Raw genomic sequence first — 56,592 nt, 5'->3', positions numbered from 1 at the left:
ATTTCCTCGGCATCGTCCTTGACTTCCGCCATCGCGACAATTTTCTCCCGGTCGCCGCCGTTAGCGCCGTCGCCTCCATTATCGCCTATCATTATGTCGGCTCGCCTTGGCACGTCAGCCTAGGTGCCGCGGCAGGCATCATCCTTGCCGCCCTGTTCCCGCCGCCACCGCATGAGCAGGAACTCGAATCCGATTTGCACGAGGTATAACGATGGCCTTCGATCTTCACATGGCTCTCGTGATCGTCGCTGCCGCGGTTGCGACCTACGCAACCCGCATCGGCGGCTATATCCTCATCACCACGATGAAGCGCATTCCGCCGCGCATGGAGGCCGCGCTTGCCGCCGTCCCCGCCGCGGTCTTGACGACGCTTGTTGCGCCGGCCTTCTTCATCGGCGGTTGGGATTCGAAGCTCGCCCTGCTCGTCGCACTCCTCGTCGGTTTGCGGGTCTCACACACCTGGATGTTGATTGCCGCGTGGCTCGTCGTCATGGGCTGGCGTCACACGATCGGCATGTAACCCCACTGGCGGCCGAAAAGGCCGCCTCGCTTAATATTCCAGCGGCAAGGTCGCATTTTCCAGCCACGCCTTGACGTCGTGGTCGTGAATCAGCGGCATGAGCGCCTCTCGGGTGCGCTCGTGGTAGCCGTTGAACCAATGCAGCTCGTCATGCGTCAGAAGTTCCGGAATAACGAGGCTGCGGTCGATCGGGCAGAAGGTCAGCGTCTCGAAGCCGAGCATTGGTATGTCGCCACCGTCGATCGCCTCTGCCTCGCGGACATAGATCAGGTTCTCGATGCGGATGCCGAAAGCCCCGGGGCGGTAATAGCCGGGCTCGTTCGAGAGAATCATCCCCGGCAAAAGCTCCTGCGTCGAGAGCCTGGCGATGCGCTGCGGGCCTTCATGCACCGAAAGATAGGACCCGACGCCGTGACCGGTTCCATGGGCAAAATCAACCCCTGCCCGCCAGAGTGCAATTCGGGCAAGCGGATCGAGGTCGCATCCGCGCGTGCCCTTCGGAAACCGTGCGGTGCTGATCTGGATCATGCCCTTCAGCACCAGCGTGAAGAAGCGCTTGTGCTCCTCGGTGACGGAACCGATGCCGACGGTGCGGGTAATGTCAGTCGTGCCGTTGATGTACTGGGCGCCGGAATCGATTAGGAAGAGTTCCCCGGCTTCCAGCTTGCGGTTCGTTTCCGTCGTCACGCGATAGTGCATGATCGCCGCGTGCTCGCCGGCACCAGAGATCGTGTCGAAGGAGATATCCTTCAGCGGGTTCTGCATGCTCTGGCCGACGTGGGCGCGTGCCGCTTCCAGCTTCTCCGCCACCTCGATTTCGGTCACAGTCCCAGGCTTGATCTGCGACAGCCAGTAGAGAAATTCGACCATCGCCGCGCCGTCCTGCAGATGTGCAGCCGCAGAACCGTTGATCTCAACGTTGTTCTTGACAGCTCGCGGAAGCTTTGCAGGATCATTCCCTTCCACGACCTCGCCACCCCCCTTGCGAATGATCTCCGCCAAGGCATACGAGGTGAGGTCCGGATCCACGAGGACTCGACCGCCATCCCTTGCAACAGCTGACAGTTTCTTTTCGAGTTCCGACGGCGCAAGCTGCATGCACATTTGCGCCAGATAGGCTTCGGCCTCGATACCGGTCTTGCGCTTGTCGAGGAAGAGGTCCGCCTTGCCATCGGCATAGATGATCGCACGCGCCAGCGGGTGCGGCGTGTGCGGAACGTCGGCACCGCGAATATTGAAGATCCAGGCGACCGAAGACGGATCGGCGACCAGCGCCGCCTTGAGGTTCTTCTTTGCAAGGTCGGCCGCGATCGTTGCAATCTTGTCGGTCGCGAGCACGCCCGCCTGTACGACGTTCTGGATCATCACCTGTCCCAGCGGCTCCTGCGGCCGGTCGCTCCAGAGCTTGTCGAGAGGATTGTGAGGCAGGACAACGAGCGAAGCGCCAATTTCGGCCAGCGCCTTTTCAAGTCGCCGCACTTCCGCGCCGGAATGCAGCCAGGGATCGATGCCGAGACGCAGGCCCTTGGAGCCGTTCTTCGCGAGCCAGGCATGAGGCGGTTCGTTCACAAGGTCTCCGCCTGTGAAGACGGAACCATCCACTTGCTCGGCAAGTTGCGTCACGTAGCGCCCGTCCACGAAGACGATCGCCTCCGAACGCGTTACCAGCGCGACGCCCGCAGACCCGGTGAAGCCCGTCAACCACGACAAGCGCTCCGAACAAGCCGGCACGTATTCGCCGTTGAACTCGTCGGCACGAGGCACAAGAAAGGCGTCGATATCAAGCGCATCAAAACTTGCACGCAAAGCCGAGACGCGATCGCGGCCGAATTGTGGCGTCGAAGTGACTTCGAAAGACTGGAACATGTTCAAGAATCCGGTGTTTTGGGCGAATCTCCTAGGCGAGATTCGGCTATATTATAGGTATTTCAGACGAATACGAGGAATTCGCGAAGTGACGTGTGAGCGAAAGCCGCGCAATAATCCGGCGGAAATGAGGCACCGTCTCACCAAGTGGCACGCTTTATGCATTCCACGCATGGCTCCCATGAACGAAACCCTCTCCCTCACCTTTTCTAAATCGCTATATAGGCGCCATCAAACGGGTTCGAGACGAACCTGAAACGAAACAAAAGGAATTTAGATATGACTGCCCCTCTGTCGCGCTTCGCTTACAGCAGCCCGGTGCAGGCTGGCGAGCGCCAGACTGTGCGTCACATCATCGGCTCGCGCCGTCCGCTGCATGAGGACACCCTCAAGCTGCTGGGCGCTGGCCAAAAGGTTACGCGCCATCAGGTCGCAACCAACTACGCGTTCTGAGCAACTCGCCGCTCCCTTCTCCTCCTCCCTCACGGGACCGGCGATCAGAACCAGTAGAAGCCCGCTCGAGCGCTCCTCCTCCTTCGAGCTCGCGGGCATTGACCGGGAAACTGGTCCAAAGGCGGTGCCACTGGCACCGCCTTTTCTTTTGCCCTCGTCTCAAGGACGATCGAGATGGATCGTCACCCAGCCATTACGCCAGATCGTACGGACGTGCCGCAGATGCGCACCGTTATAGGCCGCCAGCACCTTCCAACGCTGCGCAGCCAGAATGCCGGAAAGAATGACCGAGCCCCCGGGCGCCAGGTGGGTCACGAGCTGCGGCGCCATCTTGATCAAGGGCCGCGCCAGGATGTTGGCGATAATCAGATCGAAGGGGCCATGCGCGGAAAGGGCGGTCGAGTGAAAACCTGGTGCCGTCTGTGTGGCGATACCCGACGCGATGCCGTTGCGCCGAACATTCTCGGCAGCGACCCGCGTCGCGATCGGGTCAATGTCCGTTGCGAGAACAGGAATGTTCCGCAGCTTCCTGACGGCAATCGCCAGAACGCCGCTGCCGGTTCCGAGATCAAGCGCATTCCGCACCCGGCGGGAACGCAAGACACGGTCGATCGTCTCCAGGCAGCCTGCCGTCGTGCCGTGATGACCGGTACCGAAAGCCTGGCCGGCATCGATCTCGATCGCGATATCGCCGGACCGCACCTTGTCGCGGTCGTGCGATCCGTGGACCAGAAAGCGCCCCGCCCGAACCGGCTTCAGCCCCTCAAGTGACTTCGCCACCCAATCGACCTCGGGAATTACTTCGCGCTCGACTTTGGCCTCGGGAAAGCTCATCTTCAGCGCTTCCTCGACGCGCGCGCGAACCTGTAGTTCGTCTTCGCGCATCATGTAGACCGAGGCTTCCCAAATATCCTTCTTCTCATCGATCTCAGTGGTCGCGATTGCGAAGTCTTCTTCGCCGAAGACATCGGACAGCAGATCCAGAATCTCTCCTGCCTGCACTTCGGTTGTCGTCACATAAAGGCGTATTTCACTCACAAGCGGTCTTTCTTCTATAGCGCCCCATCGATCCAGGGCGGCGCCTGCGTATCATATCCGCAAACGCCGTGAAGCAATTTTTGTCGGAAAGCAGGTATTCGCAAAAGTAAGGGGACGGCAACATTGCGGATCGCGATCGCCACCGGATGCTTCATGGTAATAAGCGATGTCAGTTGATGGGTCTGCTTCAGCACCGTCTTCACCGCCGGCATTCTGAGACCCGCATATTCGCGCTCCCGCCCTTCCGAGATGAGCCAGGCCAACCAGCACGCGTCCTCGATGCCAAGGTTCATCCCCCGCGCACCGGCCGGCGAATGAATATGCGCCGCGTCGCCTGCAAGAAACACGTTGCCTCGTGCCATCACGGCGACATGGCGGAAGTGAATGCGAAAATCGGAGGCCCAGACACGCTCGGCGATTGCGGCAGGATGTTGGATGCGGCTCTCGAAATCGGGAAGCGTCGAGATGTAGCGCAGCACATCGCGGGTGACCGGCAGACGCCCGATCATGCCGGGATCGAACAGCGTTATCTCGGCAAAACCGGGATCGATCGGCACAGCGTAACGAAAGTCTGCCAGATAGAAGCTGCTCTCCAGCGCCTGTCCGGGGAAACCGATACCGACAGCCTTGCGGACCGCCGAATGGGCACCGTCGGCAGCGATCACGATATCGAAATCCGCCGTTTCGACCGATCCATCTGCCTTCCGTAGCGTTACTCGCGGCTTCGAAAGATCCCCGGAGACTGTCTCCACCGCGGTTTGCCATTCCGCAGCAACCTCATAGTCGGAAAGCTTGCCCAGCAGCAGCCGCTCGGTATGCCCCTGTGCCAGCGCGTGGATTGCGCTGTAGGGGCCGGGAACCTTCGTCGTGTCGATGTCGGCAAGCAGTCTTCCCTTGGAGACGATGCGAAAGTGCGCAATCTGCTGCGCCTCTTGCAGTATCGTGTCCGTCACACGCGAGGGTGAAAGCAGCGCCAGGGTTCTGGCATTGATGCCCAACGCACGGCTTTCCGTTAGCGGCACGGGCCCGGCGTCGCTATCAACGATGCGCGGAAGGAACCCGCGTCGGGCAAGTTCGAGGGCAGCAGTCAGGCCAGTTGCGCCGGCCCCGGCGATCAAGATGCTGCGATGCCCTGACGCCATGCCGTCATCCCTTGCTGACGAGGTTCTCCAGTTTCTTTACAGCCGTATCGGGATTTTCGCCATAGGCGATGGTCCCGGAGAACCGCCCTGCCGAATCGAGCAGGAAGACCGAGGCCGTATGGTCCATCGTGTAGTCGCCGTTCGGATTGCTCTCGTCCACGGGAACCTTCTTGGCGTAGACGCGGTAACCCTTGATGACGTCGGCGACCTTGTCGGGAGCGCCCGATATACCGACAATGCGCTTGGAGACATTGGAGACATACTGGTTCATGACGTCAGGCGTATCGCGCTCCGGGTCGACGGTGACGAAGTAGGCCTGAAGCTTCTTGCCCTCCGGATCGACCTTCTCCAGCCAACCATTCATTTCGAACAGCGTTGTCGGACATACTTCCGGGCAATGGGTAAAGCCAAAGAAGAGCGCCGTCGGCTTGCCGCGGAAGGCCTGCTCCGTGATTGGCTGGCCGTTCTGGGCGACAAGCGTGAACGGCACGCCGAACGGTCCCTCGGACACAGCCTCTTTTGTCTTGGTGACATTGAGCGTCAGCCAGCCGAGAATCCCGGCCATCACCAGCACCGCAACCCAGACCGCAATGCGGACAGTCTTCATCGATCGAACCTCTGAGATCGGGATCATTCCCGTTTCCGGGTGATATCGCCTCGTTCTTCAGGGTGCAATTCAACAAGATGTTTTCCAGGCGGCGACCGATTGCCCCACCAGCACACGGAAAAGGCGCAATCAGAATCGAAAAATCCAGTACTTACAAACACATATTTGACGCAACAACGGCAACCTACAATCTTTGAGGGTTAGCAAATACTTAAAAATACATATCTATATTTAGCAATGGATAGAACGGTCGCCGTTCTCGTGACATGACGTCTGCCTGGTATTTCAACCCCGGCTATCCGCGTGAGCGCAAGATTATATGCCGCGTCTCATCGCGGAGGGGATAATCGTCACATGACTGATATGAAAGTGCGCAAGAGCCTCTCCGTTGGCCAGAGGCTTGGAACGCTGGCCGGTGCGGCATTCGTCGGCTTCGGCGCGATGCTTGCAGTCGGCTGGTACCAGAATTCGAGCGCCGACGCCGCCCTGAGGCACGCCAACGAGATTCAGGTTAGCGTCGATCACATCAACGAGCTGCGCACCGCAAATCTCACTCTAATTCTCGCCGCCATGGACACCATCGTCGATCGCGGTGATCGCGCCGTGATGCCCGAACGCCTGAAACTGATGAACGAAGCGATCGGCGAGCTACAGAGCAGTTCCAAGGACATGCACCGCCTCGGAGAAGAGCTGAACGCGGGAAGCCTGCTCTCCACGTATGATGCGGACGTGGCGACACTCGGACAGAATATCGTCGGAGACCTGAAAGCTGCCGTCGAATCTGGGGCGCCTGACAGTGAATTCGACAGGCTGGATGACGCCATCGACGGTGGCGGCGACAAGGTGGGCGCGACTTTGGATAAGTTCGCGCGCGAAGGCGGCGAATTCGCCAAGAGGAAAATCGACGAAGCCAATATGATCTCACAGCGAGCGATCCACATTCAGCTTGCACTTGGCATCCTCGCTATCCTGACGATGGCGATCCTGCAGTACATCCATGGCGGCTCCATTCGCCGCGGCATCGAGGGCGTACGCAAGAGCATGCAGGGGATCATGCGCGGCGATCTCGATAGCCACGTCCCCGCGACCGAGCGTGGCGACGAGATCGGCGACATGGCGCGTGCGGCGGAGAGCTTTCGCCTTGCCGCAATCGAGAAGCAGGAACTCCAGGCGCGCAGTGAAAGCGAACGTCGGCAGAGCGATACCGAGCGTCGCAGCCGCGAAGCGGCAAAGCTTGCAGATACCGAAGCACTCAACAAAGCAGTGAATGCCCTGGGCGACGGCCTCACACGGCTCGCTGGCGGTGACGTGACGGTCACCATCGACCAGCCGTTCAAGCCGGAGCTGGAGCGCCTACGCAGCGACTTCAATCAGACCACGGCAACGCTCCGCCAGACGATGGCCGGCATCTCCCAGAACGGAGCTTCCATCCAGGCAAACAGCCAGCAGATGCGCTCGGCCGCCGACGACCTCGCAAAACGCACGGAACAGCAAGCCGCCTCGCTCGAGGAAACCTCCGCGGCCCTCGATCAGATCACGGCAACGGTTCGCAACGCCACCAACCGCGCCGAGGAAGTCGGCCACATGGTGGCCCATACCCGGCAGAACACGGCGAAATCAGATGTGGTCGTCACCGACGCCATGGCGGCCATGGAGCGAATCGCGGCGGCCTCGCGCGAGATCGGAACAATCATCAACGTCATCGACGAGATCGCCTTCCAGACCAATCTTCTCGCCCTTAACGCAGGCGTCGAGGCGGCGCGCGCAGGCGAAGCCGGCAAGGGCTTTGCGGTCGTCGCACAGGAAGTGCGTGAACTCGCCGGTCGCGCAGCGGGTGCCGCCAAGGATATCAAGGCTTTGATCGGGAAATCCGGAGCCGAGGTGAAGGCCGGCGGTGAACTCGTGACGGCAGCCGGCGAAGCGCTGCGCCAGATCGGCGACGATGTTTTGCGCATCGACGAGCATGTTAAATCAATCGTAACCTCTGCACGCGAACAATCCACTGGACTGAACGAAATCAATACGGCCATCAGCCAGATGGACCAGGTCACGCAGAAAAACGCGGCCATGGTGGAAGAGACGAACGCAGCAAGCCACGCGCTCGCCACCGATGCCGACAGCCTGATCCACCTGATCCAGACGTTCAAGATCGGCGAGGGCATGAATGCCCGTTCCACGCCGCGGGAAGCCACCGCAGTCTCGCATCCAAAACCATCTCCCGCACGAAGCCTGATCGGCAAGGTGGCGGGCGCATTCAGCGGCGGCGCAACCGCCAGAGCCATGGCCGCACCGGCCGGAGACAACTGGGAAGAATTCTGATCATGAACAGTTCCATCATCAACCAGACCGGCTCGCATCTCGAGATCGTTTCCTTCCATCTCGGCGAGCAGGAATTCTGCATCGACATCATGGCGATCCGCGAAATTCGCGGTTGGGCGCCCGTGACGCCGATGCCGCACACGCCGCCTTACGTGCTTGGCCTCATCAACCTGCGCGGCGCGGTGATCCCGGTCATCGACATGGCCTGCCGCCTCGGCATGAAGATGACGGAGCCGTCCGAGCGTTCCGCCATCATCGTCACCGACATAGCCGGTAAGCTGGTCGGCCTGCTGGTCGAGCAGGTCTCTGATATGATGACCATCAAGAGCGAAGACCTGCAGCCGGCGCCTGAGATCATCCCGGAAGCACAGCGCGCCTTTTGCCGCGGCATCGTTGCGCTGGAAAAGACCATGGTCTGCTTCCTGAACCTCGACACTGTCATCGCTGACGAGCTGGCACAGGCTGCGTGATCGGCCAGCCGGGTTCCGCTGAGAGCCCTGCCCCCTGACAAGACTTGCGAACCGCTTGCGACAGAACGTTGCGAGCGGTTTTTTTGTGCGGCCATTCTTAGGGCCGTATTGCAGGCTATCTCGTTGGCGAGCGCCACCTCCGTCATGCGATCGTAGACATAACCCCGTAGACGAAGGGCGAAGGCAGGTGTTTGAATTGTCGCTGGAAAGGGAGTGGGATACCCAGGATGAGCAAAGCAAAGACCCGCCACACTGGAGGATGCGGCTGCGGCGCGATCCGCTATAGAATCGACGAGGCGCCCCTATCCAGCGGCATCTGCCATTGCCAGACATGCCGGAAGGTTGCTTCGGCTCCGACGCTGCCGTTCGTCACCTTTCCCGTGCGAACACTGGTGTACGAACAAGGAGCCCCGCGCGCTTTCGCCTCCTCGAAGGGCGTCGTGAGGACATTTTGCGGTTCATGTGGTTCCCCGCTCGGCTACCAGAACGATGCGGACCCGGGCTTGATCGACATCATGACCGTCAGCCTCGACGAGCCGGATGAGTATCACCCGACGTTTCACGTCTGGACATCCGAAAAGGTGTCCTGGGATGTCATCTGCGACAACCTGCCGGCCCATCCCAAAAGCCGTCCCTAACTCGACGAGCCGCGCTGCTATTGCGGTTTGCCGTTCTTCCACACGACGTTCTGGCCGTAAAGCGGGATGGTCGAGATCGCCATCTTGGCCGAGCCGTCGGCCTCGAAACGATCGCGGTCTGATCGCAGACTGATGCCAGGATCGAACTAATCGATGATCTCGACCGTAAACGCAAAGCGGCCGATCTCGCCGGGAGGCAATGTCAGGCTGTACGGTCGCTTTGCAAGCTCCCTCGAGCCGTTCTTTTGAGCGGCCATCCCATGCCAGGGTTCGATGCAGATGAACGGCGCACCCGGTTTCTGCCAGAGCGCCAGATTGGGCAGATTCTCAAAACTGAAATGCATCGTCGGTCCGCCCTCGACGCCGTAGCGCAGCCCCTTCCCCGCATCCTCCGGAAAGATCATGGCATCCTGCTCGAACATGCCGTGGTCCAGCACAAGCCGTCCTGCCTTGAATGGGGATGCCAGCTTTGCGGGCGAAATCAGCCCATTCTCCAATCGCACCAAACCGGGTTCGCCCTGATTGTCGAGCGTTATGACGTGATCCTGCCCGGCCGCGCCCGGCAATGGCCAGAGGAAGGCGGGATGAAAGCCGAGCCCAAAAGGCATCGGCCGCCGGTCGCGATTGGTCACCTCGGCGGCGACGGTCAGCGCCCGCCGCTCAAGCGTATGCTCCACCGCCAACAGGAAGTCGAACGGAAAGACCGCCATCGTCGTGGGCGATGACGCAAGCTCATACCGGCACGTCGTCGCGCTGGCGGACGCAAGGGCAAATTCCGTCCGGCGCGCGAAGCCGTGCTGGCCCATCGCAAAGCTCTGGCCGTCGATTGCCAGAATGTCATCGGGCGCCTTGCCGACGATCGGAAAGAGTACAGGCGAACGCCCGCCCCAGAAAGCCGTATCACCATTCCACAGCCACGACCTACCGTCGGTGGTCAGCAAGGCCTGCATCTCGGCGCCGAAAGAGGAGACATCGACTGTCAGGTACTGGTTTGCGATCCGCGTGAGGCTTGGCATGAGCATCCTTTCGATTTGATCCGCAATCGGACCCTATCCGCGTCAACCAACGATTTCCATGACGATGCACGATTTGCCAACTCGCCCCGTCAGCCAGCGCGCAGCTATTGCGGCTTGCCGTTCTTCCAGATGACGGTCTGGCCATAGAGCGGGATAGTCGAGATCGCCATCTTTGCCGAGCCGTCGGTCAGTTCGCGAGAATGTGCGAGATAGATCAGCGTGTCGTTCTCCTTGTCGTAGATCCGGTTGACGACCAGTTTCTTCCAGATCAGCGACATGCCTGTTTTGAACACCTCGTCGCCGCCCTTCGACAGGTCAATGTCGCCGATCTCGATCGGCCCCGTCTGACGGCAGGCAATGGAGTTGTTCGAAGGATCCTCGAACCAGTTGCCGTTCTTCACGCGGTCGATAACGCTGCGGTCGAAATAGGTGACGTGACAGGTCACGCCTTTCACCTGCGGGTCGGCCACCGCGTCGATGATGATGTCGTTGCCGATCCAGTCGACTCCGACCTTGCCGACTTCATCGGCGGATGCCGTGCCGGCGCAGAGGGCGATGAGCGAGGCGGCGGCAAGCGCGATACAGCTCTTTTTGGACATGACTGCTCCCTGATTACATCCGCATCTAAGGTAAGGGCGACGGATGCCTTTACAAGGAAGCCCTCACGCCTTCCGGCAGGTGCAGGCCTCGTACCCCTCCGACGTCAGCCTTCCTGGTTTCATGCCGATCAGAGCAGGAATGGCGTTCACCGCTGTCGCCCCGACGGCCTTTGCCATCGCAATCGCCGCATGCGCGCAGACCGCAGCGTCTTCGGCAGCGTTGTGATGCGCAAAGCGCAGCCCAAGGTGCTCGGCAATCATGTTCAGCCGATGCGACAGGAAATGCGGCCAGATTCGCTGTGCCATCTTCAGGCTGCATAGATAGGTGAGTTCTGGATAAGATTGCCGATACAGGTCGAGACTCGTGCGCCAAACGCTGAAATCGAAAGCCGCATTATGGGCGATCATGGTCGCGCCTCGGAAATCGTCGTGAAACTCGTCCATCACCTCCGGAAACTCCGGCGCGTCCTCGACGTGCTCCGGCCGAATGCCATGAATGGCGATGTTCATGCGGGAAAACCGCATTTCCTTCGGGCGGATCAGCCGTTCCTCGACGCGGGTGACCTTGCCATCCTCGATCCATGCCAGACCGACCGAACAGGCGCTGCCGCGTTGTTCGTTGGCAGTTTCGAAATCAATGGCGATGGTCTTCAAGGGGTTTCCGATTCGATTGTATCGATCTGGCATAGCCTTCCCGCCCTGTCGGCGCAAACCCAAGCTGTTGACATCCGCAACCGGATTGCGAAACATGGCGCGCATGAACGGATCGATGACCATGACGCTCACGCTGACGACCACCACCCTTGCAGGGTTGGCGGGAGCGACGGTGCGTTAGATCAAGCCCCGCCATCCCCGAAACCCTGCCGAGGCGAGCAGGGTTCTGGAACCGGCTCTCCTCACAACAACCAGGAGAGTTGCATGCAGAATAATCCAAGCAGCAGAAAAGCACCTGTCGGACTGTTGATCAGAGCCATCCGTCCATCCGACACCGAGGCCTTGGCAGCGCTGGTCAATCTGCCGGGCTTTCGGGCCGGAACCTTGCGTCCGCCCTACCAGAGTATCGAAGAAACCCGCCGCCATGTCGAAAACAGCAATCCGGACGCGATGCGTCTGGTCGCAACCATCGACGGGCAAATCGTCGGCGATATCGGCATGACCCGCTTCCGCGGCCGCCGCAATCACGTCGCCAGCATCGGCATGGGCGTGCATGACGACTTTACCGGCCGCGGCATCGGCAGCGCGCTACTCGCTGCCGTCATCGATGCCGCCGATAACTGGCTAAACATCATGCGTCTGGAGTTGACCGTCTACACCGACAACGAAGCCGCTCTCGCGCTCTACAGAAGGTTCGGCTTCGAAGAGGAAGGTGTCCTTCGTGCCTACGCCTTCCGGGCCGGCAGTTACGTCGATGCCTATGCGATGGCGAGGGTCAAGCGGTAGAAGAAGGCTCTGACGTAAGCCGTAAGCGATGCCCTCACCCGCCGATCAGCGCCAGCCACTCGTCCTCGTCCATCGTCTGGACACCGAGTTCGCGTGCCTTGTCGAGCTTTGAGCCAGCGCCGGGTCCCGCAACGACGATATCGGTCTTCTTCGACACCGACCCCGCGACCTTGGCGCCGAGGCTTTCGGCCCGCGCCTTGGCCTCGTCGCGCGAAAACTTTTCCAGCGAGCCGGTGAAAACGACGGTCTTGCCGACGACAGGACTGTCTAATGTCACCGGCTGTTCGGCGGGCAAGGGCCTCTTGTCGTTGAGCTCGTCAAGCAGCGCTCCGATCACGTTGATATTGCGCGGCTCCTTGTAGAATTCGACGATGGCACGCGCGACAATCTCGCCAATGCCTTCGATGGCGTTCAAGTCGTTCCAGGCATCGCCGGAAAGTGGTGCAGCCTCCTTCATCGCCGCCTCGAAGGCATCATAGGTGCCATAGGAGCGCGCCAGCAGTTTCGCGGTCGTCTCGCCGACATGGCGTATGCCGAGCGCATAGATGAAGCGGTGGAGCGCGATAGTGCGGCGCTCGTTAATAGCCGCGTAGAGCTTGCCGACACTGACCTTGCCGAAGCCATCGATATTCTCGAGCTTGGTCAGTGAACCCGCCTGCCGCTTCTCCAGTGTGAAGATATCGGGCGCGGTGCGAATCTGCAGCGCCCTGTCCTCATTCTCGAAGAAGAAGTCGATTTGCTTCGATCCAAGGCCCTCGATATCGAAGGCATTGCGGGAGACAAAGTGCTTGAGATGCTCCGTCGCCTGCGCCCTGCAGATGAAGCCGCCGGTGCAGCGGGTGACCGAATCGAGCTTGCCGGTCTTCTCGTTCTTCTCGCGCACGGCATGGCTGCCGCAGACCGGGCAGGTCTTCGGGAATTCGTAGCGGGCTGCATCTGTGGGCCGCTTCTCTATGACGACGTCGAGCACCTGCGGGATGACATCGCCGGCCCGCTGCACGATCACGGTATCGCCGATGCGGATATCATGCTCCTCCTCGCGGATGCGTTCGCCCGAATTGCCGATGCCTTCAATGTAATCGGCATTGTGCAGCGTCGCATTGGTGACAACCACGCCTCCGACGGTGATCGGGGTCAGCCGTGCGACCGGAGTCAGCGCGCCGGTCCGGCCGACCTGGATGTCGATGTTCTCGACCGTCGTGAAGGCCTGCTCGGCCGGGAATTTATGTGCAGTCGCCCAACGCGGGCTGCGCGAACGGAACCCAAGGCGAGCCTGCAACTCAAGGCTGTCGACCTTGTAGACGACACCGTCGATGTCGTAGTCGAGATCCGGCCGCTTCAGGCCGATCTCGTCATAGTGTGCCAGAATATCGGCGACGGAATTCAACCGCTTCATCAACGGATTGACGGGAAAGCCCCATTCCTTGAATTTCTGTACCATGTCGAATTGCGTCTTCGGCAAATCATTGGGCTCGGAAATCTCGCCCCAGGCGTATGCAAAGAACTTCAGCTTGCGGCTCGCTGTCACTTTCGCATCGAGCTGTCGCAGCGAGCCAGCGGCGGTGTTGCGCGGATTGACGTAGGTCTGCTTGCCCGCCGCCTCCATCTGCTTGTTCAGCGCCATGAAGTCGCTCTTGGCCATATAGACCTCGCCGCGCACTTCAACGACGGCAGGAACGCCCGCACGCAACTCGTTGGGGATTTCCTTGATGGTGCGGATATTCGCGGTGACGTTTTCACCCGTCGTACCATCGCCGCGAGTCGCTGCGTTGACAAGTTTGCCATTCTCATAGCGGATCGACATGGAGAGGCCGTCGATCTTCGGCTCTGCCGTAAACGCGATCGACTGGTCCGGCAGACGGCCGAGAAAACGGTAAACACTGGCCACGAAGTCCCGCACGTCCTCCTGCGAGAAGGTGTTGTCGAGCGACAGCATCGGGCGCGCATGGACGACAGGCGCAAAGGTCACAGACGGCGCGGAACCGACACGCCGCGATGGGCTGTCTTCGCGAATGAGTTCCGGAAAGCGCGCCTCGATCGCGTCGTTGCGCCGCTTCAGCGCATCGTACTCGGCATCCGAAATCGCCGGACGATCCTCGCCGTGATAAAGCTCATCGTTGCGGGCGATTTCCCTGGCAAGCCGCTCAAGCTCGGCAGCGGCATCTTCGATCGTCAGGGCATCAACGGCTATGGCTTCGGTCGACATACGGCTCTCGCTCCACGGAATCTGGAGTCGTTTTAGAGCAAAACGTATGGATTGAAAGAGAGTGAGGCGTCATGTCAGGCGCCTCTCCCCAATTCGGCGATTGCGAAATCAGCCGTTCCCGGCCAGCAGACGGGCAGCCGCCGCCCTCGCCTCTTCCGTCACCGAGGCGCCGGCCAGCATGCGCGCGATTTCCTCGGTACGGTCGTCCGGCGCCATCGTCGCGACGCGAGTCGCGATCTTCTCGGAGCCTTCCGCAGCCGGGCCCTTCGAAATCAACAGATGCGTTGCGGCCCGCGCCGCAACCTGCGGCGCATGCGTGACCGAAAGCACCTGCACGCGGTCGGAAAGGCGCTTCAGCCGCTGCCCGATTGCATCCGCAACCGCCCCGCCGACGCCGGTATCGATTTCGTCGAAGACGAGCGTTGGCGCAGAGCCACGATCGGCAAGCGCAACTTTAAGGGCCAGCAGGAAGCGCGAAAGCTCGCCGCCGGATGCCACCTTCATGATCGAGCCCGGACGCGTGCCGGGATTGGTCTGAACGTGGAACTCCACTACGTCGATACCCTCCGAGGTCGCATCTTCGGGATCGGTGGTGATTTCCACCATGAACCGTGCCCGCTCGAGCTTCAGCGCCGGCAGTTCCGCCATGACCGCAGCAGCCAGCGCATCTCCAGCGTGATGACGCTTGTCGGAAAACGTGCGGGCCGCCATGTGGTAGTTCGCCTTGGCGACACCGACCTCCGCCTCAAGCTTGGCAAGCCTTTCCTCGCCAGCATCGAGATCGGCAAGATCGCCGATCATGCGAACGGCGAGCGCCGGCAGTTCGGTCACCGGAACGGAGTACTTGCGCGAGGCGGCGCGCAAGGCAAACAGACGCTCCTCTACACGCTCCAGCTCTTTCGGATCGTATTCCGTTTTCCGGAGTGCCGCCTCGACTTCCATCTGAGCGTTGGAGAGCTGGTCCAGCGCGGCGTCCAGAAGCGCCACCGTATCTTCCAGCAGTCCTGGGGCTTCGTGGCTCTTGCGCTCCAGCCGGCGCACCAGCGAGGCGATATGCGGTACGGGAGAGGCATTGCCATTGAGGAACTCGGAAGCCTCGGCGATATCGCCCGCGATCCGCTCGGCCTTCATCATCTTCTGGCGGCGATCCGCGAGTTCGTCCTCTTCGCCATCTTGCGGCGACAGCTTCTCCAGTTCTTCCACGGACGCACGCAGATAATCCACCTCGCGCGCAGCATTCTCCACCTTCTCGCGCTGCTTCTTCAGCGTCCGCTCGGTATCGCGCCAGATGCGGTAGAGGTTGGAAACGGCAGCGGCATCCTCGTTCGCGCCTGCGAAGGCGTCGAGCAAGATCCGGTGGGCATGCGTATCGACGAGGGCGCGATCATCATGCTGGCCATGGATCTCGACAAGCATCTGTCCGGCCTGGCGCATCAGTTGAACGCTCAGCGGTTGGTCGTTGACATAGGCCTTCGTACGCCCGTCAGAGTTTTGGACGCGGCGGAAGATGAGGTCACCATCATCATCGATGCCGTTTTCGCGCAACAACTTGCGGGCGCCGTGATCCGGCCCGACGTCGAAGACAGCCGTCACCTGCCCCTTGTCTTCGCCGTGGCGAACAAGGCCGCCATCGCCGCGGCCACCAAGGGCAAGCGACAGGCTATCGAGCAGTATGGATTTGCCAGCACCCGTCTCACCGGTCAGCACCGAGAGGCCGGTCTCGAAGGCGAGATCCAGCCGCTCGATCAGGACGATATCGCGGATCGAAAGCTGGATCAGCATTGGCCTCAGGAACCGAGCAGGAGTTTCTTGCCTGCAGCAGCGATCCAGGAGCCCGGGTTTTCACGCGGCTCTGCGCCACCACTCTTCAAGAGCTTGAAGGAATCTGCGTACCACTGACTGTCAGGATAGTTGTGGCCCAGAACGGCGGCTGCGGTCTGCGCCTCTTCGACGATGCCCATTGCATAATAGGCTTCGACAAGGCGCGCGAGCGCTTCTTCGATCTGGTTGGTATTCGGATACTTCTCAACGACTGTGCGGAAGCGTGAGATTGCCGCAAGGTATTCCTTGCGTTCCATATAGTAACGGCCGACCTGCATTTCCTTGCCGGCGATCTGGTCGCGTGCGAAGCGGATTTTCGCTTGCGCATCGTCGACGTATTCGGAATCCGGATAATTGTCGATGACAGCCTGCATGGCTTCGACGGTCTTTGTAGCCGCGCGCTGATCCTGCGTGACGTCGACGATCTGTTTCGAATAGGTCAGACCGATCAGATACTGCACATAGGGAGCATCCTTCGACTTCGGATACTGCGCCATATAGCGGTTGCCCGAAGCGAGAGCGTCGTCGAGACGGCCCTGACGATACTTGACGAAGGTGCTCATCACGAGCGCCTTGCGCGCCCATTCCGAGAACGGGTTCTCGCGGTCGATGGCGTCGAACTTGCGTGCCGCCTCGGCCATGTTACCGGCCTTCATGTTGGCGAGGCCCTGGGTATAAAGAACATCCGGCGGATCGCTCTCGACACCGAGCTTGGTAATATCGATGTCAGGGTCCGACTGGCATCCGGAAACCAAGGCACCTGCGCTCAGCACCAAGAGCGATGCGAACAAAGCGCGCGCTGTCTTCATCATACTTTCAGACCCTGCATAACCCATCGGAACAATCCCAACGCTGCCATCCCTCAACAGCAGCCACGCCTTGCTGGCGTTTCTAGCCACAAATGAGCAGCCAGAGCAACGCAATGATGATGCATTAACGCATTTTTGTGGCGACGCAGGCCATATTCACCGGTTTTGCACCGAGAAAGCTGCAACTGTTGCCGCTAAACATCTGCGGCAACACATCTATCGGGGAATCACCGTCGGTCTGTTCCCCATAAAGAAACCGCCTCCCGAAGGAGGCGGCCCTGGCCTAAAAGATGCGATGGAGGTCATGCCGACCAGGGAGCAAATTCCGGTGCGTTGACCCGGATGAAATCCCGAGGTGCAACACGCTGGCGCGGCGCAGAGGTCTCGACCACTTCATAGGCGGTCGGGTCGCTGAGCAGCGCCTTAAGAGCATTAGCATTCATCTTGTGGCCGCCACGATACGAGCGGTAGCAGCCGATAAACGGAGCACCGGCCAGTGCCAGATCGCCGACGGCATCGAGTGCCTTGTGGCGTACGAACTCGTCCTTGGCGTAACGCAGGCCCTCGACATTGATAACAGTATTTTCGTCCGAGATGACGACGGAATTTTCAAGCGAGGAACCAAGCGCATGGCCCGATGCCCAGAGACGCTCGACATCCCGCATGAAACCGAAGGTGCGAGCGCGCGACAACTCGGACTTGAACGTCGCCGCGGTCATGTCGCCTTCCCATTTCTGCCGGCCGATCAGCGGGCAATCGAAATCGATCTCGACTTCAAAGCGCATACCGTCATAGGGACGGAACTCGCTCCACGAACCGCCATGCTCGATGCGAACCGGCTTGGTGACGCGGATGTAGCGGCGCTTCACGCCGAGCGATACCAGGCCAACCTGTTCGATCGCTTCGATAAAGGGCATAGAGCTGCCGTCCATGATCGGCATTTCGGCGCCATGGACCTCGATCAACACGTTGTCGAGACCAAGCGCGTAGACAGCAGCCATGACATGCTCGATCGTCGCGACTGAGTGCGCCGGCGAGAACCCAAGAACAGTGCAGAGATCCGTATTGCCGACCTGCGAAGAAACAGCACGGTATTCGGAAACATCGCCGTTCTCATGCATGCGATTGAAGACGACGCCAGTGTCGGCTTCTGCCGGGTTGAAGGTAATCGAAACGTCAGCACCGGAATGGACGCCGATGCCCGAGAGCGTGATCGGACGCGATACCGTCGTTTGAAAACCCAACATGCCAATAACCATAAATTTTGCCTTTATTATCCCTGGTGACCCGCCGCGGCTAACATGCCGAACTATCTGCCAGGGTTCATTTCACTCCGTCCAAGTCTCGCCATGAAGGGCACGAGGGCGGTTTCTTGACCCCATACATACGTGCGCCCGGGTTCCAATCCAAATCACTGTTTCTTTCGCATTGTTACGAAAGCATGCCATTGAAATTACAACGCAATTGGCGCCAGATTCGACACCCTGATACAGCAATGCCCGGGAGCTTACTCCCGGGCATCCTTGTGGCGATTCTGTCCTTGCCTCAGTTCGACTGACGGCGCAGGAATGCTGGAATTTCGAGCTGATCGTCTTCCTGCATCATGCGAGCCTGCGGAACGCTGCGACCCTGATCGTCAAGATTTCCACGGCGCGGTGCATAGAGGCTTGCTTCCGGAGAGAGCGGACGGCGCTGCTGCGAGGCAGCCGCAGGCGCCGACGTCATCTCCGGCGCGACTTCCTCTTCGCGGCGGCCAAGCGAGTTGGTGATCCGCTTCAAGAGGCCCATCGGACCACGCTCTTCTTGCGCATGAGACGTAGGTGCAGGCTGCGAGCGATGGTCGATCTCCGCCTGCACTACCGGCGGGAAGTCTTCCACCTTCGGCATACGTACGGCCTGCTGAGCGGCCATCGGCTGCTGCGCGACCGGTGCCGGCTGGCTGATAACAGGCTGCTGAACCGGCTGGCTCATGACCGGAGCGTGAACTGGAGCCTGCTGGACCGGAGCTGGACGAATGACCGGAGCAGCCTCGGGAGCAGCGAAGATCTTGCTCTGCGGACGGAAAGTCTCCTGCATCGCCGGCTGCTGGACCGGGGCTGCAGCACGCGGCGCGTGGATTTCAAGCTCGCGTTCCATTTCGGCTTCAGCCGTGCGGATTGCTTGCGCGACCGGATCGACGGGCTTGGGTGCCTGCTGCATGACGGGTGCAGGCTGAACTGCGGCCGGCGCCGGAGCAACGGCCGCGGAAGGACGCACGATCGGCTTTGCCACCGGCTGGAAGGTCTTCCCTGCCGCCGCGTTGATGGCACGGTCGATGCCTGTCGCAACGACGGAAACGCGGATGATGCCTTCGAGCGATTCGTCGAATGTCGCGCCGAGGATGATGTTCGCATCCGGGTCGACTTCCTCGCGAATTCGGGTTGCGGCTTCATCGACTTCGAAGAGGGTAAGGTCGCGACCGCCGGTGATGGAGATCAGCAGGCCCTGCGCACCCTTCATAGAGGTTTCGTCGAGCAGCGGGTTGGCGATCGCAGCTTCGGCAGCCTGCATCGCGCGGCCCTGGCCGGATGCTTCACCGGTTCCCATCATGGCGCGGCCCATTTCGCGCATGACCGAACGGACGTCAGCGAAGTCGAGGTTGATGAGACCTTCCTTCACCATCAGGTCGGTGATGCAGGCAACACCCGAATAGAGAACCTGGTCAGCCATCGCGAAAGCGTCGGCAAAAGTCGTCTTGTCGTTGGCGATGCGGAAGAGGTTCTGGTTCGGGATGACGATCAACGTGTCGACCGACTTCTGCAGCTCTTCGATGCCGGCTTCCGCCAGACGCATGCGGCGACCGCCTTCGAAGTGGAAGGGCTTGGTGACAACGCCAACGGTAAGGATGCCCTTGTTCCGGGCTGCCTGAGCGACAACCGGAGCAGCGCCAGTACCCGTGCCGCCGCCCATACCGGCGGTGACGAAGCACATATGCGTGCCGTTCAGGTGATCGATGATTTCATCGATGCATTCCTCGGCAGCTGCGCGACCGACTTCCGGCTGCGAGCCAGCACCGAGACCTTCGGTAACATTGGCGCCGAGCTGGATAATGCGCTCTGCCTTCGTCATCGTCAGGGCCTGGGCGTCCGTGTTGGCAACGACGAAGTCGACGCCCTGGAGGCCCGCGGAGATCATGTTGTTGACAGCGTTGCCACCGCCACCGCCAACACCGAACACGGTGATACGCGGCTTAAGCTCAGTGATATCCGGCTTTTGCAGCTTGATAGTCATGTTACCGTTCCTTCTCTTTATGGCCGCATCGCCACGCCGGCCAATTCACTCAATTATCAGAAGCTTTCTTTCAGCCACTGCCCCATGCGGGCAAAGCGGCTGGTATTTCCCCCAAGCGACATGAGCAGACCACTCTGTGACGCATGTGTTTCCTGGTCCGCGACCTGCGGATAGATCATCAGGCCGACGGCGGTCGAAAAGGCTGGGCCCTTCGCTGCTGTCGGCAGACCCGAGACGCCCATCGGACGACCGATTCTGACGTTGCGGGCAAGGATGCGGCGCGCGACTTCGGCAAGGCCGGTCAGCTGGCTCGCACCACCCGTCAGCACGACGCGCTTGCCGACGATCGGGCTGAAGCCCGAGCGCTGGATGCGGTCGCGGATCAATTCCATCGTTTCCTCGATACGGGCGCTGACGATGCGCGACACCAAAGCGCGCGGCACCTGTGTCGGCAGGTCGCGTTCGTCTTCGCCGATCGGCGGGATCGAGATCAGTTCGCGCTCGTCCGAGGAATTCGGCATCGCGGAAGCGTGAACGACCTTCAGGCGTTCGGCATCCTCGATACGGGTCGAAAGACCGCGGGCGAGATCGGTGGTGACATGATGGCCGCCGAGGCTGACGGCATCCGTGTGCACCAGCTTACCTTCTGCGAAGACCGAAATCGTCGTCGTGCCGCCGCCCATATCGATCGCCGCGCAGCCGAGCTCGACTTCATCGTCGACGAGCGCAGCAAGGCCCGATGCGTAGGGCGTCGCAACGATGCCCTCGACCGAGAGGTGCGCGCGATTGACGCTGAGCTCGAGGTTCTTAAGCGCGGTACGCTCAGCCGTGACGACGTGCATGTCGACGCCGAGAACGTCACCATACATCGCCAGCGGATCGCGGATACCGCGCTCGCCGTCAAGCGAGAAGCCGGTTGCCAGCGAATGCAGTACGGCACGATCCTGGCGCAGCGACTGCTGGCAGGCGGCGGAAAGGACCTTCTTGAGGTCGTTCAGTTCGACTTCCTGGCCACCGAGATCGATGGTTGCGGTGTAGATGTCGCTCGTCAGGCGACCGGCCGTGACGTTGACGATCAGGCTTTCGACAGTAAGACCGGCCATGCGCTCTGCAGCGTCGACCGCAAGGCGAATCACGCTTTCCAGAGCATCGAGGTCAGAGATCGCACCGGTCTTGATGCCACGCGAGCGCTGATGACCGATCCCGATGATTTCAATGTTATGCGTGCGACCGGGCAGAACTTGACTTTCCTCGCGGGGCGTCAGCCGGCCGATCATGCAGACGACCTTCGTCGATCCGATGTCCAGCACCGAAACGACATGGGACCGCTTCGACGAAAGCGGCTTCAGGCGCGGCAATCCGAAATGGGACGAACCGAACAAGCTCATATATTTTGCCCCGCCTTCTTCAAATCCTTAGCCCTTTGATCGAGCACCAGTTGCCGGCGCGCCATCGCCTCCGGCGTCAACTGAATTGCCGTGCGGTCGGTGAGCCTCAGATCGACGGCAGCGATGTCGCGCTCCAGAAGATCCTGCTCCTTCATGAACTTCGACAGCCGCGCCAACGCCAGATCGACATCGTCTTCCGGCAGCTTCACCGAAATGCCGTTGTCCATGTGTAGATCCCAGCGACGACCCGAAACCCAGACGTAGGCCTTCACCCGCGCCTTGATCTCCGGCCAGTTTGCGAATTCAGCTTCGAGCGAAGTTGCTGCAGCCTCCGCACCGCGACCAACCACCAGAGGCAACTGCGAGAACTTATTGTCGCGCAGCGGAGCGATTACCGAGCCACCCTTCTCCACGAGAGAAAGTTCCTGGCCATGCTGCCAGATGGCGTAGGCCTGACGTTCCTTGAGCTTTACCTCGATCGTCTTCGGATAGATCTTGCGAACTTCGACATTCTCGACCCAGGGAAGCTTGGCGATCTTCTGACGCGCCGCATCGACATCGAGCGCCACGAGCGACGTTGTGCCATCCAACCCCAACAGCTGCAGGATCTCGATTTCGGAGGTCTCGGAATTGCCGGATACCTTCACATCATCGATCGCAAATCCGGCAGCCGTTGTCGTCGCCTGGGCAACTGCTTCTGTGTGACCACCGAGCGACATGCCATAGAGACCCGTCGCGGCAAAGAAAGCCAAGGCGGAGACCGTCCCGACATGAGCCGGAATATGGATGCGGCCGCTTCCGAGACTGACAAGGAAGCGAACGACACGACGCAGCGGGCGCGGCAGAATCAGCCGACCATCACCCTCGGGATACGAAGGCTCCGCCTGATGACTTGGGCGCCCTATCCTTTTGACCGTCACCGAGAACAAGAAGCGTCCTCCACCATCCAACGGAGAAATTCACCAAACGAGTAGCCGGCATGACCGGCCATTTCGGGCACCAGGGAGGTTGGCGTCATGCCCGGCTGAGTATTGATTTCCAGCCAGATGATTTCGCCATCTTCGGAGAAGCGGTCGTCATAACGAAAGTCGGAGCGACTGACGCCACGGCAACCAATTGCTTGATGCGCCCTTAACGCCAATGATTGTATTTTTTGGTAAATATTCGGTGAAATTTCCGCCGGAATGACGTGTTTCGATCCACCCGCGACGTACTTGGCATCATAATCGTAGAAGCCGTGCCCGAGCGGCACCACTTCAGTCACGCCGAGGACCCGATCACCCATGACACCGCAAGTCAGCTCGCGACCATAGATGTAACGCTCGACAAGAACCTGTTCGCCGTAGCGCCATTCCGGAGAACTGATGACCTGGGGCGGATGGGACTGATCCTCTTGGACAATCACCACGCCGAAGCTGGAGCCCTCACGCACAGGCTTTACAACATAGGGCGGCTTCATCGGGTGCTCGGCCGGAAAGGCGAATCGATTGATCACCTCGGATTGAGCAACCGGAATGCCAGCGGCGGCGGCAACGCCCTTGGCCTTCTCCTTGTCCATGGCAAGGGCCGACGCCAGCACGCCGGAATGCGTGTAGGGAATCTCAAGATATTCGAGCACGCCCTGGATCGTACCATCCTCGCCGTAGGGGCCATGCAGTGCATTGAAGACGACATCGGGTCGCAAGGCAGCAAGCTTCGCAGACACATCGCGATCGACATCAATCCGCGTCACCTGGAAGCCCTCAGCCTCAAGAGCATCCGCACACGCCGTCCCGGAAGAAAGGCTTACCGGCCTCTCCGAGGAAAACCCGCCCATCAGGACAGCGACATGCTTGCGACTCATCAACACCCCCAAAAAATAACCTGCACACTGCGTTCCGACGCTTGCACCAAGCTTGTTTGTCGTCCGAATCTCGCTCGGTGATGCAGATGTATTAGAGTCCGATTATGGTTAATGAAGTGTTTACTTTTGTTAATTTTTGCCTTGTACGACCGCCCGGACAGGGCCCGTGCAAAACGCAACCCCCCGTAGCGACAGCGCGTGACACGTGGGGTTCCGTAAAGGAAGTTGCGTCAGTGCGAGCCCGATGGCGATTGGCGCGAAACCTGCCGGCACTCTGCTGCTGGCCGAGCCCAGAATGATGAAGATGAAGAACGACGTCAGGACGATTTCGATAACAAGCCCACAAATAAGCGAATAGCCACCCGGCGAATGCTCGCCGCAAAAATTCGCGGCAAAGCCTCCAAGCTCGAAACCGGCCTTGCCGCTGGCCACCACATAGAGCACGCCCGCCGCGACAATCGCGCCAGGCACTTGCACAACAATATAAGGAATCACACGACCAGCTGGGACCTTGCCAGCCACCGCAAGACCAATGGAAACCGCCGGGTTGAAATGCCCACCGGAAATGCCGCCGACGGCAAAAGCCATTGTCAGGACGGTGAGACCAAAGGCAAACGCAAGACTGACAAAGCCAATTCCAAGTTCGGGAAACCCTGCGGCAAGCACGGCGCTGCCGCAGCCGCCGAATACGAGCCAGAACGTTCCAGGAAATTCTGCAATGAGACTTTTTTGCATATTTCCCTCCTGCGCTCAACCAGAGCGTTCATGAGGAACGCTGCTTCATATTGACTCTGGTCAAGCGCCACACGCGGCGTCGATGAGCGGAAAAATGCAAAGCCTACTAGTCTTTTTTTCGTTTGTTACGCGATGGCCATTTGCGCCGAATTAAAATTACGTTAAGAGCCGCCTGCCTCCCAAGGCATCTTTACAATCCCGATTGGAATGAAAATGTCAGACGCGATATACAGAGTATCGCCGACTCCCGCTTCATCGAACCATGCGCAAGTCAACTCGCCGGCGCGTGTTCTGATCGCGAGCCTCGTCGGCACCACGATCGAATTCTTCGATTTTTACGTATATGCAACCGCCGCCGTGCTGGTCTTTCCGACGCTGTTCTTCCCGAACAGCGACCCGACGACCGCACTGCTTGCATCCTTTGCAACCTTCTCCATCGCCTTCTTCGCCCGTCCGCTCGGCGCCGTGGTCTTCGGCCATTTCGGCGACAGGATCGGCCGCAAGACGACACTCGTTGCCGCACTGCTCACCATGGGCATTTCGACGGTTGTGATCGGCCTCCTGCCCTCCTACGAATCGATCGGCGTCATTGCACCGCTGCTGCTGGCGCTTTGCCGTTTCGGCCAGGGCTTCGGTCTCGGCGGCGAATGGGGTGGCGCCGTGCTGCTCGCGACCGAGAACGCGCCGGAAGGCAAGCGCAGCTGGTACGGCATGTTCCCGCAGCTCGGCGCCCCGGTTGGCCTGTTCCTTTCCTCGGGCATCTTCTGGCTGCTGCTGCAGGTCATGTCTCAGGACGCTTTGCTGAGCTGGGGCTGGCGCGTGCCGTTCATCTCCTCGATCCTGCTGATCGTCATCGGCCTCTGGGTCCGCCTATCGATCACCGAGACGCCAGCCTTCCAGAAGGCGATCGACAAGCAGGAACGCGTTGCTGTTCCGGTTGCCGAACTCTTTCGCAAGCACAAGCGTAGCCTGTTCCTCGGCACCTTCGTGGCGCTCGCGACCTTCGTGCTGTTCTATATCGGATCGGCTTACCTGCTGTCCTACAACGTCAAGGTCCTGAAGATCCCGTTCCTTGACGCGCTCGAAATCCAGATCGTCGGTTCGGTCGCCTTCGGTATCTTCATCCCGATATCAGGCAAACTGGCCGAGCGGTTCGGACGTCGCGAAATGCTGATCCTCACCACCTTGCTGATCGGTATCTTCTCGTTCTTCCTGCCCGGCCTGATGACCGGCGGCGAAGGTCGCATCGTAGTCTTCGCGATTGTCGCCATGGCGCTGATGGGCATGACCTACGGTCTGATCGGAACAGCGCTTGCCGCCCCCTTCCCGACGGCCGTCCGCTACACCGGCTCGTCGATCACCTTCAACCTTGCCGGCATCTTCGGCGCTTCGCTGGCGCCCTACATCGCCACCTGGCTGCAGGCAAACTACGGCATGCAGTATGTCGGCTACTATCTCGGCCTCTCCGCGGTCATCACGCTGATCTGCGTCCTGGCTTCGGGCCGCGACGAAGTCTGAAGTTAACTCATATTGAAAACGAAAGGCCGCAAAACCCTGGTTTTGCGGCCTTTCCTTTCTGTAAGAAGGTAAAAAGCTATTTCCTGTCTCTCGAGCGAGGAACCAGCCGGAGGAAGGCTACTCGCTGGTCACGCCCTGGAAGGGGCGGACTTCGCGTCCCGGCATGAAAACGCCGAGACGCTTGATTTCCCACTCAAGCTTGATGCCGGAATTCTCGAAGACCTCGCGGCGAACCTGTTCGCCGAGATATTCGAGATCATATCCCGTCGCCTGCCCCATGTTGATCATGAAGTTGCAGTGAAGCGAGGACATCTGCGCTCCGCCGATCACCAGACCGCGGCATCCGGCCTCGTCGACGAGCTTCCAGGCCGAATGTCCTTCCGGGTTCTTGAAGGTCGAACCGCCGGTCTTTTCCCGGATTGGCTGGACCGTCTCGCGATGGCTACGCACGGCATCCATCTCAGCGCGGATCTTGGCGCGATCCTCGCTATAGCCTTCGAAGAGCACCGACGTGAAAATCAAATCGTTCGGCACCGACGAATGACGGTAGGAATAGCCCATATCGGCGTTCGACAGGATGTGCTTGTTGCCCTTGCGATCAACGGCGTTCACCTCGACAACCCGTTCACGCGTCTCCGCGCCGTTGGCGCCGGCGTTCATGCGTGCCGCACCGCCGATGCTGCCAGGGATGCCGTAGTAGAAGTGGAAGCCGCCGATGCCGTTGTCCATTGCCATGGCCGCGACATGCTTGTCCGGGCAAATTGCACCGGCAAGGATACGATTCTCGCCAGCGAGCTCGACCGAGCCGAAGCCTTTCGCCGAAAGCCGGAGAACGACACCAGGAATACCGCCATCGCGCACGAGAATATTAGAGCCGACGCCCACGACGGTGATCGGCACTTCTTCGGGCAGGATCTTGAGGAAGGCGATGAGGTCGTCCTCGTCGTGTGGCTGGAACATCAGCTCGGCCAGACCGCCAGCGTGGAACCAGGTGACACGGTCCATCGGCGCATCCGGTGTGATCCTCCCACGGATGTCCTTTACGCCGTCGCCGAGCGACGCAAGAAGCTTTTCCCCATTCACCTGTTTCATGCAGATATTCCCGAAAGGCTTTCCAATTGCTTGGGCAGCGCCGCCGCCCAGTATGTGATACTCCCAGCCCCCAACAGAACCACAAAATCCCCCGGCTTTGCAATCTCTGCGACCATTTCAGGCAAAAGCTCTGGGGACGACAGGAAGCGGGCATCACGGTGACCGCCCGATTTGATCCGTGACACAAGTGCCTCGGAGTTCGCCCCTTCGATCGGATCCTCGCCCGCGGCATAGACAGGCGCAAGGAAAATGCTGTCCGCATCGTTGAAGCAAGCCGCAAACTCCTCGAAAAGGCTCGATAGGCGCGAATAGCGATGCGGCTGATGGACCGCAATCACACGCCCCTTGCAGGCCTCGCGCGCGGCCCGCAGCACGGCCTTGATCTCGACCGGGTGATGACCGTAATCATCGAAGATCTGCACACCGTTCCATTCGCCGGTCAGCGTGAAGCGACGCTTGACGCCGCCAAAGGAGGCCAGTCCCTTGGCGATGTCCTCGCTCGACATGCCGAGACGGTTGGCAACAGCAATCGCGGCGGTGGCATTAGAGATGTTGTGACGTCCGGGCATCGGCATCACGAGATTGTCGAGCCTGATGACCTGCCCGGTCCGCCGGCGACGGATCTCGACGTCGAAAATCGAACGCGGACCCTCGACACGAACATTCATGAAACGAACGTCGGCCTGAGGATTCTCGCCATAGGTAATGATCTTGCGGTCCTCGATGCGGCCAACCAGTGCCTGGACCTCCGGATGGTCGAGGCACAGCACGCCGAAGCCGTAGAACGGCACGTTCTCGACGAACTGGCGGAATGCAGCGCGCACAGCATCGAAGTTGCCGTAGTGATCGAGGTGTTCAGGGTCGATGTTGGTGATGACAGCAACATCGGCGGGAAGCTTCAGGAATGTGCCGTCGGACTCGTCGGCCTCCACCACCATCCATTCACCCTCGCCCATGCGGGCGTTGGTGCCGTAGGCATTGATGATGCCGCCATTGATGACCGTGGGATCGAGGCCGCCCGCTTCCAACAACGTCGCCACCAGCGACGTGGTCGTCGTCTTGCCATGCGTTCCGCCAATCGCGATCGCGTTGCGGAACCGCATCAATTCGGCAAGCATCTCTGCCCGGCGTACGACCGGCAGCAGCTTTTCGCGCGCCGCTGCGAGTTCCGGGTTGTTCTTCTTGATCGCGGTCGAGACGACGACAACTTCGGCGTCGCCGAGGTTCTCGGCCTTGTGACCGACGAAGACTTCGATGCCCTTGTCGCGCAGGCGTTGCACATTGGCGCTGTCGGCCTGATCCGATCCCTGCACGCGATGGCCGAGATTATGCAGCACCTCGGCAATGCCGCTCATGCCGATGCCGCCGATGCCGATGAAATGAACGAGGCCGATGGCCTTCGGCATTTTCATGCGCGTTTCCCCTTGAACTCTGCAATTGTACGTCGTGCCGCAATAGCCTCTACCATGTCGGCAAGCAAGTTCGCAGCATCGGGTTTACCCGCCTGCTTTGCTGCAGCGGCCATCCGGGCGAGCTTTTCGGGGTCATTCATCACATGGTTGAGGATCGAAGCGATCTTCTCGGGCGAAAGCTCGGCCTGCGGAATAACCTTGGCGCCGCCTGTCGCCGCAAGCGCTGCCGCATTCGCGGCCTGATCGTGATCCAATGCATGCGGATAAGGCACGAGCACGGCCGGCCGCCCGATCACGGAAATCTCCGAAACAGTCGACGCGCCTGAACGGCAGATAACGAGATGTGCAGCGGCAAGTCGTTCGGCCATATCGGTGAAGAAGGGGGCTGTGTCAGCCGCCATCTTCAATTGAGCGACGCAAGCGCCCATCATCTCCGTATCTTCGGGCCGCACCTGCTGGGTAAGGCGCAGGCGATCGCGAAGTCCGTCATCAAGCAAGCTGACGGCCGTCGGCATCGCCTTGGAGAAATACTGTGCGCCCTGGCTGCCGCCGAAGACGACGAGATTGAAAGGCTCACCAGGATTCGATGGAGAATACGGCACTTTCGCCGCATCGATGATTGCCGGGCGCACCGGATTACCCGTTGTCACCGTTTTGTCGGGAAACTGACCGCCGCCTTCAGGCAGGAAACCGCCGGCAATCGCCTGCACGCGGCTCGCCAGCGCCTTGTTGGCGCGTCCCATCACCGCATTCTGCTCGTGGATCATGGCAGGCACGCCAAGGCGTGTCGCGGCAAGCAGCGGCGGTACAGTGGGATAGCCGCCGAAGCCGACAACAACCACGGGCTTCAGCCGTGCAATCAGCTTCTTGGCGGCCCGCATACCTTTCCAAAGCGTCCACAGCGAGCGAGCGACGGCGACCGGATTCTTCGAGCCGATCGTCGCCGACGGAACGACGTGGATCTCATCGGCCGGGAATTTTCCGGCATAGCGCTCGGCACGACTGTCGGTGACGAGATGCACGGAATAGCCCCGCTCCTTCAGCTTGTAGGCCAGAGCCTCCGCGGGAAACACATGACCGCCGGTTCCCCCGGCGGCAAGCAGGACGATGCCTTTGCTCATGAACTCTTACTCCGCCGGCATGCCATGCGCGACCCGGAAGAGGCTCCGATCCTGCGCACGCTTTTCCGGCCTATGACGCGTCAGCGCCAGAATGAACCCGGCGGTGACGCAGATGGCGACCATGGACGAACCGCCGTAGGAAATCAGCGGCAGGGTCATGCCCTTTGCCGGCAGCAGTTCGAGATTGACGCCCACATTGATGATCGACTGTATGCCGATCTGCAGCACGAGACCAGCGACGGCAAAGCGGTTGAAGTCATTGCGCTCCTTGTAGGCATGCGAGAGACCCCGCAGCACGAGAACGGAAAACAGCGCGACAAGCGCCATGCAGAAGACGATCCCGAACTCCTCGGCAGCGACCGAGAAAATGAAGTCGGTATGCGCGTCCGGGATGATGCGCTTGACGATGCCCTCGCCCGGTCCCTGGCCGAACCAGTCGCCGCGGATGATGGCTTCACGCGCCGTATCGATCTGGAAGGTATCGCCCTCGCCGGTCAAGAACTTGTCGATACGCAGCGCCACGTGCGGGAACACGTAGTAGGCGCCGAAGAGTCCTCCGACGCCGCCGGCACCCAGAATAATGATCCAGATCCACGGCATGCCGGCCATGAAGAACATGCCGCCCCAGACAGCCGTTGTCAGGATCGTCTGCCCAAGGTCGGGCTGTGCGACTAAAAGTGCTGCCACGATGCCAAACAGGATGATGGCGAATAGGTTGCCCGGAATTTCAGGCTGCCTCGCATGCTCGGCAAAAAGCCATGCGCAAACCACCACAAAGGCCGGCTTCATGAACTCTGACGGCTGGATCGAGATGCCGGCCAAGGTGACCCAGCGGCGGGAACCCTTGACCTCGATGCCGAAGAACAGCGCCAACAACATCATGCCGAGAGCGACAATCAGCAGGATGATCGCCGTGCGCCGCACCTGGCGCGGCGTCAGGAAGGAAAGCCCGACCATGACAGCGAGCGATGGGATCATGAAAGCCGCGTGTCGCTTGACGAAGTGGAACGGCTCCAGCCCGATGCGCTCGGCAACCGCTGGCGACGCGGCGAACGACAGCATGAAGCCGATGCCCATCAGGAAGATGAACATCGCCAGGAAAAAGCGGTCGATGGTCCAAAACCAATCGGCCAGAGGCCCACGTTCCGCGCGGCTTACCATGTCATTTATCTCCTGTTGCCGAACCGATCAGCATGGTGATTCCGTCGAGCGCTGCCACATGGCTGACAAATGCATCGCCCCTCACTTCGAAGTTCTTATACTGGTCGAAGCTTGCGCAAGCCGGGGACAACATCACGGCCAGTGGGCCGCTTTCATCTTTTTCAGCATCCGCAGCCGCGTGAGCCACGGCGCGCTCCAGCGTTCCAGAAATCTCATATGGCACGGCTTCGCCGAGCGTCGCGGCAAATTCGGCCGCGGCTTCGCCGATCAGATAGGCCTTGGCGATCCGCGGGAAGAATCCTGTCAACGAGGTGATGCCGCCGGCCTTCGGCAACCCGCCGGCGATCCAGTAGATGCGGTCGTAACTCGACAGCGCCGGAGCGGCCGCATCGGCGTTGGTGGCCTTCGAGTCGTTGACGAAAACGACATTGCCGCGACGCCCGACCGGCTGCATCCGATGCTTGAGCCCGGGGAAGGACGTCAAGCCGGCACGAATTTCGTCGTCCGGGACGCCAACTGCAAGGCATGCGGCGACGGCCGCAGCGGCATTCTGCGCATTATGGCTGCCACGCAGTGTCTGGATGCCGTTAAGATCGGCAATCGGCCTTGTTGCGCCTCCCGAGGCCTGGATAAGCTTCGTTCCATCCGCATAGATGCCATAGGGAAGCGCGTGGCGCCGCGAAATCCGCGTAACCTTGCGGCCTGCCCGCTCGATACGGTCTGCGATCATCTCGCAATGGCTGTCGTCCACGCCGATGACGGCAACGCCGCTGCCGGCAACGAGCCGCTCCTTGATGTCGGCATAGTGCTGCATTGTGCCGTGGCGATCGAGATGATCCGGCGTCAGGTTGAGCAGGATGCCAGCGGACGGATTGAGCGTCGGCGCAAGATCGATCTGGTAGGATGAGCACTCGACGACGTAGAAGCGTCCAACTTTTGGCGGATCGAGCGTCAGGACCGCCGTTCCGATGTTGCCGCCGAGTTGTGTATCCCTGCCGCTGGACTTCAAGATGTGCGCGATCAGCGCCGTCGTCGTCGACTTGCCGTTGGTGCCGGTGATCGCGATGAACGGGCAATCCGGCGCATGCACCCGGCGCTCGCGCACGAAAAGCTCGACGTCGCCGACAATATCAACCCCGGCGGCACGAGCGAGATCGACCGTCCAGTGCGGTTTCGGATGCGTCAGGGGAACACCCGGCGAAAGCACGAAGAGCGATTGCGCGCTCCAGTCGATGGAGCGCAGATCCGCTGTATGAATGCCTTCAGCGGCCGCCTTGGCGACGCTGTCCGGGTTATCGTCCCATGCAGTGACCTCGGTACCACCCAATTTGAGCGCACGCGCCGTGGCAAAGCCCGAGCCCCCGAGCCCAAAGAGCGCGACCTTCTTCCCTGCGAGTGTCGTAACGGGGATCATTGCGGCCTTACCGCAGCTTCAGGGTGGAGAGACCAAGCAGGGCGAGACCGACTGCAACGATCCAGAAGCGGATCACAACTTGGCTTTCCGTCCAGCCCTTCTTTTCGAAATGGTGATGGATCGGCGCCATCAGGAAGACGCGCCGACCGGTCATCTTGAAGAAGCCGACCTGGATAATGACCGACAGCGTCTCCATCACGAACAGGCCGCCGATGATCGCCATGACGATCTCGTGCTTGGTCGCCACGGCAACCGTGCCGATCGTGCCGCCGAGCGCCAGCGAGCCGGTGTCGCCCATGAAGATCGCGGCGGGCGGGGCATTGAACCAGAGGAAGCCAAGGCCGGCGCCGATGACGGCGCCGAGGACAACCGAGAGTTCGCCTGTGCCCGGTACGAAATTGATCTGTAGATAATTCGCGAAGACGACGTTACCCGCCAGATAGGCGATGACGCCAAAGGACGCAGCGGCGATCATCACGGGGACGATGGCGAGGCCATCAAGACCGTCGGTAAGGTTCACGGCATTGCCGGCGCCAACGATCACGAAGCCGCCGAAGACAACGAACATGATGCCGAGATTGATCATGAAATCCTTGAAGAACGGAAATGCGACCGACGACCCGAAGGTTGAACCTGCCGTACCCGACGCCAGCGCCGTGCGCATCATGAAGTAGACGGCAATGCCGGCGATCACGAACTCGATGCCGAGCCGAGCCTTGCCGGAAAAGCCCTTGTGGCTCTGCTTGGTGACTTTCAGGTAGTCGTCGTAGAAGCCGATCGCGCCGAAACCGAGGGTCACGAGCAGCGTCGCAACCACGTAAACGTTGGAAAGATCGGCCCAAAGCAGCGACGAACCGACAATGCCGGCGAGGATCATCAGGCCGCCCATGGTCGGCGTACCGGCCTTCTTGAAGTGCGTCTGCGGGCCGTCGGCGCGGATCGGCTGCCCCTTGCCCTGACGGATACGCAACGAGTTGATGATGGCAGGACCAAACAGGAACACAATGAAGGCGGACGTAAACAGGGAGGCGCCCGTGCGGAAGGTAATGTACCTGAACAGATTCAAGAATTTCAGGTGTTCCGACAGTTCGACAAGCCAAATCAGCATTCAGGGCCCCTTGTTTAGCCGCTCAAAAATCGCGTTGCGTGTCGGCAAATGGCGGGAATTTGTCAAGGAGCGCGGCGACGATCTTGCCGAAACCCGTGCCCAGTGACGATTTTACCATCAGCACGTCGCCAACCGCGACAGCGTTTAAGACATATTCTGCGAGTTCTTCGGTCTTCTCGTAGTGGACGACCTGGACGCTCTCGGGCAGCGATTCCTTCAGCGCAACCATTTCAGGGCCGGCAAGCCAGACGTGCTCAATACCGGCAGCGAGCAATGGCCCCGCCAGATCCGAATGGACTTTCTCCGCGTAGTCGCCCATCTCCAGCATGTCGCCAAGCACGGCGACGCGGCGTCCCGTGCCCGTCGGCACGGAACTCGCAAGCACAGCGATTGCCGCCCGCATCGAAGCCGGATTGGCGTTGTAGCTCTCGTCGACGACTGTGAAGGAACTGCGCTCGATCGCCAACCGATGACGACGACCCCTGCCCTTTTCCGGCTGGAGCGTCGCAAGAGCGCCGATCGCCTGCTGCATATCAGCCCCGACGATCTTCACGACGCCGAGGGCGGCCAACGCATTCTCGGCGATGTGTCGGCCCGGCGCACCGATCGCAACTTCCTTCGTCTCGCTGTCAATGGTTATCCACAACGTCGAACTCTGATCGGAGCCGTTGAACTCCGCCAGACGAAAATCGGCTTTCGCATGCTGACCGAACGAATGGATGTGCTGGATGCCGCAAGCCTGTGCCGTGCGCTCCAGGAAGTTGAACTGGTCGTTGTCTCTGTTAAGCACGACCTGCCCGCCCGGAACCACACCTTCGAAAATCTCGGCCTTCGCCGTTGCGATCTCGCGAATGCTCTTGAAATTGCCTAGGTGAGCCGGGGCAATCGTCGTGATCACGGCGACATGCGGTTTGATCATCTTGACCAGCGGACGGATCTCGTCCGGATGGTTCATGCCAACTTCGAAAACACCGAAATAGGTATCGAGCGGCATCCGGGCGAGCGTCAAAGGGACGCCCCAGTGATTGTTGAAAGAGGCCACGGAAGCATGCACCTTGCCCGATGGAGCCAAGACTCGCCGCAGCATCTCCTTGGTGGTCGTCTTGCCAACCGAACCGGTGACAGCAATGATTTGGGCGCGCGAACGGGCGCGCGCGGCAACAGCGAGTTTGCCAAGCGCCGCCAACACGTCCTCGACAACGATCACCGGAACGGTGAGCCGCCCCATGGCTGGAAGGCGTGCTTCGCTGACGACGAGAAGAGCGGCCCCGTTTGCCATCGCCATCGACGCAAAGTCGTGGCCGTCAACGCGGTCGCCCTTGATGGCGAAGAAAGCTTCGCCGGGGGCAATGGAACGGCTGTCGATGGAAATCCCGGTAATGCCCTCAGGCAAAGTTCCGAACGGCCGCCCTGCCATGGCGGCAATCATGTCTTCCGTCGTCCAAAGCCAGTTCACGGTTTCAGCTCCTCCAAAGCCTTACGCAATTCGGCGTGATCCGAAAACGGCAGGGTGACGCTCCCGATCGTCTGCCCTTCCTCGTGTCCCTTGCCGGCAACGATCAACGTGTCGCCCGACGTCAGCATTTCAACCGCGGTTCGGATCGCCTCGGCGCGGTCGCCGATCTCGGTCGCACAACCTGCAGCCGCCATGATCTCGGCACGAATAGCCGCCGGCTTTTCTGAGCGCGGATTGTCGTCGGTGACGATCACCACATCGGCCAGACGGCAGGCGATCTCGCCCATAATCGGGCGCTTGCCGCGATCTCGATCGCCGCCGCAGCCGAATACGACGATCACACGGCCGGTCGTAAAAGGCCGAACGGATTCCAAAACGTTGGCGAGCGCGTCCGGCTTATGTGCGTAGTCCACATAAGCAAGTGCGCCATCCTTGGTGTGCCCCACCAGCTCAAGCCGACCCGACGCGCCCTGCAGCTTCTCGAGCGCGGCCATGGCGACCTTCGCCGGCACACCCGTCGACATGGCAAGGCCTGCCGCCACGAGCGCGTTGGCCACCTGGAAATCGCCGGCAAGCGGAATGTCGACCTCAAAGATCTCGCCGTCGGCATGAATTTCAGCCACCTGCTTGTGGCGAAAATGCTCGACGCGCTTCAGCGTCAGGTAATCGCCCTTGCGGCCGACGGTGCGAACATCGTGACCCGCATCGCGAGCCGCCTTTATCGCCTGCTCCGACCAAGCATCGTCGGCAAAGATCACGGCCGGTGCGCCCTTCGGCAGCAGCGTGTCGAACAGGCGCATCTTCGCGGCCATGTAGCTTTCGACCGTCGGATGGTAGTCCATGTGATCGCGGCCGAGGTTGGTAAAGGCAGCGGCAGCGAGCTTGACGCCGTCCAGGCGGCCCTGATCGAGCCCGTGGCTGGACGCCTCCATCGAGGCACGCGTGACGCCCTCGTCCGCGAGTTCTGTCAGCAGCTTGTGAAGTGAAACCGGATCAGGCGTCGTTAGCGAGCCGTATTCGTTACGTGTCGGCGAGACGACGCCGGTCGTGCCGATCATCGCGGCCGCATGCCCAGCATAGGCCCATATCTGCCGGGTGAAGGAGGCAACCGAGGTCTTGCCGGCCGTGCCGGTCACGGCCACCATCGTTTCCGGCTGCTTGCCATAGAAGTGAGACGCCGCGATCGACAGGAAGCGGCGCGGATCGTTCACGACAAGAACGGGGATGGAGGCATCGATACTATGGGAGGCAAGCGCTACGACCGCACCACGCGTCGCCGCATCCGCGATAAAGCCCGCGCCGTCCGCCTTCGTCCCGGCGACAGCCACAAACACCATTCCGGGTTCGATCTTGCGGCTATCGGACGAGATGCCAGAAACCGCCAGCGCCCCGACAGCCCCAGCCAATTGATCTTCAAGTTCCGGAAATGCATCTCCGGCGATGTCTCGCAAGTTCATCGAATGTACTTTTCTCTCTCAAGCCGCCGCGCCCCGTGGCGAATCGGCTTCGACATTCATTCAGACTCAATAAGACACCAACATGGCCGATCCGTCGTCACCGAACTTGGGTTCCACACCGAGAATTGGCGCTGCGCGGGCAATGATGTTCTTCACCATCGGCGCTGCAGTATACGCGGCGATGTTCTGGCCCTTCTCACCATTGTGCGGCTCATCACAGAATGTCAGCACGACATACTTCGGGTCATCGATCGGAAATGCCGCCAGGAACGCGTTGAAGTTGAGGTTCGTCGCATAGCGGCCGTTGACCACCTTGTCGGCCGTCCCGGTCTTGCCACCGACGTTGAAGCCGGGAACGTCCGCATTGCGGCCAGACCCCTTGATGCCGTTCAGCTTGAAGAGATAGCGCACATCGTCGCTGGTGCTCTTCTTGACGACCGCTTCAGCAACTTCGTCTGCCTGTTCGCGGTTGCGCGGAAGGAAGGTCGGCTCGATGAGCTTGCCGCCATTGACGAGTGCAGCGCCGGCAACCGCCGTCTGCAGCGGCGTGGTCGAGACCCCGTGGCCGAAGGAAATCGTAATCGAGTTGATTTTCTTCCAAACCTTCGGTTGGCTCGGCATTTTCACTTCTGGCAACTCGGTCTGCATCTTGGTCAAGAGGCCGAGCTTCGTCAGGTAGTCTTTCTGAGCATCCATGCCGACGATGTCGATGATGCGGGCGGTACCGACGTTCGAGGAATACTGGAAGACTTCAGGCAGCGTCAGCCAACGGCGTTGGCCGTGGAAGTCGTGAATGGTGAAGCCGCCGATGCGGATCGGCTGCGTCGCATCGAAGCTGTCGTTGAGACTGACCTTGCCCGTGTCGAGTGCCATGGCGAGGGAGAAGGTCTTGAAGGTCGACCCCATCTCGAACGTGCCGTTCGACATGCGGTTGAGCCAGCCCTCCTTGGCGCCTTCCAGCGGATTGTTGGGATCGAAATCCGGCGCCGATGCCATCCCAAGCACCTCACCGGTATGAATATCGAGGATCACGGCGCCGGCGCCCTTTGCCTCGTAGTTCTTAACTGCGTTGACGACGACGTCACGCACGATGTTCTGGACGCGGACGTCAATCGACAGGCGGACCGGCTCAAGCGGCTGGTCGCTTGTCATCCCGACTGAAGCAAGGTCGGCAAGACCCTGATCGTCAATGTATTTCTCCATGCCGGCAACGCCGCGGTTATCGATGTTGACGTAACCGAGGATGTGCGCTGCGGTTGGGCCACCCGGATAGAAGCGACGCTTCTCCGGCCGGAAGCCGATGCCGGGAATGCCGAGCGCGAGGATCTGGCTCTGTTGCTTCGGCGTCAACTGGCGACGGAGCCAGGCAAAGTGGGAGGTGCGGTTCGCGAGCTTCTTATAGGTACCCTTCATGTCAAGGTCGGGCAGAACCGTGGCAAGCTTCTCGACCGCCTCGTCGGCATCGACGACCTTATTCGGTTCGGCAAACAGCGAGACAGTGCGGATATCGGTCGCAAGCACTTCGCCGTTTCTATCCAGAATATCAGGGCGCGACGCCATCAGGCGATCCGGCGGCAGAATGCTGGACACGACCTCCGGGTCGCGGATGGCGTATTCAACGAGACGCCCGCCGATCACGCAATAGACCCCGAGGAAACCGACGATCAGGAGACCGACACGGCTCTTGGCCTGCCCTGCCCTCTTCTTTCGCGATCCCTCGATCGGCGTTTTGGCGCCGAAGCGGTTGTGTGTGCCTGCCGAAAAATGTGCCTGGCTCTTCAAGACCATGATGCGTGAAAGAAAGGACATCGCTACTCCACCGATCCGGTTGCCATCAGGTCTTCTTCTTCGGGTTGCGGCGCCACTGCCTTAGGCTTTGCCTTGGCAGAACCAGCCTTCGCTTCGGTAACGTCGGGAACAGGAACCTGCGACTTCAACATCGGCAGCTCCCTGGCATGAACCAGCGACGTTGAAGCCGTTGGCTGCAACTGAAGCTCGCCATTGTAGTTGTTGACGAGACGCTCGAGTCTGTTCGGCTGGGAGAGCAAAGCCCAATCGGCCTTTAATAGATCGATCGTGTCCTTCTCAAGCTTGATCTCCGCTTCGAGGCGGTGAACCTCCTCAAGCTTGAGCTCGGCATGGTGCTTGATCGTGTAGGTGACAGCCGCCGCTGCTGTCATGACACCGACCAGGATAAGGTCCAAGGTTCTCAGCATATCAGGCTCCGAGCTTTCCGAGACTCGCCAGATTCGGCAATCCGAAGATGGAAACATCTGCCGCTTCGGCAGGTGCTGCAGTGCGCAGCCCCGCCCGTAGCTTGGCCGAGCGCGCCCGCGGGTTTGCTTGCGCCTCCGCTTCGGTCGCAGCAACCATTGGCTTACCGATCCGCTCGAAGGTCGCCGCACGCTCGTGCGCAACGGGCAGATGACGAGAGCCCGAAGCCTTGCCGGCGCGATCGGAGAAAAACGTCTTGACGATCCGGTCTTCAAGCGAATGAAAGGTGACGACAACGAGGCGTCCACCGGGCTTCAGGACACGCTCCGCGGCAAACAGCGCCTGTGCCAGTTCGCCGAGCTCATCGTTGACGAAAATACGCAGCGCCTGAAAGACGCGCGTCGCCGGATGAATCTTGTCCTTCATCTTGCGCGGCGTGACGAGCTCGATCAGCCCGGCCAGATCACGCGTGGTCTCGAAGGGCTTTTCAGCCCGCCGCTTTTCAATCGCATGGGCGATGCGCGGCGACTGGCTTTCCTCTCCGAGAAAATGAAAGATGCGGATCAGGTCGGCCACCTTGGCGCGATTAACCACGTCAGCCGCGGAAACGCCTAGAGCCGACATGCGCATATCCAGAGGACCAGTCTTCTGAAACGAGAAGCCACGCTCGGCCTCATCGATCTGCATCGACGAGACGCCGATGTCGAGCACGACCCCGTCGAGCCCGTCGTGGGGAGCACACTCGGCCAATTGAGAAAATTGAGAATGAACGAGCTTCAAACGACCCTGGCTGCTTGCCACAAGGGCCTGGCCGGCTTCGATAGCGGTCGGGTCCCGATCGAGGGCGATCACGTTTGCACCTGCACCCAGAATGGCAGACGTGTAGCCGCCCGCACCGAATGTGCCATCCAGAATGAGCTTGCCAGGGGAAGGATCGAGCGCCGCAAGCACTTCGTTGAGAAGAACCGGAATGTGGCGAACCGGTCCGCCACCGGCATCAGTTGAATCTCCGCCAGGATTCGCCGCCATTCCGTTCCCTCGTATTGTCAGGAACGCCTGCCCGCCAGCCGACGCCCTCCTCGTGCCTGCATCTGGGCAGCCTGAAATGCCTGCGGCTGCCACAGCTGAAAGTGATCCGCCCGACCGACGAAGGTCACTTCGTCCGAGATGCCGGTGAAGTCGCGGATGAAATCCGTGACCATCAGCCGACCTTCCGCATCGAGCTTCATGAAGATACCGCCCCCGTGGATGAGAAGCGACATCTCGTTCGCGTCCGGCGAAAACGGATCTTCCGCAGAAATCTGACGCTCGAACCTCTCCAGGAGGTCCGGACCGCCGACACTGATCGCCGGAAACACAAAGTCCTGGAAGCAATAGAGCTCCTGAACATTGCGCTGCGCCAGCACGGATCGAAACGCCGCCGGCACGGAAACCCTGCCTTTGGAATCGATTCTGTTGGTCGCATTTGAAAGGAAGCGGCCCATGACACGAAACATCCGTTCCCGAAAGAGCCCGGACTGAACTCACAAGCCCGGAACCCCGAAATTCAGGCACAGCTTCGCGAGCCAAACGGGCACGACCCCATCCGGCGCCTCCATCGAGGAAGACACCTTGGCTTTGCGATTGAGGGGCACCTACCTGCCCTTGCGCAGTGCATAGATGGGATAACATGGGACCATATGGGCGTCAATGGGAAACGCCCGTCTCACGATGAGCGCAGTATCGAAAATTTATAAGCTGTTAAGTTTAACAAAGGGTTAGGATTGCCCTTGCCGATGCCAAGCGGGCGTGTTGCGAGCGCGCCCTCGAAGGCGGCACATGTCTCAAATCGGCACAGCCAGATATGCGATTTCAAACAGAGGCTTAAGACTTCCGCTTCAAGAGTGGGAGGCGCCGAGCGCCCCCATGAAGAGGTAGACGACGGCTATTTCCTTCGAAGTAAGGGATCAAGCCGTTCGGATATTGCCATGTGCAAAATAATAAAGAGGCGGAGAATTGAATTAGTTCTGCGCTGCCGCATATTCCTGAAAGCTAAATAAGTAACAGTGGAGTAACGCCATGACAAACTTCACACTAAAGGGGCTTCTGTACGGGCGCTTTGAGCCGGAAAAGCGTATTCCGCTCTCGCAGTCGGGCATGACAACCGACATCCAGTGCGATTCCTGCGGGAAGATATTCAAGCGCTGGTCCATTCTTGCGCGCAGCAGCACCACCTGCGACGAATGTCTGGCGAAGGCGCCGACCGCCCACTGACGGCAATGCCGGAACCCTCATTTCGCCAAGGAAATTCGCCAGTTGGCCTGTAAGCCGGGTTCTGTATGGCCCCGGCCGAAGCCGGAACGCGGCAGCCATTCCTCTGGGACAACGTTCGCACGCTGCCTCACGCAACCCACCCGGATGACTGACCTGGAAACCGGCCGGAAGGCTTTCGCCTCCCACGTCATCCCTATTCGGTCTTGCTCCCGGTGGGGTTTACCTTGCCATCGCCGTTACCGGAAATGCGGTGGGCTCTTACCCCACCCTTTCACCCTTACCTGCTGTGCAGGCGGTTTGCTTTCTGTGGCACTTTCCCTGAGGTCGCCCTCGCCGGACGTTATCCGGCACCGTGTTTCCGTGGAGCCCGGACTTTCCTCACCCTACCGCCTTTCGGCATTGGTAAAGCGCGGCTGCCCGGCCAACTGGCACGGTTCCCTTAGCGGAGACTTGGCGCGAATTCCACTGAAATGTCCGCAACTAGGAAACAATACCACGACAATTGCCTGACGCGCCGCTGAAATGCGCTTGCCTACCGGAAGACGGGCGTCAACTCCTGGCCGAAGTCCTCGGCACCGAGCCAGCCCTGCGTCATGACGAGCGCACCCAGCCGGCCAAGTTCGTCCGATGACTTAGCCGCGACGAAATTGCCGCCGGAAAGGACGGCGATGCGCGGCGAATCCGTGTATCCCACATAAGGATACGCTGTTGCCGTGAAGGTCGCCACGCAAGGCGCCGAGGTTGTCGGACACTCGGCCAGCGCCGGCATCAGTTGAAGGGCCGTGGAGACCAGAAGATCGCGCTCCACCAGATCGCCGTCCGAGCGAAACCAGGCTCCGACGTCCTCCAGCGTGTCGAATGAGCGTGCTTCCAGATCACCGCCGAGCTTGAGATAGGTCTTGCCGTCGGGATAGCGCACCGGCGGGAGGATATAGACATGGTCCTCGTCACGGTCACCAAAGACGATCGTCGAAGGCATTTCGGAGAAGATCGTCATTTCCCGGTCACCAAGCTCGAAGAAGGCGACAGTGCGCGCCGCAAGGCGAACTTCGGTGGCAGCCGGCAGAAGATCGTTGAAATTGCTAAACCCGCCGGCGGCGACCAGCACACGTTCGGCGGTGTAGTGCATGCCATCCGCATGGACCTCTACGAACGTGCCCTCATCGCGAACCGTGGCAACGGTTCCATCGATGACCGTCACACCCGCCTGCCCGGCAAGCTTGGCCTGAGCCCGAACCAAAGCGCGCGGATTGATATGGCCGGCACGCCGCGCTTCGAAATAGCCGTTGAACGAAGGATTGAGGTCAAACTGAGGAAAGCGCTCTTGCAGCGCCGCAGACGTCAACATTTCAACGTCGAGATCAAGCGCCTCGCTTACCTGCAGCGCCCGCCCAAGGAATCCCTGGCCCGGTCGGGCGGGCGGTCCGGCAAACAGACAACCCACTTCCGAGAAAAAGGAAATGCCGCTTTTCGCTTCGATTTCCCTATAGCGATCGAGCGAGCGCGCCGCCAGCGTCGCCCAAACCATATTGTCGTCGAAGGACCGCGTGATGCGGGCCTCGTCGTAATGACTGGCAAAAACGCCATGATGGCTCTTGCGCTCGGCTGGCTCACTGGGACCGATGAGCGCAACGCCCTCGATCATCCCGGAAAGATGGCGGGCTGCAGCCGCGCCCATCATTCCGCTTCCGACGATGATCACCTTGAAATCAACTGCCACGTGTCACCTCATTTCACACGTCAGATAACCCAGGTGTCATGTTGGTTCACATCGTTAAGTGCCTGACCGAAGTGATTCTCGACCAAGCAGTTCAGATGATCAATCGAGCATCGCCAGGACTTTGCCGCAATAAGCCTTCGAGACTGGGTTCATGCGGGTTGCGCCGTGGCCGGCATTGTACTTCAGGATCGTATCGCAGGTTTCGCCACCGCCGAGCTCATGCGCTGCAGCCAGGTATTTCATGCCAAATTTGATGTTCGTCTCCGGATCGAACAATCCTTTACTCGTCCCCGAATAACCCATCATCCTTGCAGTCGCCGGCTTGATTTGCATCAGACCTATTTCACCCGCGCTACCGCGTGCATTCGGATTGAAATTGCTCTCTACGCGCACGACCGCATGAGCAAGCTCTACGGGCACATCGTACTGGTTTGCATATTTGACAATGAGAGCGGAATACTGGTTGGTGGTGAAGTCCGGCATCGCATAACCGCTCGTCCGGTCAACAGTCTTCAAAGGAACTGTCTGAGATCTTGCACCCCATTCGCCCGCAAATGCGCAATTGATACCCATCAACAGTGCGCTCGCGCACACTGCAGCAGAAATAATCTTCTTCATGCAGTCTAATTTCTCCGACCCAAAGAATTTCCGGATCGAAATTCTAATAACAATCCGGCCATATGCTGCAGATATATATAAGATATTCTGCAGCAATTCTTTTTGTTTCAATTGACAACCGCCTGAAACCCCAAATCAAACCAGGCGGCACCGTTCGACGATGGCGTTAGACCATCGCAATGAGGAGATAATAGGGAAATCATGTGGCGGCGCAGCAGACACCCGAATTCTTCGGAGTCGGAGCCGCTTAAAAGTACTACTTATGAGGAGTAACGCGGAAGCGACGCCAGCAGACGGTGTAGCGTGTCTATCGTCGAATAATCCGCAATTCCGTCGATCCGCGCAGGCCGAAAATGGCGTTGGAAGGCCTCCACATCGCCCGCCGTCTTATCGGAGAATTCGCCTGTGATTTCCGTCGCATAACCGTAAAGTGAGAGCATCGACTGCAAGGCCTCGACCGGCTGGCCGCGGTCTCCGCGTTGGAAAAATCTTCCACCTGCGATCGGAGCAGGCTCGACCCAGTGCCCGACACCGGCTCTGTGGAGGTCTTTCCAGGGAAATTTTTCCCCCGGATCAACCTTCCTAATCGGTGCGACATCGGAGTGCCCAAGCACCCGTTCGGGGGCGATGGACCAACGTTGGCCGCAATCGCGACACAATTCAATGACTGCCTGAATTTGTTCTTGCGGATACTCGGGAAGACCGCCGGGGTGCCCCGCATTGGCGATCTCGATCCCGATCGACACAGAGTTGATATCGGTCTCGCCCTGCCAGTAACTTTTGCCGGCGTGCCAGGCGCGGCGCTCCTCAGGCACGAGCTGAAGAACCGCTCCGTCTTCACCTACGAAGTAGTGACTCGAGACCTGGCTCTCCTCACGACAGAGCCACTCCAACGCGCCATCCGGCGTTGGCATGCCCGTATAGTGCAGAAGGATCATATCAGGCTTGCGCCCGCCCGCACGCTCCCCGTGATTGGGCGACCGACGAACAAGGGCTTTCCGGTAGTCGGCCTCAAACGAGGTCATGCTGCACGGCGTTCCTTTTCGATCGCCTCGTAGGCTGCATTCAAAGCAGCCATCCGCTCATTGGCAATGGCATGGAACTCGGCTGGTACGCCACGCGAAATCAGCCGATCCGGATGATGCTCGCTGACAAGGCCATGATAGCGGCGGCGAATCGTCGTGAAGTCATCGGAGGGCGACACGCCGAGCACCTTGTATGGGTCGCGCCCCATGGAGACATGGCGCGCTGCGATCCGTTCGAAGTGCTCTTCATTCATATGGAAGATCTCGCCGACGTGCCGCAGGAAGGCCAACTCCTTCTCGTGGATGAGCCCGTCCGCCTTGGCGATGTGGAAGAGACCGTCCAGCACCTCTTCCAGCACCGGGCAATTGGCTGCGCAAGTCACGCACAAAGATGAAAGGCGCTCTGCATAGGCCTCATAGCCGGCAACGTCCTGACGCGCCAGATTATAGAGGCGTGCAACATTCTTCGCCTGCTCGGGCGGGAATTCGAAGATCTCACGGAAGGCATCGACCTCCCTCTCGCTGACGATTCCATCCGCCTTGGCCATCTTCGCCGACAGAGCAATGATCGCGACCGAGAAGGCGACCTTGCGGCGCGTCTCGGGATCACCCTCGAAAACTGTCCGGATAGCCTCGACCACCGCAGAAAGGACGTTGCCCGCGGTGTTGCCAATGGCATTCAGCAGTTTTTCCCAGAAGGACATAAAAGTCTCTCGCAGTGCAAATAGGAAATACACCTTGACCAAATAATGCCTGCCTTTGCAAGGCGGCGATTGGTCGTAGGATGGAATAGACTTTTCACAATTCGTTCATGGTCGCAGCCCGACGTGGGTCCCAATTGCTGCCGGTGAGTGACGATCGCGCTTTCCACAGCCCTTCTGAAGCGCCATCTCGAGCTTGAAACGATTATATCACCGGTTCCGCCTGTCTTCGCCGTTTGGGCCCTGATTTTCACAATAACTACACTTTACATGCCCCTTTCCCTGTCGCATCCATGCGTTAGGTAAGCAGCACGCAACTGCGCTGATATGAGACATTGGAGGGATCATGGCCAAACAGAAAGTCGCAATGCTCACGGCTGGAGGCCTGGCACCCTGTCTGTCGTCGGCGGTCGGCGGACTTATCGAACGCTATAGCGACGTGGCGCCGGACATCGAGCTTGTCGCTTATCGCTCCGGATACCAAGGAGTGCTCCTCGGCGATAGCATAAAGATCACCGCTGACATGCGGGAGAAGGCACCGCTTCTGCATCGCTACGGCGGCTCACCGATCGGCAACAGCCGCGTCAAGCTCACCAACGCAGCCGATTGCGTGAAGCGTGGCCTGGTCAAGGAAGGTCAAAATCCACTGCGCGTGGCGGCCGAGCGCCTCGCCAATGATGGGGTCACGATCCTTCATACGATCGGCGGCGACGATACGAACACCACGGCTGCCGATCTGGCGGCATATCTGGCCGCCAATGGCTACAATCTGACGGTCGTTGGCCTGCCCAAGACGGTCGACAATGACGTCGTTCCGATCCGCCAGTCGCTCGGCGCGTGGACGGCCGCGGAAATTGGCGCGCAGTTCTTCGACAACGTCAGCAACGAACAGACGGCAGCACCGCGCACCCTGATCATCCATGAAGTCATGGGACGCCACTGCGGCTGGCTGACGGCAGCAACTGCCCGGGCCTATCTGCAGCGGACGAAGAATTACGAATATGTCGATGGCTTGATGACGAACGCCAAGATGAAGAGCATCGATGCGGTTTATCTCCCTGAAATGGCGTTCGACCTCGATGCGGAAGCCGCACGACTGAAAGAAATCATCGACCGCACGGGCCACGCGACGGTATTCGTTTCGGAGGGCGCTTGCCTTGACGCCATCGTCGCGGAACGCGAGGCCGCCGGCGAGACCATCAAGCGCGACGCTTTCGGCCACGTGAAGATTGATACGATCAATGTCGGCGGCTGGTTCCAGAAGCAGTTCGCAGGCCTCATCAATGCCGAGCGCTCGCTCGTGCAGAAGTCGGGCTACTTTGCGCGTTCGGCGCCTGCCAACAGCGATGACCTCCGTCTCATTCAGAGCATGACCGACCTTGCCGTCGAAAGCGCCCTCAACAAGGTATCCGGTGTTACCGGTCACGACGAAGCGCAGAACGGCAAGTTGCGGACAATCGAGTTCCCGCGAATCAAGGGCGGCAAGGCTTTTGATATCTCCACCAAGTGGTTCGGCGAAGTCATGGACACAATAGGGCAGAAATACCGGACGGCCTGATTGACTGAGGGTTGATATGGTGTCTTTGCTTTTACCCTAGGGAATAGGAGGAGATTCCATGTCGCTCGAAGCCTGGTTCGCTTTTGCCGCTGCGTCTGCAATCATGCTGGCCATCCCGGGCCCGACGATTCTCCTCGTCGTTTCCTATGCCCTCGGTCATGGACGTAAGACGGCGCTTGCAACGGTAACCGGCGTTGCACTCGGCGACTTCACCGCGATGACCGCATCGCTATTCGGATTGGGGGCTGTACTCGCGGCCTCCGCAACCCTGTTCACGGTACTGAAGTGGCTCGGCGGCGCCTATCTGATCTGGCTCGGAATAAAACTCTGGCGTGCACCCGTGATTTCCGAGCCCATGGCAGACAATGACAACCTGCCCGAAAAGAAATCGCTCAAGGTTTTCCTCCACGCCTATGTCGTAACGGCCCTCAACCCGAAGAGCATCGTATTCTTCGTCGCGTTCGTTCCGCAGTTCCTCAATCCGGCCCTGCCGTTCTTTGGCCAGATGCTCATCATGGAAGCCACCTTCCTGGTGCTCGCGACCATCAATGCCTCTATCTATGCGCTGGCCGCAAACGCGGCGCGCGGCCTTATCCGCAAGGCAAGCGTTCAGCGCGCAGTCAACCGTACCGGCGGCACCTTGCTCATTGCTGCAGGCGCCGTAACCGCTGGCTATCGGCGCATCGCCGCGTAAATATTTTCGGCGGGTTGCAGCAAAACAACGAATACGTTAATTGCGGAATCCGGGCTTAAGGTTTTTGGTAACTTCTAAACGCTGCCGGGGCGGCGCAATCACGAAAGTGAGAGTATGGTAGCGATCGGTTTTTCCGGCCTGAAACGCAGTCTCATCGTCTCGACGATGCTCTGCGGCGTTGTTGCCGGATGCACGAGCGTCGAATACACGTCGCAGGCAGAATTGACCGCAGCCCAGACCGTTGTTCCGACGCCGAAGCCGGGCGAAGACGCTACGCTTGCAGCCGTGCCGGCCGGCGAAGGAGCGCCCCAGACGGCGATCATCACCACCGCCGATCCGACAGCAACTGCCCTGGCAGCACCGGCCATGCCGGCAACCGATCCCTCTCAGCTGAGCGGCCAGATCCAGTCGGCCACAGCAACGGGTTATGCGGAGATCCCGCTCACGCCCGAGATGACGGCTATCCAGTCCGTTGTACCGACACCGCGACCGGGCACCCATTCTGCGTCGACGCAGCTCGCCTTCGCTGCGACGCCTCAGGCTGGCACTGGTGCGATTGCCGCGCTTTCCGCAATAGATACCATGCCGCATCCGATGATGGACTACGGCTTCGACACCTCAGGTCCATCCGACCCGCCGACCGCTCCACCCATGTTCAGCGACAGCGACGACGATGGTGCACCGACGGTCGAGAAAAGCGCGATCACCAAGATTATCGACAAGTACTCGAAGCTTTACGAGGTGCCCGCATCCCTGCTTCACCGCGTCGTGCATCGGGAAAGCCGTTACAATTCGAAGGCCTATAACAAGCGTGGCTACTTCGGCCTCATGCAGATCAAGTACAACACGGCCAAGTCGATGGGCTACGACGGCGAACCCGCCGGCCTGTTTGACGCCGATACCAACATCAAATACGCCGCCAAATACCTTCGCGGCGCCTGGCTCGTCTCCGACAGCAGCGAAGACGATGCGATCCGCCTTTATGCCCGTGGCTACTACTATGATGCCAAGCGCAAGGGCATGAACAACATCGCCCACGGCAACTACTGATCACTGCCGGGCAGCGCCGCTAGAATCTCCTTTACCAGGACCTGCGGCTTATAGCGGAGCCAGCTCGGCGTCAGCCCGAGCCTGACGACGACAAGCTTCGCGGATGGCACGATCGCAATACTCTGTCCGTCGTGCCCCTCCAACCAGAAGGTGTCATCGGGAAGACCGGCAATGGTGCTGCTGTCACCTCCCGGCGCGGCAAGCCAGGCCTGCGCCTGCGTATATTTGCCACCCGAGGCCACAGTCGGCGTCCGCATGGCCGCCATGAACTGTTCCGGCAACAGCCTTTGTCCATTCCAGACGCCGTCTTGAAGAAGAAACTGCCCGAAACGGGCCCAGTCCCGCGCAGTGGCGTAGAGATAGGAGCTGCCGGCAAAGGTGCCGCGCGCGTCAACCTCCAGAACGGCACTCGACATGCCGATCGGGTCAAACAGCGCCATCTTGGGATAGGCAAGCGCCGCCTGCATGTTGCCGATCCGATCCATCCATATCTTCGAGATCAAAACCGATGTGCCGCTCGAATAGTTAAAGCGCTCGCCCGGGCTCGCCTCCAAGGGGAGGCTCGCCGGCAGCGCCGTCATATCTGCATCGAGATAGAGCATGCGTGTGACATCGGCGACCGTGCCATAATTCTCGTTGAAGGCCAGGCCGCTCTCCATGCCCAAGAGATCGCTGAGCTTGATTGCCGAATGATCACCGCCCTGCCACTGCGGCAGGAGGGCGGCGTCATCAAACCCGATCTTGTTGTCCAACATCAGCCGTCCGACAATCGCCGCATTGACGGTCTTCGTCATCGACCACCCCGTCAGCGGCGTCGTCGAACTGAAGCCGTCACCGTAGCGCTCGGCAATGATACGGCCGTTGCGAACGACGACAACCGCGCGCGCTGCAGGACCGGTCAAGTCGCTGTTTGAGAGCAGTGCGTCGACACGGCTGTCATTGACCGTCGCGACGGCATTGCCCTGCGGCCATATCGCATCATTTTGCGGCTCTAAAGCGACCGGACGATCGGGCACTGCGCTCGCGGCCGCTTCAAAATCCCCGTCCGGCACGCTGCTGCAGCCGAGTGCGCCGCGATAAATTGCATAGCCCGGTGCGAAGACCCCGAGGATGCGCGCTGTAACCCGCTTCCCCTGCCTGTCGACAACCACACGCACAAGCCGCAGCAACGGATTTCCGGGCGCCTGAACGTCCTCATAGAGCACCTGTTCAGGATCCCGCCCTGCGAGGAAGACGTTCGAGCAAACGATCTTGGCCGCATAGCCGTCGCCCACCCGCAGCAATTCAGGTGGGCTGACATAGAGCCAAGCCGCGCCCATAGCGACGATCGCGACCATGAGAAGGGCAAGTGACTTCACGACACGCAGCACAAATCGCATGTACGGTCCTCCGTGACTGTAAGAGAAGCAGGAAAGCCGGCGGCGCGAAAGACCCCAACGCCCGGATGGTTTCTATTTGCTACCGCGGAAAGCCCTGCCCACAGCCTGCGTCATCAAACTGTAGTGACGGCGCGCTAAACGCCCTGAACGCTAAAAGGGTGAAAGACTCATATGACGGAATTTGCACCGGATGCCGGCTTCCGCAAGAACCGGAAACTCAAGGCAGCTCTTCTCCGCCACAATGCCTTCTCCAAGGCGGGCTTTTCGGAACGGCTTTTTGGCCTGCTGTTTTCCGGTTTGGTCTATCCGCAAATCTGGGAAGATCCCGACCTCGACATGCTGGCGATGGAGCTTCAGCCGCAGCACCGCATCGTGACGATCGGCTCCGGCGGCTGCAACATGCTCGCCTATCTCTCCAAAAGCCCGGCGTCGATTGATGTGGTGGACCTTAACGCGCATCACATCGCCCTCAATCGCCTGAAGCTTGCGGCGTTCCGTCACCTTCCCGGACACGCCGACCTCGTTCGCTTCCTCGCCACACCGCGCGAAACGTCGAACAGCCGTGCCTTCGACCAGTTCCTCGCAGCAAATCTCGACGAGACAACTCGGAACTACTGGAACGGCCGCAAGTTCGGCCGTCGGCGCGTGACGGTTTTCGACCGCAACATCTACGAAACGGGTCTCCTCGGTCGGTTCATCGGTGCAGCCCACCTGCTTGCCCGCCTGCACGGCGTCGACCTGACGGAGATGACCAAGACGCGCTCGCTGCGCGAGCAGCGCCAGTTCTTCGACGAGAAGATCGCGCCGCTCTTTGACAAGCCGGTTGTGCGCTGGATCACCGGCCGCAAGAGCTCGCTGTTTGGCCTTGGCATCCCGCCGCAGCAATACGACGAACTGGCAAGCCTTGCTGCCGACCGGTCCATTGCTCCGGTCCTACGCCACCGTCTTGAGAAGCTCGCCTGTCACTTCCCCATGCAGGAAAACTATTTTGCCTGGCAGGCTTTCGCTCGCCGCTACGCGCCAAGGGGCGAAGGCCCGCTTCCGACCTATCTCGAGCCCGCGAACTACGAGGCGATCCGTGCCAATGTGGATCGCGTCAACGTTCATCACGCAAGCTTCACCGAGCTGCTCGCCGGCGAGCCGGCAGCCTCGCGCGATCGCTATATCCTCCTGGATGCACAGGATTGGATGACGGACCAGCAACTGAATGATCTATGGGCCGAGATCAGCCGCACAGCGCGTGAAGGCGCTCGGGTGATTTTCCGCACCGCGGCCGAAAAGAGCATCATCGAAGGACGCCTGTCGCCTGCGATCCGCGATCAGTGGACCTACATGGAGGAACGCTCGATCGAACTGACGGCGCTCGATCGCTCGGCGATCTATGGCGGCTTCCATATCTACAGGAAGACCGCGTGAGCGGGGTCGACACGAACCCGGTCGCAAAGGACGACGACCACGCCGCCCTGATGGACGGCATGTACCGTTATCAGCGCCACATCTATGACCTGACGCGCAAGTATTACCTGCTCGGTCGCGATCAGACGATCCGCAATCTGAATGTGCCGGCAGGCGGTACCCTGCTGGAGGTAGGTTGCGGAACCGGCCGCAACCTCGCACTTGCCCACAGACATTATCCGCAGGCTAAGCTCTACGGCCTCGATATTTCGGCGGAGATGCTGATCTCCGCGCGCAAGACATTCGATACCAAAGCCACGCTCCCGGATTTCCGTGTCGCGGACGCGACGGCCTTCACGCCGCGCGAGTTCGGCGTCGGCGGCTTTAACCGCATCCTCATTTCCTACGCGCTTTCTATGATTCCCGACTGGGAATGCGCGATCGACTCGGCCCTGGCCGCCCTAGCCCCGGGCGGCGAGTTGCACATCGTCGATTTTGGTCAGCAGGAACGCCTGCCGGGCTGGTTTGCGGGTCTTCTCAAGGCATGGCTGCGAAAATTTCACGTGTCGCCGCGTGCCAATCTGCGGCAGGTTCTGGAGTCTCAAGCCTCTGAAAACCAAGCACGACTGACGTTCGAGACCATCGGCGGCGGCTATGCCTGGCGGGCGGTCATTGTGACCAAACCTTGACATTTCGCTTGAAACTAACCGAATTTTTACGTTGATATGGAAAATAGAGGGGACATTCCTCTGCTGGACGCGTTTATCACGAAGGTCGAGCTGTGGGGCAAAAATTCCATTCGTTTCGCGACGGAACATCTATGCGCCGGCTTCTGTTTTGCGTTTTGCCGTTGGCTGTCATGCTCGCCGGGTGCACGTCATCGGGCTATGACTATCTCGAAACAGCGTCCGTAAAGCCGAAGACGCGCTTCAAGGACACTGATCCTCAGGACTTCGGAACAAAGCATCCGGAGAAGCAGCCAGTTCACGGCATCGACGTCTCGAAGTGGCAGGGCGATATCGACTGGCAGACGGTCAGGAACTCCGGCGTCGCTTTCGCATTCATCAAGGCGACCGAGGGCAAGGACCGCGTCGATTCGCGCTTCAATGAGTACTGGCAGCGCGCCCGCGCCGCGGGCATTCCGCACGCTCCCTATCATTTCTACTATTTCTGCTCGACGCCTGATGAACAGGCCGATTGGTTCATCAGCAACGTGCCGAAAGACTCGATGCGACTGCCGCCTGTCCTCGATGTCGAATGGAACTCAGAGTCTAAGACATGCCGTTATCGCCCTGATCCAGCCACGGTGCGCGCACAGCTGCAGCGCTTTATGGACCGCCTCGAGGCCTACTACGGCAAGCGTCCGATTATCTACACGTCGGTCGATTTCCATCGTGACAATCTCGTCGGCTACTTCCAGAATTATCACTTCTGGGTTCGCTCCGTCGCCAAACATCCCGAAGTGACCTATGCCGACCGCCGATGGGCCTTCTGGCAGTACACGTCGACGGGCGTCATCCCTGGTATCAAGGGCCCGACGGACATCAACGTTTTCGCCGGATCGACGCAGAACTGGCACAACTGGGTAGCCGCCGTATCCAAGGACACAAATTCTTAGTAACGTCCCCTCGTCTTTCTTGCTTCCGTCACAATCATCTGGGAAATCGACGGAATTCCATTGACGACGAGGATCGAAACTATGCACCGCTCGCCCGCAAGCCGCACGGCACTTGCACTCCTTTTTGCTGCCGGTCTCGCCACCGGCGCTGCCGCACAGACGCAGGCACCGAGTGCACCGGGTTCGCAGGCGGCCGCCCCGGCATGTGATGGTGATCTCGCTGCGTTCTTGGCCGGCGTAAAGGCCGACGCGATTGCAGCAGGCGCATCCGCAGAAGCCGCCGACAAGGCACTTGAAGGCGCACAGATCGACCAGAAGGTCTTGAGCCGCGACCGCGCGCAGGGCGTGTTCAAGCAGACCTTCCTGGAATTCTCACAGCGCACCGTCAGCCAGGCCCGCCTCGATATCGGCCGCCAGAAGATGAAGCAATATGCGGATGTCTTCGCCCGCGCCGAGCAGGAGTTCGGAGTGCCCGCCGGCGTCATCACGGCCTTCTGGGCCATGGAAACGGATTTCGGCGCTGTGCAGGGCGATTTCAACACCCGCAACGCGCTCGTGACGCTGGCTCATGATTGCCGGCGGCCCGAGTTGTTCCGCCCGCAGCTGATCGCCCTTATTGAAATGGTTCAGTATGGTGATCTCGAGCCGGCAACCAACACAGGTGCCTGGGCCGGCGAGATCGGTCAGGTCCAGATGCTGCCCCGCGATATCGTCGCTTACGGGATGGATGGTGACGGCGACGGCCATGTGCGCCTCAAGCAGAGCGCTCCCGATGCCATTCTGACGGCAGCAAAATTCATCCAGCATCTCGGCTTCCAAAAGGGGCAGCCCTGGATCCAGGAGGTCACACTTCCCGAGAGCCTCCCGTGGGAAAAATCCGGTATTGGCGGCCCTATGACGGCCGGCGATTGGTTTGCCCTTGGTGTCAAGCCGCGTGACGGCAACACGAGCTTCGGCAACCTGCATGCCGACCTGATCCTGCCCCAGGGCCGCCTCGGCCCGACCTTCATCGCCTACCCGAACTTCCAGATCTACCTCGAGTGGAACAAGTCGTTCATCTACACGACGTCGGCCGCTTATTTTGGGACCCGCCTCGCCGGTGCCGAGCCCTATCTCAAGGGCACGCCCGAACAGGGCCTTTCCAATGATCAGATGAAGGAACTGCAGACGAAGCTTGGAACGCTCGGCCACGACGTCGGCAAGGTCGACGGCATCCTGGGTTCGGGCACGCGCGTTGCCATCCAGAAGGAGCAGCAGCGCCTCGGCATGCCGGCCGACGGCTGGGCAACGCCGACGCTCCTTAACTCCCTCTGATCGCGCATCTTGAGCGCACGCTTTCGGGCCGGGTGTCAGACCCGGCCTTTTCATTTGCGCGGATTATTCCATGGTTTCAGACGCTTCAGGCAAAGCCTTCATCTTGCCGCAAGTGTGAAGGCGGGATCGCCGACTTTAACGGCAGGTTAAAATCTGTGAATATTTTTCTGCGGGAATTTCTTTCGCAATTTCAGTGAATTAGTTGCGGCCTCGCGTCCGTGATGTGACATTTTCGCCGCAGTGCAGTATAAAATCCGCTTTCCAAGCGACACAATCACGACATATTATCGCACCGTTAACGCGAGGAGACAGACATGGGACTTACACAATCCTTGAATGTCCTTTTGGTCAGCGCGGCGTTTGCATTCGTATTGACAATGCTTTTCATCTGAACGTCGTGCCGATTGAACAGTGCCGAGACTCCTGAGTAGCGAAACAGTTCAATGAATCGGAAAAGCGCATCCCACGAGGAGATGCGCTTTTCTTTTTGTCTTCCGACAGGAGCAGCCTATGCTGCGGCACCGGCCTTCTTGGCACCGTCCCGCGTGAAGCCGAGATTGGTCAGCACAGCCGAGACAAGCGGCGCACGATTCATCGTGTACAGGTGAAAGTCGGTGAGCCCGCGACGGGCCAGGTCTTCGATCTGTTCGGCTGCAACCTCAGCCGCAACCTTTGCTCTCTCTTCCGGCTTGTCGTCGAAGCCCGCAAAGCGCTCATCCAGAAACGCCGGTATGAGAGTGCCGCAGGCGCCGGCGAAGCGCTTCAGCTGCGTCAGGTTCTGGATTGGCATGATGCCCGGCACAACGGGAATATTGATACCGGCGGCCCGCACTTGCTCCAGATAGCGCTCGAAATTGTCGTTGTCGAAGAAGAATTGCGTCAGTGCCCGGGTCGCGCCGTTGTCCGCCTTCTGCTTCAGCATGTCGATGTCGGCAGCGGTATCGCGGCTCTCGGGATGCTTTTCGGGATAGGCAGAGACCGAAATCTCGAAATCGCCAATCTCGCGCAGTCCGGCAACCAATGCCGCCGCGTTTGCATAGCCGCCGGGATGCGGCTGGTAGGGCGCGCCGACGCCGCCCGGAGCATCGCCGCGAAGCGCTACAAAATGCTTGACGCCAACCTTGCGGAAGGTCTCGATGACGCTGTGCGTCTCATCCTTCGTCGCCCCGACGCAGGTGAGATGCGATGCCGTGGCAAGGGGAGTCTCGGCGAGAAAGCGCGAGACGGTCGCCAGCGTCGGTGCCTTGGTGGTGCCGCCGGCGCCGTAGGTTACCGATACGAAGTCAGGATCCCAGTCCTGCAGCTCGCTGACCGTGTTCCACAGCTGACCTTCCATCTCTTCCGACTTCGGCGGAAAGAACTCGAAGGAAATACCGATCTTGCGGCGCGCGGCGCTGTTCAAAGCCATATGATTATCTCCCGGCAAATATGGGTTCGGCGCCTTCGCTCGCTGAGGAGGCTATGAGACGCCGGGGGTCGCGCGCAAGCCAGACGGTGACGGTGAGCCCCTGCCCGCTTTGATGACCCGGATGAAGGTCGACGACCTGCTCGACATCCAGCCCCGCCTTCCGCAGCCAGTCGGATATCGACTGATGCGAGAAGCCGAGGCGAACATGCGCATGCTCGTCACGAAGGTATTCCAGCCCATGCGGTGCCAGATCGATAATGACCAACCGCCCGCCCGGCCGCAGCATACGCGCCGCCTCGGAGATCGCGATCTCGGGCTGATCGAAAAAGTGCAGCACCTGGTGGATCGTGACCACGTCGAAATCCTGCGCCTCGAACGGCAGGTTCAGGATATCGGCGTGACGAACCGATGCCTTGGTGATCCCTGATTTGTCGAGATTGGCACGCGCCACGCTCAGCATATCGCGGCTGGCGTCCACGCCGATCGCCCGGCGATAGAGGCCGGACAGGAGTTCAAGGATGCGACCCGTCCCGGTGCCAAGGTCGAGGAGCGAGTCAATCGGCTGGCTGCCGAGCAGCCGAATGACGGCGGCATCGACCTCTTCATCGGCGGCATGCAGCCGGCGAAGCTCGTCCCACTCGGCGGCGTTGCGGCTGAAATAGGCCTGTGCGCGCTCCGCCCGCTGGCGCTTCACCGCAGCCAGGCGCTCGCTGTCACGCAGGATCACCGGATCATTCTCGGAAGCATGCGCCAACAGACTGCGGACGAAAATGACTGCCTTGCCATCCTGACGCAGCCTGAAATAAGCCCAGGCGCCCTCCTGGTAGCGGTCGATGAGATCCGCTTCGCCGAGCAGCTTCAGGTGGCGAGAGATGCGAGGTTGGGACTGGCCGAGGATTTCGGTAAGATCAGTGACCGTCAGGTCTCCCGCCGCGAGCAGGGCCAGCAGTCGTAGACGTGTCGGCTCACCGGCCGCCCTGAGGACGTCCACCAACGCATCCAGTCCGAGTCTGATAGGCTCACCCATATCCGATCCAATCAACATATAAAGATATCTTTATGTGAATCGAGAGGGCGTGGCAAGACGCAATTCAATCCGTTCACGAAATTAGCTGCTCGGATCGCGACATCAATGCGCGCAAAAAAAGCCCCGGCGAACCGGGGCTTCAACGCTTAAAGCCAATATCCGATGATCAGCGCGTCAAGCGCTTGTAGGTCACGCGCTTCGGATTGACCGAATCGGCCCCGAGGCGGCGGATCTTGTCCTGCTCGTACTCTTCGAAGTTACCTTCGAACCACTCGACGTGGCTGTCACCTTCAAAGGCGAGGATGTGCGTGGCCAGACGGTCAAGGAACATGCGATCGTGGCTGATGATAACGGCGCAGCCGGCAAAATTCTCGAGCGCATCCTCAAGGGCTGCCAGCGTTTCCGTGTCGAGGTCGTTGGTCGGTTCGTCGAGCAGAATGACATTGCCGCCGGCCTTCAGCATCTTGGCGAGGTGCACGCGGTTGCGCTGACCGCCCGAAAGCGTGCCGACCTTCTGCTGCTGGTCGCCGCCCTTGAAATTGAAGGCGCCGCAATAGGCGCGCGAATTCACTTCGTGCTTGCCGAGCTTGATGATGTCGTTGCCGCCGGAGATTTCCTCCCAGACGGTCTTGTTGCCGGCGAGCGCGTCGCGGCTCTGGTCGACATAGCCGAGGTCGACAGTCTCACCGATGCGAATGT

General features: G+C 60.1%; 51 protein-coding genes, 1 other RNA gene and 2 pseudogenes (2 of these 54 only partly in view). 16 read left to right on the top strand and 38 right to left on the bottom strand.

The features are described 5' to 3' along the window. Both K9B32_RS00545 and K9B32_RS00540 read left to right on the top strand, forming a co-directional pair. Positions 1-209, top strand: partial view of an AzlC family ABC transporter permease gene (locus K9B32_RS00545; RefSeq protein ID WP_224559987.1) — the 3' portion only. The gene continues 508 nt to the left of window position 1, outside the view; 209 of the gene's 717 nt are visible here — the last part of the coding sequence; its start codon lies off the left edge, out of view; its stop codon occupies positions 207-209. Positions 210-211: 2 nt separating this feature from the next. Then, entirely contained in the window at positions 212-520 is a 309-nt protein-coding gene (locus K9B32_RS00540) for an AzlD domain-containing protein (protein WP_007802255.1), read from the top strand. Positions 521-550: 30 nt separating this feature from the next. On the opposite strand, the gene K9B32_RS00535 is transcribed toward K9B32_RS00540, so the two are convergent. Further along, positions 551-2,386 (bottom strand): aminopeptidase P family protein, encoded by a 1,836-nt coding sequence (locus K9B32_RS00535; protein ID WP_224559986.1) that lies wholly within the window; start codon positions 2,384-2,386, stop codon positions 551-553. Between the two features lie 279 nt (positions 2,387-2,665). Here K9B32_RS00535 and K9B32_RS00530 point away from each other — a divergent pair, with 279 nt between their 5' ends. Further along, entirely contained in the window at positions 2,666-2,839 is a 174-nt protein-coding gene (locus K9B32_RS00530) for a hypothetical protein (RefSeq protein WP_224559985.1), read from the top strand. Between the two features lie 159 nt (positions 2,840-2,998). Here K9B32_RS00530 and K9B32_RS00525 read toward each other — a convergent pair whose 3' ends face one another. Genes K9B32_RS00525 through K9B32_RS00515 form a run of 3 tightly spaced genes read right to left on the bottom strand, consistent with a single transcriptional unit; the run spans position 2,999 to position 5,626 of the window. Next, on the bottom strand, positions 2,999-3,877 hold the full coding sequence (locus K9B32_RS00525) for a 50S ribosomal protein L11 methyltransferase (protein WP_224559984.1): 879 nt from the start codon (positions 3,875-3,877) through the stop codon (positions 2,999-3,001). Positions 3,878-3,891: 14 nt separating this feature from the next. After that, entirely contained in the window at positions 3,892-5,019 is a 1,128-nt protein-coding gene (locus tag K9B32_RS00520) for an FAD-dependent oxidoreductase (RefSeq protein WP_224559983.1), read from the bottom strand. A 4-nt stretch (positions 5,020-5,023) separates the two neighbouring features. After that, a complete protein-coding gene (locus tag K9B32_RS00515) occupies positions 5,024-5,626 on the bottom strand; it encodes an SCO family protein (protein ID WP_132590821.1) in 603 nt (200 codons plus the stop codon). A 354-nt stretch (positions 5,627-5,980) separates the two neighbouring features. Between K9B32_RS00515 and K9B32_RS00510 the strand changes: the two genes are divergently transcribed. From K9B32_RS00510 to K9B32_RS00500, 3 genes are all read left to right on the top strand, one after another. Beyond that, positions 5,981-7,945: a methyl-accepting chemotaxis protein gene (locus K9B32_RS00510; protein WP_224559982.1), complete on the top strand. Its 1,965-nt coding sequence runs from the start codon at positions 5,981-5,983 to the stop codon at positions 7,943-7,945. A 2-nt stretch (positions 7,946-7,947) separates the two neighbouring features. Then, positions 7,948-8,415, top strand: a complete 468-nt coding sequence (locus tag K9B32_RS00505; protein WP_224559981.1) for a chemotaxis protein CheW — start codon at positions 7,948-7,950, stop codon at positions 8,413-8,415. Between the two features lie 227 nt (positions 8,416-8,642). After that, positions 8,643-9,053: a GFA family protein gene (locus K9B32_RS00500; protein ID WP_007802271.1), complete on the top strand. Its 411-nt coding sequence runs from the start codon at positions 8,643-8,645 to the stop codon at positions 9,051-9,053. 17 nt (positions 9,054-9,070) lie between these two features. On the opposite strand, the pseudogene K9B32_RS00495 reads toward K9B32_RS00500, so the two are convergent. From K9B32_RS00495 to K9B32_RS00480, 4 genes and pseudogenes are all read right to left on the bottom strand, one after another. Then, a pseudogene (locus K9B32_RS00495) lies at positions 9,071-9,151 on the bottom strand (CREA protein); the annotation flags it as partial. Between the two features lie 48 nt (positions 9,152-9,199). Further along, positions 9,200-10,069, bottom strand: coding sequence for an aldose 1-epimerase family protein (locus K9B32_RS00490; protein ID WP_224559980.1), 870 nt, complete (start codon positions 10,067-10,069; stop codon positions 9,200-9,202). 104 nt (positions 10,070-10,173) lie between these two features. Continuing rightward, positions 10,174-10,668, bottom strand: a complete 495-nt coding sequence (locus tag K9B32_RS00485) for a CreA family protein (protein ID WP_224559979.1) — start codon at positions 10,666-10,668, stop codon at positions 10,174-10,176. Between the two features lie 63 nt (positions 10,669-10,731). Continuing rightward, entirely contained in the window at positions 10,732-11,322 is a 591-nt protein-coding gene (locus K9B32_RS00480; protein ID WP_224559978.1) for a 3'-5' exonuclease, read from the bottom strand. A 264-nt stretch (positions 11,323-11,586) separates the two neighbouring features. On the opposite strand from K9B32_RS00480, the gene K9B32_RS00475 reads away from it, so the two are divergent. Further along, positions 11,587-12,108: a GNAT family N-acetyltransferase gene (locus K9B32_RS00475; RefSeq protein WP_224559977.1), complete on the top strand. Its 522-nt coding sequence runs from the start codon at positions 11,587-11,589 to the stop codon at positions 12,106-12,108. Positions 12,109-12,142: 34 nt separating this feature from the next. On the opposite strand, the gene ligA is transcribed toward K9B32_RS00475, so the two are convergent. From ligA to K9B32_RS00430, 9 genes and pseudogenes are all read right to left on the bottom strand, one after another. Next, entirely contained in the window at positions 12,143-14,314 is a 2,172-nt protein-coding gene (gene ligA / locus K9B32_RS00470) for an NAD-dependent DNA ligase LigA (RefSeq protein ID WP_224559976.1), read from the bottom strand. A gap of 108 nt (positions 14,315-14,422) precedes the next feature. Further along, on the bottom strand, positions 14,423-16,096 hold the full coding sequence (gene recN, locus K9B32_RS00465) for a DNA repair protein RecN (protein ID WP_224559975.1): 1,674 nt from the start codon (positions 16,094-16,096) through the stop codon (positions 14,423-14,425). A 5-nt stretch (positions 16,097-16,101) separates the two neighbouring features. Continuing rightward, positions 16,102-16,971: an outer membrane protein assembly factor BamD gene (locus tag K9B32_RS00460; protein ID WP_224559974.1), complete on the bottom strand. Its 870-nt coding sequence runs from the start codon at positions 16,969-16,971 to the stop codon at positions 16,102-16,104. A 275-nt stretch (positions 16,972-17,246) separates the two neighbouring features. After that, on the bottom strand, positions 17,247-18,203 hold the full coding sequence (gene lpxC, locus K9B32_RS00455) for a UDP-3-O-acyl-N-acetylglucosamine deacetylase (RefSeq protein WP_224559973.1): 957 nt from the start codon (positions 18,201-18,203) through the stop codon (positions 17,247-17,249). Positions 18,204-18,489: 286 nt separating this feature from the next. Beyond that, positions 18,490-20,214, bottom strand: coding sequence for a cell division protein FtsZ (ftsZ, locus tag K9B32_RS00450; protein ID WP_224559972.1), 1,725 nt, complete (start codon positions 20,212-20,214; stop codon positions 18,490-18,492). 56 nt (positions 20,215-20,270) lie between these two features. Continuing rightward, a complete protein-coding gene (ftsA, locus tag K9B32_RS00445; protein WP_224559971.1) occupies positions 20,271-21,602 on the bottom strand; it encodes a cell division protein FtsA in 1,332 nt (443 codons plus the stop codon). Further along, complete coding sequence (locus K9B32_RS00440) at positions 21,599-22,531, bottom strand: cell division protein FtsQ/DivIB (protein ID WP_263490455.1); 933 nt, start codon at positions 22,529-22,531, stop codon at positions 21,599-21,601. Before K9B32_RS00440 ends, ftsA begins: the two co-directional genes overlap by 4 nt. Then, positions 22,519-23,445, bottom strand: a complete 927-nt coding sequence (locus tag K9B32_RS00435) for a D-alanine--D-alanine ligase (protein ID WP_224559970.1) — start codon at positions 23,443-23,445, stop codon at positions 22,519-22,521. The genes K9B32_RS00440 and K9B32_RS00435 overlap by 13 nt, the downstream gene beginning before the upstream one ends. Positions 23,446-23,673: 228 nt before the next feature. Next, positions 23,674-24,180, bottom strand: a pseudogene (locus K9B32_RS00430) (aquaporin); the annotation flags it as partial. A gap of 213 nt (positions 24,181-24,393) precedes the next feature. Between K9B32_RS00430 and K9B32_RS00425 the strand changes: the two are divergent. Next, positions 24,394-25,698: an MFS transporter gene (locus K9B32_RS00425; RefSeq protein ID WP_224559969.1), complete on the top strand. Its 1,305-nt coding sequence runs from the start codon at positions 24,394-24,396 to the stop codon at positions 25,696-25,698. 117 nt (positions 25,699-25,815) lie between these two features. On the opposite strand, the gene murB is transcribed toward K9B32_RS00425, so the two are convergent. The 12 genes from murB to mraZ all read right to left on the bottom strand — a co-directional run bounded on the left by murB (position 25,816) and on the right by mraZ (position 39,617). Further along, positions 25,816-26,790 (bottom strand): UDP-N-acetylmuramate dehydrogenase, encoded by a 975-nt coding sequence (murB, locus tag K9B32_RS00420; RefSeq protein ID WP_224559968.1) that lies wholly within the window; start codon positions 26,788-26,790, stop codon positions 25,816-25,818. Continuing rightward, the gene (murC, locus tag K9B32_RS00415) at positions 26,787-28,202 is read right to left on the bottom strand and encodes a UDP-N-acetylmuramate--L-alanine ligase (RefSeq protein WP_224559967.1); all 1,416 of its coding nucleotides are present in this window, start codon (positions 28,200-28,202) and stop codon (positions 26,787-26,789) included. The genes murB and murC overlap by 4 nt, the downstream gene beginning before the upstream one ends. Then, positions 28,199-29,323, bottom strand: coding sequence for an undecaprenyldiphospho-muramoylpentapeptide beta-N-acetylglucosaminyltransferase (gene murG, locus K9B32_RS00410; RefSeq protein ID WP_224559966.1), 1,125 nt, complete (start codon positions 29,321-29,323; stop codon positions 28,199-28,201). Before murG ends, murC begins: the two co-directional genes overlap by 4 nt. 6 nt (positions 29,324-29,329) lie before the next feature. Beyond that, positions 29,330-30,484 carry a putative lipid II flippase FtsW gene (gene ftsW, locus K9B32_RS00405; RefSeq protein ID WP_224559965.1) on the bottom strand — a complete coding sequence of 385 codons (1,155 nt, stop codon included), beginning with the start codon at positions 30,482-30,484 and terminating at the stop codon, positions 29,330-29,332. Position 30,485: 1 nt separating this feature from the next. Beyond that, a complete protein-coding gene (murD, locus tag K9B32_RS00400) occupies positions 30,486-31,898 on the bottom strand; it encodes a UDP-N-acetylmuramoyl-L-alanine--D-glutamate ligase (RefSeq protein ID WP_224559964.1) in 1,413 nt (470 codons plus the stop codon). 7 nt (positions 31,899-31,905) lie between these two features. Next, positions 31,906-33,006 (bottom strand): phospho-N-acetylmuramoyl-pentapeptide-transferase, encoded by a 1,101-nt coding sequence (gene mraY, locus K9B32_RS00395; RefSeq protein ID WP_007802312.1) that lies wholly within the window; start codon positions 33,004-33,006, stop codon positions 31,906-31,908. A gap of 22 nt (positions 33,007-33,028) precedes the next feature. After that, entirely contained in the window at positions 33,029-34,462 is a 1,434-nt protein-coding gene (locus K9B32_RS00390) for a UDP-N-acetylmuramoylalanyl-D-glutamyl-2,6-diaminopimelate--D-alanyl-D-alanine ligase (RefSeq protein ID WP_224559963.1), read from the bottom strand. Then, entirely contained in the window at positions 34,459-35,919 is a 1,461-nt protein-coding gene (locus tag K9B32_RS00385) for a UDP-N-acetylmuramoyl-L-alanyl-D-glutamate--2,6-diaminopimelate ligase (protein ID WP_224559962.1), read from the bottom strand. The genes K9B32_RS00390 and K9B32_RS00385 overlap by 4 nt, the downstream gene beginning before the upstream one ends. A 66-nt stretch (positions 35,920-35,985) precedes the next feature. Continuing rightward, a complete protein-coding gene (locus tag K9B32_RS00380) occupies positions 35,986-37,728 on the bottom strand; it encodes a peptidoglycan D,D-transpeptidase FtsI family protein (RefSeq protein ID WP_224559961.1) in 1,743 nt (580 codons plus the stop codon). A gap of 2 nt (positions 37,729-37,730) precedes the next feature. After that, a complete protein-coding gene (locus tag K9B32_RS00375) occupies positions 37,731-38,135 on the bottom strand; it encodes a hypothetical protein (protein ID WP_224559960.1) in 405 nt (134 codons plus the stop codon). A 1-nt stretch (position 38,136) separates the two neighbouring features. Then, on the bottom strand, positions 38,137-39,162 hold the full coding sequence (gene rsmH / locus K9B32_RS00370; RefSeq protein ID WP_224559959.1) for a 16S rRNA (cytosine(1402)-N(4))-methyltransferase RsmH: 1,026 nt from the start codon (positions 39,160-39,162) through the stop codon (positions 38,137-38,139). A 17-nt stretch (positions 39,163-39,179) separates the two neighbouring features. Next, a complete protein-coding gene (gene mraZ, locus K9B32_RS00365; protein ID WP_224559958.1) occupies positions 39,180-39,617 on the bottom strand; it encodes a division/cell wall cluster transcriptional repressor MraZ in 438 nt (145 codons plus the stop codon). 574 nt (positions 39,618-40,191) lie between these two features. On the opposite strand from mraZ, the gene K9B32_RS00360 reads away from it, so the two are divergent. Beyond that, positions 40,192-40,386 (top strand): hypothetical protein, encoded by a 195-nt coding sequence (locus K9B32_RS00360; RefSeq protein WP_018858314.1) that lies wholly within the window; start codon positions 40,192-40,194, stop codon positions 40,384-40,386. A gap of 34 nt (positions 40,387-40,420) precedes the next feature. Here K9B32_RS00360 and rnpB read toward each other — a convergent pair. The 5 genes from rnpB to K9B32_RS00335 form a co-directional block, all read right to left on the bottom strand. Continuing rightward, positions 40,421-40,815, bottom strand: an RNA gene (gene rnpB / locus K9B32_RS00355) — RNase P RNA component class A. A 103-nt stretch (positions 40,816-40,918) separates the two neighbouring features. After that, positions 40,919-42,106 carry an NAD(P)/FAD-dependent oxidoreductase gene (locus K9B32_RS00350; RefSeq protein ID WP_224559957.1) on the bottom strand — a complete coding sequence of 396 codons (1,188 nt, stop codon included), beginning with the start codon at positions 42,104-42,106 and terminating at the stop codon, positions 40,919-40,921. 99 nt (positions 42,107-42,205) lie between these two features. After that, positions 42,206-42,724, bottom strand: coding sequence for a lytic transglycosylase domain-containing protein (locus K9B32_RS00345; protein WP_224560346.1), 519 nt, complete (start codon positions 42,722-42,724; stop codon positions 42,206-42,208). 260 nt (positions 42,725-42,984) lie between these two features. Next, entirely contained in the window at positions 42,985-43,749 is a 765-nt protein-coding gene (locus K9B32_RS00340) for an N-acetylmuramoyl-L-alanine amidase (protein ID WP_224559956.1), read from the bottom strand. Continuing rightward, positions 43,746-44,453: a J domain-containing protein gene (locus K9B32_RS00335; protein WP_224559955.1), complete on the bottom strand. Its 708-nt coding sequence runs from the start codon at positions 44,451-44,453 to the stop codon at positions 43,746-43,748. Before K9B32_RS00335 ends, K9B32_RS00340 begins: the two co-directional genes overlap by 4 nt. Before the next feature lie 343 nt (positions 44,454-44,796). Between K9B32_RS00335 and K9B32_RS00330 the strand changes: the two genes are divergently transcribed. From K9B32_RS00330 to K9B32_RS00320, 3 genes are all read left to right on the top strand, one after another. Beyond that, complete coding sequence (locus K9B32_RS00330; protein ID WP_224559954.1) at positions 44,797-46,008, top strand: pyrophosphate--fructose-6-phosphate 1-phosphotransferase; 1,212 nt, start codon at positions 44,797-44,799, stop codon at positions 46,006-46,008. Between the two features lie 58 nt (positions 46,009-46,066). Next, positions 46,067-46,702 (top strand): LysE family translocator, encoded by a 636-nt coding sequence (locus K9B32_RS00325; RefSeq protein ID WP_224559953.1) that lies wholly within the window; start codon positions 46,067-46,069, stop codon positions 46,700-46,702. A 114-nt stretch (positions 46,703-46,816) separates the two neighbouring features. Continuing rightward, complete coding sequence (locus K9B32_RS00320; RefSeq protein ID WP_224559952.1) at positions 46,817-47,752, top strand: lytic transglycosylase domain-containing protein; 936 nt, start codon at positions 46,817-46,819, stop codon at positions 47,750-47,752. Here K9B32_RS00320 and K9B32_RS00315 read toward each other — a convergent pair. Continuing rightward, positions 47,746-49,131, bottom strand: a complete 1,386-nt coding sequence (locus tag K9B32_RS00315; RefSeq protein WP_224559951.1) for a serine hydrolase domain-containing protein — start codon at positions 49,129-49,131, stop codon at positions 47,746-47,748. The genes K9B32_RS00320 and K9B32_RS00315 overlap by 7 nt on opposite strands. Positions 49,132-49,302: 171 nt before the next feature. Here K9B32_RS00315 and K9B32_RS00310 point away from each other — a divergent pair, with 171 nt between their 5' ends. From K9B32_RS00310 to K9B32_RS00295, 4 genes are all read left to right on the top strand, one after another. Then, entirely contained in the window at positions 49,303-50,547 is a 1,245-nt protein-coding gene (locus tag K9B32_RS00310) for a DUF3419 family protein (protein ID WP_224559950.1), read from the top strand. A gap of 50 nt (positions 50,548-50,597) precedes the next feature. After that, positions 50,598-51,215, top strand: coding sequence for a class I SAM-dependent methyltransferase (locus K9B32_RS00305; RefSeq protein WP_224560345.1), 618 nt, complete (start codon positions 50,598-50,600; stop codon positions 51,213-51,215). A gap of 131 nt (positions 51,216-51,346) precedes the next feature. Next, positions 51,347-52,144 carry a GH25 family lysozyme gene (locus tag K9B32_RS00300; protein WP_224559949.1) on the top strand — a complete coding sequence of 266 codons (798 nt, stop codon included), beginning with the start codon at positions 51,347-51,349 and terminating at the stop codon, positions 52,142-52,144. A gap of 81 nt (positions 52,145-52,225) precedes the next feature. Continuing rightward, the gene (locus tag K9B32_RS00295) at positions 52,226-53,458 is read left to right on the top strand and encodes a lytic murein transglycosylase (RefSeq protein ID WP_224559948.1); all 1,233 of its coding nucleotides are present in this window, start codon (positions 52,226-52,228) and stop codon (positions 53,456-53,458) included. Positions 53,459-53,966: 508 nt separating this feature from the next. Here K9B32_RS00295 and metF read toward each other — a convergent pair. The 3 genes from metF to ettA all read right to left on the bottom strand — a co-directional run. Then, positions 53,967-54,866, bottom strand: coding sequence for a methylenetetrahydrofolate reductase [NAD(P)H] (metF, locus tag K9B32_RS00290; protein WP_007802352.1), 900 nt, complete (start codon positions 54,864-54,866; stop codon positions 53,967-53,969). A 4-nt stretch (positions 54,867-54,870) separates the two neighbouring features. Next, positions 54,871-55,893, bottom strand: coding sequence for an ArsR/SmtB family transcription factor (locus tag K9B32_RS00285; RefSeq protein ID WP_224560344.1), 1,023 nt, complete (start codon positions 55,891-55,893; stop codon positions 54,871-54,873). A 166-nt stretch (positions 55,894-56,059) separates the two neighbouring features. Further along, a protein-coding gene (gene ettA, locus K9B32_RS00280) for an energy-dependent translational throttle protein EttA (RefSeq protein ID WP_224559947.1) crosses the window boundary here: on the bottom strand, positions 56,060-56,592 show its 3' portion. It continues 1,117 nt past the right edge of the window; only the last 533 of its 1,650 coding nucleotides appear in the window; its start codon lies beyond the right edge, outside the window; its stop codon occupies positions 56,060-56,062.

Source organism: Rhizobium sp. 3T7, from assembly GCF_020166565.1.
Taxonomy (GTDB): Bacteria; Pseudomonadota; Alphaproteobacteria; order Rhizobiales; family Rhizobiaceae; genus Rhizobium.
Note: the sequence above shows the minus strand (reverse complement) of the source record. Positions and strands in the feature narration are given on the sequence as shown.

What these genes read in the sequence shown, in the direction of transcription:
- K9B32_RS00540 (WP_007802255.1), top strand. Translation starts at nt 212, where the DNA reads ATGGCCTTCGATCTTCACATGGCTCTCGTGATCGTCGCTGCCGCGGTT.
- K9B32_RS00535 (WP_224559986.1), bottom strand. Translation starts at nt 2,386, where the DNA reads ATGTTCCAGTCTTTCGAAGTCACTTCGACGCCACAATTCGGCCGCGAT.
- K9B32_RS00530 (WP_224559985.1), top strand. Translation starts at nt 2,666, where the DNA reads ATGACTGCCCCTCTGTCGCGCTTCGCTTACAGCAGCCCGGTGCAGGCT.
- K9B32_RS00520 (WP_224559983.1), bottom strand. Translation starts at nt 5,019, where the DNA reads ATGGCGTCAGGGCATCGCAGCATCTTGATCGCCGGGGCCGGCGCAACT.
- K9B32_RS00515 (WP_132590821.1), bottom strand. Translation starts at nt 5,626, where the DNA reads ATGAAGACTGTCCGCATTGCGGTCTGGGTTGCGGTGCTGGTGATGGCC.
- K9B32_RS00510 (WP_224559982.1), top strand. Translation starts at nt 5,981, where the DNA reads ATGACTGATATGAAAGTGCGCAAGAGCCTCTCCGTTGGCCAGAGGCTT.
- K9B32_RS00505 (WP_224559981.1), top strand. Translation starts at nt 7,948, where the DNA reads ATGAACAGTTCCATCATCAACCAGACCGGCTCGCATCTCGAGATCGTT.
- K9B32_RS00500 (WP_007802271.1), top strand. Translation starts at nt 8,643, where the DNA reads ATGAGCAAAGCAAAGACCCGCCACACTGGAGGATGCGGCTGCGGCGCG.
- K9B32_RS00490 (WP_224559980.1), bottom strand. Translation starts at nt 10,069, where the DNA reads ATGCCAAGCCTCACGCGGATCGCAAACCAGTACCTGACAGTCGATGTC.
- K9B32_RS00485 (WP_224559979.1), bottom strand. Translation starts at nt 10,668, where the DNA reads ATGTCCAAAAAGAGCTGTATCGCGCTTGCCGCCGCCTCGCTCATCGCC.
- K9B32_RS00475 (WP_224559977.1), top strand. Translation starts at nt 11,587, where the DNA reads ATGCAGAATAATCCAAGCAGCAGAAAAGCACCTGTCGGACTGTTGATC.
- ligA (WP_224559976.1), bottom strand. Translation starts at nt 14,314, where the DNA reads ATGTCGACCGAAGCCATAGCCGTTGATGCCCTGACGATCGAAGATGCC.
- recN (WP_224559975.1), bottom strand. Translation starts at nt 16,096, where the DNA reads ATGCTGATCCAGCTTTCGATCCGCGATATCGTCCTGATCGAGCGGCTG.
- K9B32_RS00460 (WP_224559974.1), bottom strand. Translation starts at nt 16,971, where the DNA reads ATGGGTTATGCAGGGTCTGAAAGTATGATGAAGACAGCGCGCGCTTTG.
- lpxC (WP_224559973.1), bottom strand. Translation starts at nt 18,203, where the DNA reads ATGGTTATTGGCATGTTGGGTTTTCAAACGACGGTATCGCGTCCGATC.
- ftsZ (WP_224559972.1), bottom strand. Translation starts at nt 20,214, where the DNA reads ATGACTATCAAGCTGCAAAAGCCGGATATCACTGAGCTTAAGCCGCGT.
- ftsA (WP_224559971.1), bottom strand. Translation starts at nt 21,602, where the DNA reads ATGAGCTTGTTCGGTTCGTCCCATTTCGGATTGCCGCGCCTGAAGCCG.
- K9B32_RS00435 (WP_224559970.1), bottom strand. Translation starts at nt 23,445, where the DNA reads ATGAGTCGCAAGCATGTCGCTGTCCTGATGGGCGGGTTTTCCTCGGAG.
- K9B32_RS00425 (WP_224559969.1), top strand. Translation starts at nt 24,394, where the DNA reads ATGTCAGACGCGATATACAGAGTATCGCCGACTCCCGCTTCATCGAAC.
- murB (WP_224559968.1), bottom strand. Translation starts at nt 26,790, where the DNA reads ATGAAACAGGTGAATGGGGAAAAGCTTCTTGCGTCGCTCGGCGACGGC.
- murC (WP_224559967.1), bottom strand. Translation starts at nt 28,202, where the DNA reads ATGAAAATGCCGAAGGCCATCGGCCTCGTTCATTTCATCGGCATCGGC.
- murG (WP_224559966.1), bottom strand. Translation starts at nt 29,323, where the DNA reads ATGAGCAAAGGCATCGTCCTGCTTGCCGCCGGGGGAACCGGCGGTCAT.
- ftsW (WP_224559965.1), bottom strand. Translation starts at nt 30,484, where the DNA reads ATGGTAAGCCGCGCGGAACGTGGGCCTCTGGCCGATTGGTTTTGGACC.
- murD (WP_224559964.1), bottom strand. Translation starts at nt 31,898, where the DNA reads ATGATCCCCGTTACGACACTCGCAGGGAAGAAGGTCGCGCTCTTTGGG.
- mraY (WP_007802312.1), bottom strand. Translation starts at nt 33,006, where the DNA reads ATGCTGATTTGGCTTGTCGAACTGTCGGAACACCTGAAATTCTTGAAT.
- K9B32_RS00385 (WP_224559962.1), bottom strand. Translation starts at nt 35,919, where the DNA reads ATGAACTTGCGAGACATCGCCGGAGATGCATTTCCGGAACTTGAAGAT.
- K9B32_RS00380 (WP_224559961.1), bottom strand. Translation starts at nt 37,728, where the DNA reads ATGTCCTTTCTTTCACGCATCATGGTCTTGAAGAGCCAGGCACATTTT.
- K9B32_RS00375 (WP_224559960.1), bottom strand. Translation starts at nt 38,135, where the DNA reads ATGCTGAGAACCTTGGACCTTATCCTGGTCGGTGTCATGACAGCAGCG.
- rsmH (WP_224559959.1), bottom strand. Translation starts at nt 39,162, where the DNA reads ATGGCGGCGAATCCTGGCGGAGATTCAACTGATGCCGGTGGCGGACCG.
- mraZ (WP_224559958.1), bottom strand. Translation starts at nt 39,617, where the DNA reads ATGGGCCGCTTCCTTTCAAATGCGACCAACAGAATCGATTCCAAAGGC.
- K9B32_RS00360 (WP_018858314.1), top strand. Translation starts at nt 40,192, where the DNA reads ATGACAAACTTCACACTAAAGGGGCTTCTGTACGGGCGCTTTGAGCCG.
- K9B32_RS00345 (WP_224560346.1), bottom strand. Translation starts at nt 42,724, where the DNA reads ATGAAGAAGATTATTTCTGCTGCAGTGTGCGCGAGCGCACTGTTGATG.
- K9B32_RS00340 (WP_224559956.1), bottom strand. Translation starts at nt 43,749, where the DNA reads ATGACCTCGTTTGAGGCCGACTACCGGAAAGCCCTTGTTCGTCGGTCG.
- K9B32_RS00335 (WP_224559955.1), bottom strand. Translation starts at nt 44,453, where the DNA reads ATGTCCTTCTGGGAAAAACTGCTGAATGCCATTGGCAACACCGCGGGC.
- K9B32_RS00330 (WP_224559954.1), top strand. Translation starts at nt 44,797, where the DNA reads ATGGCCAAACAGAAAGTCGCAATGCTCACGGCTGGAGGCCTGGCACCC.
- K9B32_RS00325 (WP_224559953.1), top strand. Translation starts at nt 46,067, where the DNA reads ATGTCGCTCGAAGCCTGGTTCGCTTTTGCCGCTGCGTCTGCAATCATG.
- K9B32_RS00320 (WP_224559952.1), top strand. Translation starts at nt 46,817, where the DNA reads ATGGTAGCGATCGGTTTTTCCGGCCTGAAACGCAGTCTCATCGTCTCG.
- K9B32_RS00315 (WP_224559951.1), bottom strand. Translation starts at nt 49,131, where the DNA reads ATGCGATTTGTGCTGCGTGTCGTGAAGTCACTTGCCCTTCTCATGGTC.
- K9B32_RS00310 (WP_224559950.1), top strand. Translation starts at nt 49,303, where the DNA reads ATGACGGAATTTGCACCGGATGCCGGCTTCCGCAAGAACCGGAAACTC.
- K9B32_RS00305 (WP_224560345.1), top strand. Translation starts at nt 50,598, where the DNA reads ATGGACGGCATGTACCGTTATCAGCGCCACATCTATGACCTGACGCGC.
- K9B32_RS00300 (WP_224559949.1), top strand. Translation starts at nt 51,347, where the DNA reads ATGCGCCGGCTTCTGTTTTGCGTTTTGCCGTTGGCTGTCATGCTCGCC.
- K9B32_RS00295 (WP_224559948.1), top strand. Translation starts at nt 52,226, where the DNA reads ATGCACCGCTCGCCCGCAAGCCGCACGGCACTTGCACTCCTTTTTGCT.
- metF (WP_007802352.1), bottom strand. Translation starts at nt 54,866, where the DNA reads ATGGCTTTGAACAGCGCCGCGCGCCGCAAGATCGGTATTTCCTTCGAG.
- K9B32_RS00285 (WP_224560344.1), bottom strand. Translation starts at nt 55,893, where the DNA reads ATGGGTGAGCCTATCAGACTCGGACTGGATGCGTTGGTGGACGTCCTC.